The 57,671-nt window shown below is 68.9% G+C and carries 38 protein-coding genes and 2 pseudogenes (2 of these 40 running past the window's edge); 19 read left to right on the forward strand and 21 right to left on the reverse strand.

What is annotated here, in order from left to right:
* The 5 genes from AB0N06_RS08770 to AB0N06_RS08790 all read left to right on the forward strand — a co-directional run.
* On the forward strand, positions 1–52 hold the 3' portion of the coding sequence (locus AB0N06_RS08770; RefSeq protein WP_366133973.1) for a VWA domain-containing protein. 1,226 nt of this gene lie to the left of the window's left edge; only the last 52 of its 1,278 coding nucleotides appear in the window; the start codon falls outside the window, past its left edge; its stop codon occupies positions 50–52.
* Positions 52–897, forward strand: coding sequence for a hypothetical protein (locus AB0N06_RS08775; RefSeq protein ID WP_366133974.1), 846 nt, complete (start codon positions 52–54; stop codon positions 895–897). The genes AB0N06_RS08770 and AB0N06_RS08775 overlap by 1 nt, the downstream gene beginning before the upstream one ends.
* Before the next feature lie 336 nt (positions 898–1,233).
* Positions 1,234–2,601 (forward strand): cytochrome P450, encoded by a 1,368-nt coding sequence (locus AB0N06_RS08780; RefSeq protein WP_366133975.1) that lies wholly within the window; start codon positions 1,234–1,236, stop codon positions 2,599–2,601.
* 166 nt (positions 2,602–2,767) lie between these two features.
* Entirely contained in the window at positions 2,768–3,166 is a 399-nt protein-coding gene (locus AB0N06_RS08785; protein WP_366133976.1) for a DUF6221 family protein, read from the forward strand.
* A 409-nt stretch (positions 3,167–3,575) separates the two neighbouring features.
* Positions 3,576–4,127: a DUF4232 domain-containing protein gene (locus AB0N06_RS08790; protein WP_366133977.1), complete on the forward strand. Its 552-nt coding sequence runs from the start codon at positions 3,576–3,578 to the stop codon at positions 4,125–4,127.
* A gap of 46 nt (positions 4,128–4,173) precedes the next feature.
* Here the strand turns inward: AB0N06_RS08790 and AB0N06_RS08795 are convergent, their stop codons facing one another.
* From AB0N06_RS08795 to AB0N06_RS08840, 10 genes and pseudogenes are all read right to left on the reverse strand, one after another.
* Entirely contained in the window at positions 4,174–6,060 is a 1,887-nt protein-coding gene (locus AB0N06_RS08795) for an HEXXH motif domain-containing protein (RefSeq protein WP_366133978.1), read from the reverse strand.
* A 26-nt stretch (positions 6,061–6,086) separates the two neighbouring features.
* The gene (locus AB0N06_RS08800; RefSeq protein ID WP_366133979.1) at positions 6,087–6,269 is read right to left on the reverse strand and encodes an aldo/keto reductase; all 183 of its coding nucleotides are present in this window, start codon (positions 6,267–6,269) and stop codon (positions 6,087–6,089) included.
* 101 nt (positions 6,270–6,370) lie between these two features.
* On the reverse strand, positions 6,371–7,483 hold the full coding sequence (locus AB0N06_RS08805; protein ID WP_366133980.1) for a caspase family protein: 1,113 nt from the start codon (positions 7,481–7,483) through the stop codon (positions 6,371–6,373).
* On the reverse strand, positions 7,480–8,649 hold the full coding sequence (locus AB0N06_RS08810; RefSeq protein WP_366133981.1) for a hypothetical protein: 1,170 nt from the start codon (positions 8,647–8,649) through the stop codon (positions 7,480–7,482). The genes AB0N06_RS08805 and AB0N06_RS08810 overlap by 4 nt, the downstream gene beginning before the upstream one ends.
* A 105-nt stretch (positions 8,650–8,754) precedes the next feature.
* Positions 8,755–13,077 (reverse strand): FxSxx-COOH system tetratricopeptide repeat protein, encoded by a 4,323-nt coding sequence (gene fxsT, locus AB0N06_RS08815; RefSeq protein ID WP_366133982.1) that lies wholly within the window; start codon positions 13,075–13,077, stop codon positions 8,755–8,757.
* Positions 13,077–14,138 carry an AAA family ATPase gene (locus AB0N06_RS08820; protein WP_366133983.1) on the reverse strand — a complete coding sequence of 354 codons (1,062 nt, stop codon included), beginning with the start codon at positions 14,136–14,138 and terminating at the stop codon, positions 13,077–13,079. The genes fxsT and AB0N06_RS08820 overlap by 1 nt, the downstream gene beginning before the upstream one ends.
* Complete coding sequence (locus tag AB0N06_RS08825) at positions 14,135–15,628, reverse strand: hypothetical protein (protein WP_366133984.1); 1,494 nt, start codon at positions 15,626–15,628, stop codon at positions 14,135–14,137. Before AB0N06_RS08825 ends, AB0N06_RS08820 begins: the two co-directional genes overlap by 4 nt.
* Positions 15,629–15,786: 158 nt before the next feature.
* A pseudogene (locus AB0N06_RS08830) lies at positions 15,787–15,948 on the reverse strand (LacI family transcriptional regulator); the annotation flags it as partial.
* Between the two features lie 128 nt (positions 15,949–16,076).
* Positions 16,077–17,330, reverse strand: a complete 1,254-nt coding sequence (locus AB0N06_RS08835) for a cytochrome P450 (RefSeq protein WP_366133985.1) — start codon at positions 17,328–17,330, stop codon at positions 16,077–16,079.
* Positions 17,327–18,631, reverse strand: coding sequence for a cytochrome P450 (locus AB0N06_RS08840; RefSeq protein ID WP_366133986.1), 1,305 nt, complete (start codon positions 18,629–18,631; stop codon positions 17,327–17,329). Before AB0N06_RS08840 ends, AB0N06_RS08835 begins: the two co-directional genes overlap by 4 nt.
* Positions 18,632–18,959: 328 nt before the next feature.
* On the opposite strand from AB0N06_RS08840, the gene AB0N06_RS08845 reads away from it, so the two are divergent.
* On the forward strand, positions 18,960–21,632 hold the full coding sequence (locus AB0N06_RS08845; RefSeq protein ID WP_366133987.1) for a TIM-barrel domain-containing protein: 2,673 nt from the start codon (positions 18,960–18,962) through the stop codon (positions 21,630–21,632).
* Positions 21,633–21,730: 98 nt separating this feature from the next.
* Here the strand turns inward: AB0N06_RS08845 and AB0N06_RS08850 are convergent, their stop codons facing one another.
* From AB0N06_RS08850 to AB0N06_RS08860, 3 genes are read right to left on the reverse strand one after another with little or no spacing between them, the layout of a single operon-like run.
* On the reverse strand, positions 21,731–22,498 hold the full coding sequence (locus tag AB0N06_RS08850; RefSeq protein WP_366133988.1) for an amino acid ABC transporter ATP-binding protein: 768 nt from the start codon (positions 22,496–22,498) through the stop codon (positions 21,731–21,733).
* A 7-nt stretch (positions 22,499–22,505) separates the two neighbouring features.
* Positions 22,506–23,294 carry an amino acid ABC transporter permease gene (locus tag AB0N06_RS08855; protein WP_366134027.1) on the reverse strand — a complete coding sequence of 263 codons (789 nt, stop codon included), beginning with the start codon at positions 23,292–23,294 and terminating at the stop codon, positions 22,506–22,508.
* Positions 23,295–23,341: 47 nt separating this feature from the next.
* Positions 23,342–24,172: an ABC transporter substrate-binding protein gene (locus AB0N06_RS08860; protein ID WP_366133989.1), complete on the reverse strand. Its 831-nt coding sequence runs from the start codon at positions 24,170–24,172 to the stop codon at positions 23,342–23,344.
* Between the two features lie 538 nt (positions 24,173–24,710).
* Here AB0N06_RS08860 and AB0N06_RS08865 point away from each other — a divergent pair.
* A complete protein-coding gene (locus AB0N06_RS08865; RefSeq protein WP_366133990.1) occupies positions 24,711–26,237 on the forward strand; it encodes a S8 family serine peptidase in 1,527 nt (508 codons plus the stop codon).
* 211 nt (positions 26,238–26,448) lie between these two features.
* Here the strand turns inward: AB0N06_RS08865 and AB0N06_RS08870 are convergent.
* From AB0N06_RS08870 to AB0N06_RS08880, 3 genes and pseudogenes are all read right to left on the reverse strand, one after another.
* Positions 26,449–26,751 (reverse strand): annotated as a pseudogene (locus AB0N06_RS08870) (Scr1 family TA system antitoxin-like transcriptional regulator); the annotation flags it as partial.
* Positions 26,752–26,908: 157 nt separating this feature from the next.
* Positions 26,909–27,958 carry an LLM class F420-dependent oxidoreductase gene (locus tag AB0N06_RS08875; RefSeq protein ID WP_366133991.1) on the reverse strand — a complete coding sequence of 350 codons (1,050 nt, stop codon included), beginning with the start codon at positions 27,956–27,958 and terminating at the stop codon, positions 26,909–26,911.
* Positions 27,955–28,740: an ABC transporter ATP-binding protein gene (locus AB0N06_RS08880; protein ID WP_366133992.1), complete on the reverse strand. Its 786-nt coding sequence runs from the start codon at positions 28,738–28,740 to the stop codon at positions 27,955–27,957. The genes AB0N06_RS08875 and AB0N06_RS08880 overlap by 4 nt, the downstream gene beginning before the upstream one ends.
* 260 nt (positions 28,741–29,000) lie before the next feature.
* Between AB0N06_RS08880 and AB0N06_RS08885 the strand changes: the two genes are divergently transcribed.
* Both AB0N06_RS08885 and AB0N06_RS08890 read left to right on the forward strand, forming a co-directional pair.
* Entirely contained in the window at positions 29,001–30,026 is a 1,026-nt protein-coding gene (locus AB0N06_RS08885; protein ID WP_366133993.1) for an ABC transporter substrate-binding protein, read from the forward strand.
* Positions 30,027–30,152: 126 nt separating this feature from the next.
* Entirely contained in the window at positions 30,153–31,007 is an 855-nt protein-coding gene (locus tag AB0N06_RS08890) for an ABC transporter permease (protein ID WP_366133994.1), read from the forward strand.
* 184 nt (positions 31,008–31,191) lie between these two features.
* On the opposite strand, the gene AB0N06_RS08895 is transcribed toward AB0N06_RS08890, so the two are convergent.
* Positions 31,192–31,506 carry a hypothetical protein gene (locus tag AB0N06_RS08895; RefSeq protein WP_366133995.1) on the reverse strand — a complete coding sequence of 105 codons (315 nt, stop codon included), beginning with the start codon at positions 31,504–31,506 and terminating at the stop codon, positions 31,192–31,194.
* 575 nt (positions 31,507–32,081) lie between these two features.
* Between AB0N06_RS08895 and AB0N06_RS08900 the strand changes: the two genes are divergently transcribed.
* The 8 genes from AB0N06_RS08900 to AB0N06_RS08935 all read left to right on the forward strand — a co-directional run bounded on the left by AB0N06_RS08900 (position 32,082) and on the right by AB0N06_RS08935 (position 46,748).
* Positions 32,082–33,248 (forward strand): serine/threonine-protein kinase, encoded by a 1,167-nt coding sequence (locus AB0N06_RS08900; protein ID WP_366133996.1) that lies wholly within the window; start codon positions 32,082–32,084, stop codon positions 33,246–33,248.
* Positions 33,249–33,336: 88 nt separating this feature from the next.
* A complete protein-coding gene (locus AB0N06_RS08905) occupies positions 33,337–36,210 on the forward strand; it encodes a DEAD/DEAH box helicase (RefSeq protein WP_366133997.1) in 2,874 nt (957 codons plus the stop codon).
* Between the two features lie 106 nt (positions 36,211–36,316).
* A complete protein-coding gene (locus AB0N06_RS08910; RefSeq protein ID WP_366133998.1) occupies positions 36,317–41,479 on the forward strand; it encodes a class I SAM-dependent DNA methyltransferase in 5,163 nt (1,720 codons plus the stop codon).
* Positions 41,476–42,687, forward strand: a complete 1,212-nt coding sequence (locus AB0N06_RS08915) for a DUF262 domain-containing protein (protein WP_366133999.1) — start codon at positions 41,476–41,478, stop codon at positions 42,685–42,687. The genes AB0N06_RS08910 and AB0N06_RS08915 overlap by 4 nt, the downstream gene beginning before the upstream one ends.
* Complete coding sequence (locus tag AB0N06_RS08920) at positions 42,680–43,822, forward strand: DUF3696 domain-containing protein (protein WP_366134000.1); 1,143 nt, start codon at positions 42,680–42,682, stop codon at positions 43,820–43,822. The genes AB0N06_RS08915 and AB0N06_RS08920 overlap by 8 nt, the downstream gene beginning before the upstream one ends.
* A 62-nt stretch (positions 43,823–43,884) precedes the next feature.
* Positions 43,885–44,814, forward strand: coding sequence for a hypothetical protein (locus AB0N06_RS08925; RefSeq protein ID WP_366134001.1), 930 nt, complete (start codon positions 43,885–43,887; stop codon positions 44,812–44,814).
* Between the two features lie 57 nt (positions 44,815–44,871).
* Complete coding sequence (locus tag AB0N06_RS08930) at positions 44,872–46,101, forward strand: AAA family ATPase (protein WP_366134002.1); 1,230 nt, start codon at positions 44,872–44,874, stop codon at positions 46,099–46,101.
* 44 nt (positions 46,102–46,145) lie between these two features.
* Positions 46,146–46,748, forward strand: a complete 603-nt coding sequence (locus tag AB0N06_RS08935; RefSeq protein WP_366134003.1) for a hypothetical protein — start codon at positions 46,146–46,148, stop codon at positions 46,746–46,748.
* Positions 46,749–46,782: 34 nt separating this feature from the next.
* Here AB0N06_RS08935 and AB0N06_RS08940 read toward each other — a convergent pair whose 3' ends face one another.
* Positions 46,783–47,037, reverse strand: coding sequence for a DUF397 domain-containing protein (locus AB0N06_RS08940; RefSeq protein WP_366134004.1), 255 nt, complete (start codon positions 47,035–47,037; stop codon positions 46,783–46,785).
* Complete coding sequence (locus AB0N06_RS08945) at positions 46,982–47,806, reverse strand: helix-turn-helix transcriptional regulator (protein WP_366134005.1); 825 nt, start codon at positions 47,804–47,806, stop codon at positions 46,982–46,984. Before AB0N06_RS08945 ends, AB0N06_RS08940 begins: the two co-directional genes overlap by 56 nt.
* Positions 47,807–48,092: 286 nt before the next feature.
* On the opposite strand from AB0N06_RS08945, the gene AB0N06_RS08950 reads away from it, so the two are divergent.
* Positions 48,093–48,539 (forward strand): ATP-binding protein, encoded by a 447-nt coding sequence (locus tag AB0N06_RS08950; RefSeq protein ID WP_366134006.1) that lies wholly within the window; start codon positions 48,093–48,095, stop codon positions 48,537–48,539.
* 125 nt (positions 48,540–48,664) lie between these two features.
* On the opposite strand, the gene AB0N06_RS08955 is transcribed toward AB0N06_RS08950, so the two are convergent.
* Together AB0N06_RS08955 and AB0N06_RS08960 are read right to left on the reverse strand one after the other, a co-directional pair.
* Complete coding sequence (locus tag AB0N06_RS08955) at positions 48,665–49,090, reverse strand: hypothetical protein (protein ID WP_366134007.1); 426 nt, start codon at positions 49,088–49,090, stop codon at positions 48,665–48,667.
* Positions 49,087–50,760: a hypothetical protein gene (locus AB0N06_RS08960; RefSeq protein ID WP_366134008.1), complete on the reverse strand. Its 1,674-nt coding sequence runs from the start codon at positions 50,758–50,760 to the stop codon at positions 49,087–49,089. Before AB0N06_RS08960 ends, AB0N06_RS08955 begins: the two co-directional genes overlap by 4 nt.
* A 281-nt stretch (positions 50,761–51,041) precedes the next feature.
* On the opposite strand from AB0N06_RS08960, the gene AB0N06_RS08965 reads away from it, so the two are divergent.
* On the forward strand, positions 51,042–57,671 hold the 5' portion of the coding sequence (locus tag AB0N06_RS08965) for a DEAD/DEAH box helicase (protein WP_366134009.1). 279 nt of this gene lie beyond the right edge of the window; only the first 6,630 of its 6,909 coding nucleotides appear in the window; the start codon lies at positions 51,042–51,044; its stop codon lies beyond the right edge, outside the window.

Here is a 57,671-nt window from a genome sequence, read left to right on the forward strand (position 1 = left end):
GCTCTTCGGCTGGATCTCGCGCTGGCGCATCGCCGTATGGAGGACCACCTGATGGTGCGTACACGACGGGTACTCGCGGGTGCCCTGCTGGCCGGGACGGCCCTGTTGACGTCGGCGGGGTCGGCCGCGGCCGACGACCCGTCGGCGAGCCCCAGCCCGAGCGCCTCCGACGGCGGTACGGGACCCACCGAGGCCGGCACCACCTTTCGTACCGCGACGGTGATCCAGCCCGGCCAGCGCGCCACCGCCGGGGCGTCCACGGGTGACTACCTGTACTGGGTGTTCCCGGCCGACGCGGGAGAGCGCGCGACCGTCAAGGCGACGGTCACCCTGCCCGGGTCCGCCACCCGGCACGGCGCCTCGACCTGGCAGGTCGATGTGTACGACGGGCTGCGGCGCCGGCAGGCCTGCATGTACGGACACCAGACCAGGAAGGCGGCCGCCGACGCGTCGACCGTCGAACTCTCCTGCGTCCTGCGGACCGTTCACGCCTGGTCCGAGCCGTGGGCGAACGACCCGCTGCCGGGCAACTATTACGTGCGCCTGACGGTCGTCGACCTGCCGTCGGCCGACCTCGGGCAGCCGGTGCAGACCGCCGTCGAGGTGACGGCGGCCGACCGGGGCGGCGCCCATGACGTCGACGGCAAGCTGAGCGAGCCCCTGGTGCCCGGCGCGTCCTCGGCACAGCAGACGGCGGACGGCACCTCATCCGACGGCGAATCCACGACCCGGGTCTCGCTCAGCAGCGAGCCGAACGACGGCTGGGCCTCCGGCTGGTGGACGGACCGCTGGATCTGGACCGTGGGCGGCGGCGTACTCGGCGCACTCGCAGCCATGTTCGGCTACTCCCTCACCCGCGGCAACGGCCGCCCGTCCCGGGTCCCGCCGGGCGCCTGACCCGCCCGGCCGCGAATCGGCCCTCATGCACGGCGCCTTCGCCCCACACCGGTGGGGCGGGGGCGCCGCGGCGTGTCCCCCGGCCGAGCCGTCCGGTGCATGCCGATGTCCGGACGGTCGCCCATCGTCTCCGTCACGTGGGGGACGGAACAGCGCGCGGGATCCCGGTACGCGTCACCGCCGTTCCGATCGCACATCCGCAACGAGACCCGGATACCCTCGACAACTCACGTACTCCACAAGGCCGATGGAGTCATCGACCCTGCGGCACCCCGGAGTCCAGCCACGTCGCCGCGTACCGGATACCGGTGCGCCACCAGGGAGCGGAGACCATTCATGTCCACGGAGACCGGCCCGGCCGCCGATGCCGAGCCGCGCGGCCACGTGCCCGTACCGGGCCCGAAGGGGCTGCCTTTCCTCGGGAATCTGCCGCAGTTCGGGAAGGACCCGCTGAAGTTCTTCGAGCGGCTGTGCGGATACGGGGACATGGTGCGATGGCGCTTCGGCCCCCACCCCTGTGTGTTCATCGCCGATCCGGAGTGCATAGGCGAGCTGCTCACCGAGACGGAACGCACCTTCGACCAGCCGACACTGGGCATCGCATTCCGTACCGTGATGGGCAACGGCGTGGTGGTCGCGCGTGGTCCGGACTGGCGGCGGAAGAGATCGCTGGTGCAGCCCTCGGTACGGCCCAAGCAGGTGCGGTCGTACGCGGCGACGATGGCGGGCAGCACGGTGGAGCTCGCGGACACCTGGTCCGGCGGTGAACGCATCGACATCAAACGGGAGATGGCCGCACTCACGCAGAAGATCGCGGTCCGCACCATCTTCGGGGTGGACACTCCGGCGGACGCCGAGGCGATGGGTCGGGCGATGGATGTCGCCCAGCAGGAGATCGGCAAGGAGTTCAGCGGCATCGGCGCCTTGCTCCCCGACTGGGTGCCGACGCCCGGCCGGGCCCGGATCAAGAAGGCCGCCGCGGTCATCGACGCCGAGGTGGGCCGGGTCGTGGCCCGGCACCGGGACGGCGACGGCGAGCGTCCCGACCTGCTGAGCCGGCTGCTGACCGCGGTGGACGAGACCGGCGCACAGCTCACGGACAAGGAGATCCGCGACGAGACCGTCACCCTGTACATCGGCGGGCACGAGACGACCAGTTCCACGCTGGTGTGGGCGTGGTACCTGCTGTCGCGCGATCCGCAGACGCGCGCGGCGCTCACCGAGGAACTGGACCGTGTCCTCGGCGACCGGGAACCGGAGTTCGACGACTACGCGCGGCTGACATACACCCAGGCGGTGGTGAAGGAGACGCTGCGGCTGTACCCGACGATCTGGCTGGTGACCGGAGTCGCCAAGGACGGGGCGCGGATCGGCGGCGTGGACATGCCGAAGGGGACGAGGGTCTGGACCAGCCAGTGGGCGACGCACCGCGACGAGCGGTGGTTCCCGGAGCCCGATGCGTTCCGCCCGGAGCGCTGGGACGCCGACCACGGCGACGACATCGCGGAATACGCCTGGTTCCCGTTCGGTGGCGGACCCCGGGTCTGCCTCGGTACGCGGTTCGCGATGGTCGAGGCGGTGCTGATCCTGGCGGTACTCGCGCGCCGGTTCGAGCTGGACGTGGACCCGGGTGACGTCAACCCCGTACCGACACTGACCCTGCAGCCCGACCGGGACGTGCTGGCCACCGTGCGGGCGCGGTAATTCGGCGGGGAGCGTGTCCGTACGGCGGAACACGCGCGGGCGCGATGTGCCCTCGTCTTCCGCCATACGGCATCCTCGTGCTGAACGAGCAGCCCGGCCCCGGAACGGCGAGTGATCTTGCCGGTTCGGGTCAGGCAGTACCCGACGGTGGAGGATGCGGAACCCGATGACTGACAACTCCGACATGGTGGCCTTTGTCCGGGCCCGCCTGGCCGAGGAGGAACAAGTCGCGCGAGAGGCCGGCGGCGAGCGTTGGCGGTGCCCTGCCGAGGCGCCGGGCGAGGTCCACGACCGGACCGGCGCCATCGCGTTCAGCCTGCGGACGCATGGCTACGACGACCACATCGCCCTGCAGGATCCCGCGCGCACGCTCCGCCGCATCGAGACGAGCAGGGTGCTCCTGGACGAGTACGAGGAGGTCGCCGCCCTGGACGCCGACCGCCCCCTCCACGACTTCCCCTCGGGCCGCGCGGTCGGGCTCGGATTCGTCGTCCGGCAGATGGCGGCGGAGGATGCCGGCCACCCCGACTATCAGGCCAAGTGGCTGCCGCGGTTCACCCACTGACGAGCCCCACGCGGGGGACGGTGACCAAGTTGCGGGACCGCGAGCTGTACGCGACGGGCGTCGGCGTCCTGCCGAGCCGGGGAGTGGCCGACGCCATGAGCGGATCGGTCGGGCCGCCCCGCCCCAGGGCCTCGGCCGGTTCGCTGCCGTACCCGGCTCGCACGCCGTGCGGCCGCGGCTCCGTCCGGTCGCCGCCGGGACACCGCCACGACCGACCGGGCGCGGGGCGCGTCCCCGCGCCCCGGCTCCCTGCTTCCCGCCTCGCCGGCAGACGGTTCACAGCCGTCATAGCGGGCAGGTCGCAACCGGACGGCAGATACTGATCTGGTCCGTCCGCGCCGGCCCTTCGCGGGGACGCGCCGGCCACCCTGCCGCGATCACCGGCCGTCGAGATTCCGGGAGAAACACCATGCGTCTGCGCCCCACCATCGCCTCCGGCTTCACCGTCCCGGCCGCCGCCACCGCCGTGGTTCTGGCGGCCACGGGCGCCACGGCCGCGGTCGGTACCGCGCCCGCCGCCCCTGCGGCAGGCTCTCGGCTCGGCGTGTGCCAGGAGAAGGCCCTCAGTGTGAAGGCCGCGCCCGGCGGTCAGCAGAACGTGGTGCGCATCAGTGTCACCAACCGTGGCAGTCGCAGCTGTGTCGTCGACCGGATCCCGACCATCACCTTCGCGGGGCTGGACGGCTCCGCCCAGGCCGTGCCGCCTGCCGAGAGCGGCCCCTACGTGCTCTCGCGAGGTGAGCGGGCGTATGCCGCCCTCCGTACCGCCGATCCGGCGGGTACCGAGGGGCATGTGGTCGGCAGTGTGAGCGTGGCGGCGGATCCGGCCCACTACGGCGTGACGTTCGGAGCGGCCGGCGTGGGCATGCCCCGGGGGATCCGGGTCTGGGAGCCGGTCACCACGCTCTGGCAGGTGTCGGCGGCCGCCGCATCCAGGGCCCTGGCCCACGGTCTGGGCTGATCGCCGACGGTCGTCCACGATCACGCGGTACGGCCGGCCCGTTCCGTCAGCCGTGACCCGCAGCGTGTCCGCGTCCCGTGTGACGTGGAAGTTCACCGCCGGGACGCCTGCCAGGTCCGGCACCATAACCGGCGAGGCCGTCCTGTACCGGGGCGCTTCCCGCCAGCCATCGGGCGATCTCCGCCCGGTTCCGGGCTCCGCCCTCCTCCAGTATCGCCGCGAACCGCTCGGGCCGGGCCAGCAGGCGTCGGTCCTCGGGGAACAGCGTCGTATGGGCGAGCAGCCAGCCGGCCAGCACGTGCCGGTCGAGGGGGCCGATGCCGCCCAGCTGTGCCGCGTAAGCCTCCAGCGCCGCGCCCGCGTCCCCTGAGACCAACAGCTCGTCCGCCGTCGACGGGGGGCCGGGCTTCTTGCGCAGGTACAGCTGTCCGCGCTCGTCCTGCCAGTGCCCGCGGTCGCCTGCGGGCACGACCACCGGCTCACCGCCCCGCACCGGCTCCGAACCGGAGCGCAACGCCTTGACGAGTGCCTCCTGTTCGACCTTGCCGCAGCGCAGATTGCGCAGTCGCCACTCCACGCGGTGGCTGACCGCCGCTGCCCTGGCCCGGCCCTCCGCCTCCTGGTCCACCGGTTCCCGCAGCCAGCTGTCGACGGTGTCGGACAGGCGTGTGACGAGCCGTCGCCCAGTCACGGTGAGCTCCGCGCGGGTGGCCAGCGTTCGGAGCACCATGCGGGTCTGGAGCCGACGCAGCGCGAAGAGGAACGGTGCGCGTCCTTCGGGGTCAGCCACGTTGTCACCGATCAGGTCGAACCAGAATCCGGTCACTCCGACGAAGGCGTAGGCACCGTGGAGGAGTCCCGGCAGGTGGCGTGGGTCGGAGCGCCAAGGCGCGTAGTGGAGTTCGGTCCGGTCGTCGTCGAGCAGGGGGAACAGATGGAGCAGGGCGCCCAGTTTGCTGTGCTGGAATTCGTGTACAAGGGTTTCCGCCAGGGCGAGCCCGTTCCGGGGGCGGGCCACCACCATGGAGGCGAAGGCGTCGCCGGTGGAGGCGCTGAGCCCGGCGGCCGGAACGGGAAGCGTGTGCGCTCCGTCCTTGGCGCGCCAGGGGACGATCCGGCTGATCTCCTCGGGGCGCAGCCCTCCGGGACCCGCAGCACCGCGTCGCAGAGTCGAGACGGCGTCCCGGAACAGCGCCTGCCAGGAGCGCAGTTCGCCGGGATCAAGCCGGCCCGGGGCGATCGGTTCGTCCAGGTCGCGGTAGGGATCGAGGTCGTCGAGCTGCACGCCACGGGCCCCGGGCCCGACGAGCAGCGTGTGCACCGGCCACCACGACGCGGATTCCGGGTCGGTGAGCGGCCGCACGACGACGTCGCCACCGTGCGGCCCGTCACGGCCCTCACTGCGAAGGGTGACCGTCCCTGCGGATACCACGGCACGGACCGTGTGGAAGTCGTCCTGGACGGGTTCCGGGAGCCGGACCAGCCCAAGCGTCGGCAGACTCACGGCCGCGCCCCGGGCAGGCAGCAGCAGCTCGGAATCCGTACCGGCGTGTACGGCGGCCGTCGCGGCCACGGCGGCGATGTGCCCCGCGTCCGCCCACAGCGGCGGCCCGGACGTGGTTCCGTGCAACCGGCGCAGAGTGTGGGCAAGCCAGCTGCCGACCTGGGGGCTGAGCAACAGCTCCTCGACGGCCTCCGGTGCCTGCGCGGCGGCAGCCTCCAGCGCGGGCCATATCGCCACCGCGTCCAGCGGGCCGAGGATGCCGGGGCGTTCGTCGAACCGGTCAAGGAGCTCGCGCAGCAGCAGCAGGCGGCGGGTCCGCTCACCCTTCACCAGGAACGCGACGGCCTCGGGCGAGCCGCCGCCTGCCGCGATCTCGTCGAACAACGGGCCGGGCATGCGGATCGGGGCGTACGCATCGCTTGCTGTCATGGACTGTGCCTCCTGGACCGTCTGCGCTATTCGGCCCGTCCGGGCTCGGAACCGCCCATGGCGTTGGTGCGCGCACGCCGCAGCTCTTCCAGCAGCCGTGGGCCCGGGCCTGGCAGGCGCCGCAGGTCGGCGACGCCCACTTCGGCCAGATCCATGACGTCGGATTCGAGGTGATCAGCTGTGCGGTCGGCGGGTACCGGCTGGTACAAGGCGCGCTCCCCCTTCGCGAGCGGTGGCACAGGATGCCACCGTTTACTCCATGATGACGAACGGGACCCCTTCCCGAAACCCATGTGATCACGCCAGCGGATCACATTCCCGTCCCCGTGTCCCCGAGGAAGTCTCGTATGGCCGACTCGAGTTCAGCTGCTCGCTCGGGTTCGTCGTCGAGAAGCGTCACCGCGCCGTACAGCTCCCACAGCCTGTCCGGCCGCGTTCTGAGGGTACGTACGATGCCGATCACGTCGGTGCGAGGCATCGGGTGTCGTGGCATGCGCGCTACCGCGGCCGGCGGCAACTCGTTCACCAGCGCCTGCCGTTCATCACGGTCGTTCATGAGCGGGTACGCCAGCAGGGCCTCGATGAGCCGGGCCAACTGCCTGCCCGCCGGAGTACCACCGGGGCCGACCGGCGGCGCGAGCGGTGACATCGCCGGACTGCTCTCGGTACGTCCGGGTCTGTGCAGGAGGAGGCTGGGCAACTGATCGGTGCGGCCTTCCGCCCGCAGTGCGGCCAGCCGGGCCCGCACGGACTCGAACAGGACGTCGGGATCCGGCAGCAGATCGGCCTGGAGTTCGTCCAGCACGATGTCCGAGAACACACCGAGCCGCCGCTCGGGATCGTTGGCCGCACGCTGCCCCCGGCCGGCCGCGAACATCAGGATCTGGTCGTGGGCCTCGATCCGGTGCCCGGCCGGAAACCGCTCACTGGGCAAGGAGTGCGGGAAGTTGTGCCGTTCGTCGAACGTCTGACAGGCGTCGACCATCCAGATCTGCCTGCCGAAGCCCGTCACCGCGTCACTTCTCAGCGTGCTGCGGGCCGATTCGACGTCGATGTTACGCCGGTCCGGCTCGGTGGCGTCGGTGCAGTAGAGCCGCAGGCGTTCGTCGCGGTCCAGCACACCGTGGCCGCCCCACCACACCCACAGCAAGTCTCCGGCGCGGGCCGGGATGTCGGTCACGAAGGCACGCCGCAGGGTGTCGTGGTCGGCCGGCCGGTACGGGACACCCGGATCGGTGCCGCCCGAAGGCGCGAGATGCAGCAGGACGTTTTCCTCGGGGACGCCGAGTTCCAGCAGCCAGTCGCGGAAGCGCAGTGCGTCCCGTACCGGCCCGGGAAGGTTCCAACTGTCGCCGGCCGCGTACTGCTCGATGCCGACCACCAGTGCCAGGACACGGCCGGGTTCGACACGTTGGTGGGTCACGGAAGCAGGTCTCCGATCGCCCGGTAGACGGCCCGGTCACTCCAGTAGGCGCTGTGTGCGACGGGGAAAGGCTGTCGGCTGTCGGTGGGTATGTCGGTGGCCCGTCCGGGAAAGAGCGGCTCTGCCGCGTAACCGAGCAGGTCGCGCCGGTCGTAGAGATTCAGCCACGGCGGGACGTGGGCCGGCAGGGCATCGGGGTGGGCGAGTGAGGGCAGCGCTCCTGTCTCGTACAGGAAGGGGCCCTGCGAGCCGACTGTCACCAGTAGTTCCACGCCGGCCGGCGGGCCCGATATCAGGGTGTCGAGGGCGATGATGCCGCCGAGGCTGTGGCCGAGCAGCACGACGGGGGGTTCCAGGGAGGTGACCAGGTCCCGCAGCCCCTGCCGCATGGGCTCTCCCCGGGCCAGATACTTGAGGATGTCACCGGCGGCCGGATGGGCGGCGTCGGTGAGGGCCCGCCGGCGGCGCACGGCGTAACGGGAGCCGAGGCGTACGACGGGCTTCGCGGCCATGCGGAGTACCGGGCCTCGGCCGGTCCCCGCCGGGGCGGCACCGAGCCGTGCGGCGAGGGCGGCCACGGCGGCGTCCCGGGCATCGCCGGCGCCCTGCACCGGTGCGTCGGCCTCGATGGCCGCCGCTACGACCGCGGCCGTCAGCGCACGCGCCAACGTCCACGACAGTGTCTCGGCGTCCAGTGCCTCGGCTGCCGGGGCGAGCAGCGGACTGCGCGCGAGCTGTGCCGCCGCCTGCGCGAGCCCGGGCCCCATCCGGTCGGCCCGTTCCTCGCCCTTGGCCGCGAGCTCGAGGAGCAGAGCCCTGACACGCTCGTCCGGGAACGCCGTGCCCGGCGGGGTGGCCGCTGCGGTGGCTCCGGCCGCCGCCAGGGCCAGTTCGGCCGTGGGGTCGTCGTAGAGGCGCGCCCACTCCTCCGCCTCGTCACCCGGATCTCCCGGGCCCTCGGCACCCCGGCCGGCTCCGGCGCCCGGACCGTCCGGGATGCTGGCCCCCGCTGCCGCGAGGCTCGCCCCGTACTGCTCGCCCCAGCGATAGGCCACCAGCTGGACGTCGGGCGCCGCTTCGGCGAGGCCCTCGGTGACCTGTGCGAGCAGGCCCGTGAGGTGTGGTTCACGCACACCTGTGCCGTGAGTGAAGACCACCGTGGTCATGTTGCCGCCCCCCATTGCTGTGTTGCTGCCGGGGCCGGCCCACTGGCGTCACATGGACGGCGGGACCGGTCCGGCAGTTCTTCCTGCGGATGCGCCGCGCACCGGTCAGATCGGCAGCGGTGCGATGTCGCATTCGATGCGCTGGTGCAGGCGCGCAGTTGCCTGCCAGGGATGGTTGTCCCCCAGCACCCGTGAAAGACCTTCGATCGCTGCCGCGTTGAGCCGGTCGGCCTCCGCCGACCGGCCCAGGCCCCGGTGATCGAGGGCGAGGTTGGCAGTGCAGACGAGTGTCAGCGGGTGATCGGGGCCCGCGGTCTCGGTGAGGCGGGGAAGAATGGCGGCATCGGCTTCCTGGGCGTGGGCGAAGTCCAGCCGTGCGTAGTGATTGTTGGCCCCGCTCATGGCAGCGGTGAGGGTGTTGATGTGGTGTTCGCCCAGCCTGCTCTCCAGAAGCTGCCACGCCTGACTGTCCAGGGTTTCGGCCCGGTCGATCTCCCCGAGTGCCCGCAGTGTGGCCGCCAGGTTCACCTTGGCGGTCTGTGTGTTCGGATGACGGTCGCCGAGTACCGCTCGATAGGCGGCCAGTGTCCGCTCCCCCAGCTCCCGGGAGCCCGCGAGATCCCCGTTCATCCTGCGCTCGACCATGGTGTGGACCGCGGCGGCAAGGGCGTCCATGTTGTTCAGGCCGTACCGCGTGGTGAACCGGTCGAACGTCTGCTCCGCGAGGGCCGCTCCTCCCTCGACCACACCGGCCCTGCGCCGGCACACGGCGAGGTTCAGGGCCGCTCGAATGGTGGCAGCGTTGGTCTCCCCGAAGTAGGTGACGAACGCTTGATAGTTGGACTCCTGGAGGGCGCGCGCGCCGAGATAGTCGCCTGCCTCACGAATGTCGATGGCGAGGCCGTTCAGCGTGTTGAGAGTGAGGCCGCTCGCCGGCCCGTAGAGAAGCTCGCGCTGGCGCGCCGTCTCTTCGTCGAGCTCCCTCGCGGTCTCGAAGCGGCCGCTCGCCCGGAGGGAGACACCGTAGTCGTGCGCGGCGCTCAGGGTCGCCGGATCCTCCGGCCCGAACAGATCGCTGGCCCTGGTGAAGGCCTCCTCGTCGAGATCGCACGCCGCCTGGATCTCGCCCTGGTGGCGCAGGGCCCCGGCCATCTGCCACATGGAGTCGATGAGTTCCTCGTCCGGGATCTGCGCGCCGCGCGAGATCGCCAGAGCACGTTCGTTGTGGGCGACCGCCTCCTCCGGACGCCCGAGAAGCCGGAGATAGAAACCGAGCAGCTTGGTGACCCTGATGACGTGCAGGTCCTCGTCGCCGGACTGGGCGCGCCAGGCGGTCCACGCCTGCCGAGCCTGCGCCGCGCCCGACTCGTGCGCACCCCAGTAGTAGAGGAAGAACACCATGTCGTAGACGAGGTCGCGGACCCATGGATCGGAGCTCTCCACCGCTCCGGAGGCGATTACATGCGGGAGGATCGCCTGGTAGGCGGGCCACTGGTCGGGGGACGCGGGGGCGCCTGGCTTGGCCGTGGTGAGCAGCAGGTGGGCCGCTCGTGTCATCTTGGCCCGCTCCTCGGGATCCAGCCTGGCCACGATGACGTTCTGCATCAGCCGGTGCATCTGCAGCGTGCCGGTCTTGTGGTCCAGCCTCACCAGGGACAGCTTGCTGAGGTCGCGGGTGGCGCGGGCGAGCAGCAGCGGGTCGCGCAGGACCGGGTCGAGCTCCGGTGTGATCTCGACGTTCCGGCCGCCCCTGAGCATGTTCAGCGGAATGGGCTCCGGCGCCATGCACGCGCAGATCTCGAGGAGTTGACGGGCCGCCGGGTTGTCCTGCGACAGACGTCCGAGCGAGATGTCCCAGACTGCGGCGACCGGCAGCGGGTAGTCGGGGGACGGGTCGAGTTCGAGGATCTCGGGCCGGCGCTGTTCCAGCAGCTCGAGGTACTCGTCCACGGGCATGCCGGTGGCGGCGTGCCATGCGCCCGCCTGCTCGACAGCGAGCGGCAGGTCGCCCAGGGCAGCGGCGAGCCGGCCCGCGTCCGTGCTGCTCAGGCCCCGGGCGCGGCGCTGCAGGAGGGTGATGCTCTCCTCCCGGTCGAAGACGTCGACGCTGAGCGGAGTCGCGACCCGTTCCCACTCGCGGTTGCGTGAGGTGACGATGATCTTTCCCGGGCCGCCGTTGGGGAAGTAGGCCCGCACGGCCTCGATGTCCTCGGCGTTGTCGAAGACCAGCAGCCAGTTGTCGAACGGTTTGCCGGTACGGAGTGCCTCGCGCACGGCCGGGACCGCGGCGTTTGCCTGGGGGCCCACCTCCAGGCCCAGGCTGCGGGCAAGGTCGGCAAGGGCGCCGAGAATCAGGTTCTCCTGTTCCGCCGAAATCCACCAGATGACGTTGAACTCGCCGCTGTGGCGGTATACGTACTCGACGGCGATCTGGGACTTGCCGACACCGCCCATACCGTGCAGCGCGTGCGGGAGAACGGCTGTGGTCTCGTCCTCCTGCAACTGCCGTTCGACAGCGGCCAGAAGGCTCTCGCGCCCAGTGAAGTTGGGGTTCTTCGGCGGTACATTCCCCATGATCTTCGGCTGGCCGGTCCGGACGAACCGCGTCTCCGGTGTCGTGACTTCCACTCTCGGGTCATCCCTCCGGGCATCCTGGTCATCTGTTACGGGTGTCGTGGGCGACACGGATCCTCCTGGTGAAACGGCCGGATGCGACCGGGGGGCGTGGGCATTCACATCAAATGCCTCTTTATCATCTCTGGTCGCCTCCGTTGTCTGCCCCGCACCGCGCAGCCGGTCGATCAGGCGTGCCGCCCGGTGTCGGTACGGCAGCCCTCCCAGGGCGCGCAGTACGGCCAGCTCGATGCGGAGCCACGTGTGGCCGCCCGTGGTGTCCGGGAGATCCGCTCGCGCCGGGTCCCGCAGCGCCGCCCGGAGCCTGATGCCCTGCGCCTGGCCGGCCCTCGACTCCGCGACAAGGCCGACGGCCCGGGCCAGCTGAGTGCGGTTACTGGTCGCCAGCAGGGCCTCGCGGACGCCTTCGGCGAAGTCGGGGCGGCCCTCGCCGTCGCGCTCCCAGTCGATGAGGCCGCCCATGAGGATCTCGGCCAGATGGTCGGGCCCGGACTCGGGAAAGGCCCGGTCGCGCAGCTCCTCGATGACATCGAATCGCAGCGGGGCGACGGCCAGCAGCACGGCCAGCTGCCGCGCGAGCGGGCTGGCCAGCGACACGAACTTGCGTACGGCAGCTGCCGCCGCGCGCGGTCCGTCGATCCTCGGTGCCTGCAGACCCGGCGCCGGCACGCCCTTGGCCATCGCTCCGGCCAGTACCACCGGGAGCGTACGCCGGACGCCGCGTTCACCAGTGACGAGATCGGCCCAGGCCCGGAACGAGCCGGGGCGAAGGCTGAGCACCGGAACCGGCACGGAGCCGTCGTCCTGGTCGGGCAGCAGGTGCGCCTGGTCGGGCATGCCGTGGAGAGGACGACAGAGGAAATGCCGGTTGAGCGCCCCGAATCCGGCCGCGTCCAGCTGGGCGCGGAAGGGGTAGAGCGAGGACCTGTGGCGCAGATACGGGGGAAGCAGATGGACGAGGGCCGTCGGACCGCCGGCCGAGAGCCGACCCAGCAGTTCGTCGGCTTCCTGCCCGGCCCAGCCCGCCGCCAGACCGTCGGTGACGACGAGGAACAGCCGTGACCCGCGTCCGTCGAGCAGCTCCGCCGGGTCGGCGTGCCGGTCGCCCGGCCAGCGCAGGACCGGCATGCCCCGCCCGGGGAGCTCCACCTCCACCGTACGGACGTCGCGGAACGCGCCGCTGCGCACCGCCTCATCGGCCAGTCGGCGGACGGTGCCGCTCCACACGGGCATGCTCGGCGCATTGTCGACGAGCAGCATCAGGTCGAAGGCACGCTCCTGCACGGGCTCGAGGTAGGGAATCCACAGCCCGTCACTCAGACCACACTCGGCGGTGCGCGCCTCGTCGAGACGGTTCAGGTAGCGCGAAGGCACACGTCGGCCGAGCCCCCGCAGCGCCTTCGCCAGTGGCAGCGGCACCACGCGTCGCACCGGTCGCGGCGCCGCCGGAAGCACCGCCTTCGGCAGGCTGCTCCGGGTCTCTTCGACGGCTTGCAGAGCCAGCTCTCGCGGATCGATGCCGATCATGCTCCCGGCGGCCACCACGTCCGCCGAAACTTCACCCGAAGGAGGGGCGGCCACATCGGAGGGCACGTCCGGCTCCGGCTCACCGGACAACTGTTCAGGGGTGTCCGGCTCCTGGCCCGAGGTCCGCCCGGACACGTGCCATGCCGCGGCCAGCCAGGCTGCGTCGGCGATGTCCTGCCAGCTCGGGCCGCCGTCCGCGCCATGGGTGGCGGTGTGGCTCGACGAGGCCGGCACGTCCGGAGCACGCTCCCGTGGCGAGCCGTTCATCAGCGGCCTTTCGAGAGGTCGCGGAGAAGCATCTCAATGAGCTTACGCCCGTCCGCATCGGCCTGGAATCCATTGGCCGTGGTGAGTTGCACGGCGTTCAAAAGCTGATCCACCGACTGGGTGCCCCCGCCGTGCAGCCGCCTCTCGAACTCGTCCACGAGTACTTCGACTCCCTCCGGTCGCTGACGCAGATGGCTGACCACGATGGCAATCAGCTGCTCCCGGCTGGGCGGGCGCATCTCCAGGGGCAGGCAGCGGCGCCGAAAAGCGGCTGGGAATTCACGTTCGCCGTTGCTGGTGATCACGACGACGGGGAATTCCACACACTCGACGCGCCCTCCTCTCACGACGGCCCGGCGTTCAGGATCATCAGTGAAGACCGACACTTCCGCCGCGTTGGTGCGCACCAGCTCCGGAATGTCGAAGCTGCCGTTCTCGAGGACGTGCAGCAGATCGTTGGGCAGGTCGATGTCGCTCTTGTCCAGTTCGTCGACCAGCAGGACACGCGGTCGCTCGTATGCGAGCAGTGCCGTGCCCAGAGGGCCGAGGGTCAGGAAGTCCCCGAGGTCGGGCGCGCTGCCGCGGCCCCCCTCCGGCACATCGGCCCGTGTCTCGCCGCCCGCCCGCCAGGCCGCGATGGCCTGTGCCCGCCCGATGGCGTCGTACTCGTAGAGCCCGCCACGCAGCGTCGTCCGGCTGACGATGCTCCACGGCAGCACCCGCCCGAGCCTCAGCTCACGGGCGATCAGATACGCGAGGGTCGACTTGCCCACCCCGGGCGGCCCGGTGATCAGCAGCGGTCGGCGCAGCAGGAGCGCCGCGTTGACGGCGTCGATCTCCTCCTCGCGCAGCTGCGGACCGTCCTGTACGACCCCGAGGCGGCGCAGGGCGGCCTGCGCGTCGTCGGGTGGCTCCGGCTGCAGGGGACTCCCCGAGAAGACTCTCCAGGGCGGCGGGGACGGAAGCCTCGGCGGCTCTCCGGCAGGAGCCTGTCCCATTGCGTGGAACACCCTCCAGGAAGGCGGCACCACAGGCAGGGCGGTCGTGTCCTGCTCGGTCATGCTGTCAACTCCTCACAGTCGACCAGGCGGTTGGGATCGTCCCAAAAGAACGCAATGTGTCTTCCCAATAGCAGGCTGCCGCCATCCAGTTCCTCAGCGCTTTTACGCAACTGACTTACCTTGGAGCCAAGTTGGGCCGGATTGTGCCCGAGCAACAGCGTCAACACCTCACCCGACTGCGCGGGACTGTCCGGCCTGCGGTCCCACGCGGCGAGGCCCACCCCCTCGGCGACAGCGGCGGCGAGCGCCTCCAGACCGTGGCCGGGCAGGGCAGGCACGTCGAGTATGACCGCGGTCAGCTGCGGGTCCGATGCCAGCGTGGCACGCCAGCGGTCGAGTTGCCCGGCCTCCGCACTGCGCCAGCGGAACGCCTCGGCGGCACCGGCCGTTTTGAGCCGCTTCCATCGGGCCCGCCACCGCCTCAGCTGCCCGGGGTCACGGGTTCGCATACGCTCCAGACTCCGCAGGTGAATATGGTAACGAAGGCCTATCGGCAGCGCGTCATGAGAGCGGGTACCCAGCTCGAGCCTAGCCATGTCGTGATTGAGCAACTGGAACGGAAGTACGAACTCGACCTGTACCGGAGGTTCGTTTTCCGTGTCCGGCACATCGGCCCATCGGGCCTCACCACGGTGGATGGCACGTTCGACCGCCACCGCCAGGGTGTCGAGAGTCGCGCGCTCCACAGCACCCGCCACCGGCTCCCAGTAGCCTGGTGCCGCATTGACCCAATGACGTACGTAGATATCGGGCGAACCGTCGTCTGCGGGCTCCACCATCACAACGAGAGAGCGTGGCACTTCCGGGTCGGTCCTCGGTAGAGCCGTGATCGCGCGCCGGCGTTCCTGAAGCGCGCCCACCGCATCGGCACCGGCCTCGGCGGCCCATCGGTCCGACCAGTCCCTGAGCTTCTCACCGAGGATCGCGCCCTGATCGATGGCGATCACCTCCACCAGAACCACAGCCGGGGGCAGTCCGTCGGCCTGCGCGTTGACGTCCCGCAGATAGTCGAAGCGCTGAAGGGGGCTCAGCCCGTAGGGAATGTCGACGCCGAGCTCGTGACTGAGGATCGCGTGCACGCGGCCGTCGTCGAAGTCCCGGACCTCGGCGAGCAACCCTCCGATATCCTGAACAGCGGTGTCAGCGAACACCAGGGGCAGCTCGGCAACCGTCTCGTCGGGCCAGGCAGTGCCGGCGAGCCTGGCCAGCCGCGCCGAGTCCTCGGGGCCGGAGGCGACACTCACACCGAAGACCAGCGCATCGAGTCCGCCTTCGCGCCTCAGGACATCCATGACCAGGGACAACATGTCGACGCGCGGGTTCTTGCGCAGGTAGTTGATCTCCACCCGGAGCTGCATGGCGACCAGCGCCACGAAGTGGATGCACTGATCCGGATCGCGCACACAGTCGAGCGCGCATAATTCGTCGACCAGCGCCCCGACCAGATATGGATCGGTCTCGCGCGGCCCTTGCGGCGCGTATGCCACCACCGACCATCCCCCGCTGAGCCGGTACTTCCTCCACCACAACTGATCGCGAAGCTATCACGTCACATCTTCAGCAACCAGGTTCATTCACGGGCCCGTTGCCCCCCTTGCCCCCTCGCCCCCAACCGCAGACGTAGCGCGCGGCCGTCAGCCGGAAACCGGAGGAGCAGGACGTCGGATCCATGGGTGCGGGCGGTGGTGGCAACGGCGATCTCCATCATCACGGGCACATACATGTCGGTGTGCATCGCCACCATGAGCGCGATGATGCCGGACCGGCTGCTCGCGAGGGCGCGGGCCCCGGCGTTGGGGTGGAACACGAGAAAACCTGACCCACTGGCTGCGGGGGTCGACACACGGTCGGATTCCGTACGTCCCCACCGAGTTCCGGGTGGGCTGCCCCCGTCACCCCGCCATGCGGGACGCCGGCGGGCAGCCCGTACCCTCCCGTTCAGCCGTTGAGCAGCACGGGGAAGGACTCCATGTCGTTCTGCGTCATCACCGGCAGCTTGCGGAGCTCCTCGTCCGGCACAGCGAGCGTCAGCCCGGGAAAGCGGTCGAACAGCGCGGGCAGGGCGATCCCCGCCTCGACGCGGGAGAGCGCCGCGCCGGGGCAGATGTGCGGGCCGTGACCGAAGGTCATGTGGCGGATCGGCGTGGGCCGGGTGATGTCGAAGGCGTCGGCGTCCACCCCGTGCTGTTCGACGTCGCGGCCGATGACCCGGTAAGAGATGACGACGCCCTCCCCCTTGGCGATCACCTGGTCGCCGACCTGGATGTCCTCCGTCGCGAACCGCATCAGCAGATGGGTGGTGGGGGTGTCCCAGCGCAGTGTCTCCTCGATCACCGTCTCCCACGGGATCTCGCCGTCGAGCACCATGCGCAGCTGGTCGGGGTGGGCGAGCAGGGCCCGTACCGCATTGAGAATCAGCCCGATGGTGGTCTCATGGCCTGCCGCCACCATGGCCTTGAGGTTGCCGACCACTTCCTCCTCGGTGAGCGGCTCTCCGCCCTCGTCGGCCAGGATGAGCGCGCTGGTGAGGTCGTCCGTCGGCTGCGCGGTCTTCTTGCGGACGAGCGCCGCGTAGAAGACGTCCAGCTCGGCTAGCAGGGCCAGCCGCTCCTCCTGCGGGGTGAGCATGGAGAAGAAGGCCTTGTACTTCTTCGTCAGCATGGGGTACTCGGCTTCGTCCACACCCATCAGCATGCCGACCACCCGCATGGGCAGCGGCTGGGCGAACACGGACTTGAGGTCGACGACACCGTCCTTGCCCTGCTCGGCCAGGGCGTCCAGCAGTTCCTCGGTGAACTTCTCGATGTCCGGGCGGATGGCCTCCAGCCGGCGTGGGGTGATCGCCTGCGAGATCTTGGTGCGCAGCCGCCGGTGTTCCTCGCCGTCCACGGTGAACATGGACCGCCCGGCATCGATCATGCCGATCAGCGGCCAGGCGTGCGTCACCGCACCGCTCTGCCAGAGCCCCCAGGCGTCGAGGTCCTTCACCAGGCGCGGGTCGACGAGCAGTTGACGCGCCTCGGCATGCCGGGTGACGGTCCAGGCAGGAACCCCGAGCAGCTCGATCCTGGCGAGCGGCCCTGCGTCGCGCAGGCGTGCCGTCTCTCCGTCCAGGTCCTGGACCATGGGGTCGATGACCACGGCCCCGCCCCCCGGAGTGGCCTGGTGAGCGGCGGCGTGAGGACAGTTCAAGAGAAGTCTCCTGTCATGGGTACGGGCGTGAACCGGACGGGCAGCGAGGTCATCCCTCGCAGGAAGGCGGACTGCCGCCGGACGAGCGTCTGTGCGGGCACTGCGAGGGCGAGGTCGGGCAACCGGTCGAGGAGCACCTCGATACCGGTACGCGCGATGGTCTCGGCGATCTCCTGTGCGGGGAACGGGCAGCGGTACTCGCCGTGACTGAAGGCCAGGTGGGCACTGTTGCCGCCCTGTCCGGACATTCCCTCGGTGGCGATGCGCTGCCGTACGTGCGGGTCGGAGTTGGCCGCCCCGAGACCGAGGAGCAGCATGTCCCCGGCGCGGATGTTCCGGCCGGCGAGCCGGGTGTCGCGGGCGGCCCAACGACCGGCGAGGATCTGGGTCGGGCTCTCCTCCCAGAGAACCTCGTTCATCGCCTCGGCCACACTGTGCCGGCCCCCGGCCAGGGAGTCGGCGAACAGGTCGTCGGTGAGCATCAGCCGCAGGGAGTTACTGATCCAGTCGGCGGTGGTCAGATGTCCGGCGGCCGTGATGGCCATCAGGTCGAGGACGTATTCCTCGTCGGTGAACGGTTCGTGGTACGCCAGCATCCTGGAGGTCACATCGTCTCCGGGCACGGCGCGCTTGGCCGCGACCAGCCGCTGCATGTGCTCCCCGAACCGCACATGCGCACTCTGCGCCTCGGGACCGCCGTCGGCGAGGTCCTTCAGCACCTGTGCGATGTCCGTTCCCTCCGCGTCCGGGAAGCCGACGAGCCTGGCGAGGACCAGGACGGGCAGCGGCTCGGCGAACTCGGCCACCAGATCGGCCGTACCGCGCGTGCAGACGTCGTCGACGAGCCGGTCGGCCAACTCCTCGCAGTGGCGCCGGATTTCGAATGGATCGGTGCGCTCCAGGGCCGGCCCCACCATGTCGGCGTGGCGGCGGTGCTCGGCGCCCGCGGTGAAGTAGATCGACGGCATGGGGCGACCGACCATCGGGAGCAGTGGCCAGTCCTCGGGAATGTTCTCCCACTGGTTCCACAGCCCGACGTCCCGGGGGAACAACTCACCGTCACTGGTGACCTGGTGGAGTTCCCGGTATCCGATGACCAGCCAGGCGGGGAACCCGCCGGGCAGCTCGACGGGGACGACGGGGCCGTGATCACGTCGCATGGTGCGGTAGAGGGCCTGGGGCTCGGTGTGGAATTCGGGACCGCTGAGCGGCACCGCGGCCGAGCCGTGCCGTACCGGACAGCCGCCGCCGGTAGGCGTTTCGGGGTCGGGCGCGGGCACGGCGGAAGAGGGGCGCGTCATCGAACTGACTCCTGTGGCGGCGGCTTCGCGTTGCGGACCCAAGATCAACGCGACACCACTATAGGGATGTCGAGTGAAGGTTCAGGCGTCAATCGCGACCGATCTCGACACTTTGGCGATCACAAGAAGCGGACACCGAAGCGCGTTTGATCACAAGCGGGGCGAACTCCCCCAGTGCACCGCCCTTTCCGTACCGCCGGCAATCCAGCCGCTGGACCGTTGACATGCACCTGCATGAGGGTGAATCCTCGTGCGACAAGTTGCGCGATCTCATGCATGTTCAAGCATTTGCAAACATCCTGTGCTTGGTTCGAAAGGGATGCATCCCGTGCGAAGACTTCACCACCGGTCCCGCTGGACCGCCCTGGCCACGACCGGGCTCGTCGCCGCCCTGGCCGCCGCCCTGCTCGGCGCCCCGGCCGGGTCCGCCCACGCGGCAACCCCCGCGAGCGCCGTGCTCGACGAGGCCCACAAGAGCGTCACCTGGCAGAGCCCCGTCTACCCCAAGGGGACGTTCGGCGGCCCCAAGGAGTGCCCGTCCGCCGCCGAGGACCCGGACAACAAGGTCTGCGACCGCTTCGACCTCACCGTGTCGACACCCGAGGGCTACTGGGACGACAACCCGGAGGGCGGGGTGCCGATCTCCATCGAGTGGCAGAAGCCCGCCGAAGACTTCGACATGTACATCTACGACTCCGCCGGCAAGCAGGTCGCCTCCAGCGCGGGCACGGCCGACCCCGAGGCCACGGTGATCCCCCGGGCCAACGGGACGTACCACGTGATCGTCGTGCCGTACGACGTCACCGACAACTCCTTCACCGGCAAGGCGTACCTGCCGGAGACGACCGACTCGGGAAACCTGACCTCCTTCGGCGGGAGCAACGGCAGCTACTCCATCGAGGCCGGAGAACTCAAGGCGAAGGCCGAGTTCCTGACCGGAGGTCAACTGCGCCTCCAGGCCACGCCGTCGGGAGAGTTCACCGACCCGGCCGGCACGGCGATCATCCGCAGGCAACCCGCCCTCCAGAAGCACACCAGCACCTTCGACAAGGGCGAGTACTACGGGATCCGCTCTCCTGACGCCGTACTCCGCGTCTACAAGAAGCCGCTGCGCTTCGGCCTCTACGAGGCCGACAACCGGACCCGGATCTGGCAGGAGGACAAGCCCCTGCGCTGGTCCACCGGAGGAATGCGGCAGAGTCTCGAGCGCGGTACGGACGAGCAGTTCTTCGGTGGCGGCGAGCAGAACGGCAGCTTCTCGCACCGTGACAAAACGGTGTACGTCGCCAACAACTTCAACTGGAACGAGGGTGGTTACAACAACTCCCAGCCCTTCTACCTCTCCAGTGCCGGATACGGCGTCTACCGCAACACCTTCGCGCCCGGTGTCTACCACTTCGGCTCCCCGGTCCAGACCGGTCAGCAGGAACGGCGTCTCGACGCGTACTACTTCATCGGGGACGCGAAGGAGGTGATCGGCAAGTACACCGCCCTGGTCGGCAAGCCGTTCATGCCGCCGGTCTACGGCCTCGAACCCGGTGACGCCGACTGCTACCTGCACAACGCCAACCAGGGCGAGCGCCACACCCTGGACGCGCTGAAGGTCGCCGACGGCTACACGCAGAACCAGATGCCGCTGGGCTGGATGCTCGTCAACGACGGCTACGGCTGCGGTTACGAGAACCTCCCAGAGACCGCCAAGGGCCTCCAGGACCACAACGCCCAGCTGGGCCTGTGGACCCAGAACGGCCTGGACAAGCTCGCCGACCAGGTGAAGGCGGGCCAGCGGGTCGCAAAGCTGGACGTCGCCTGGGTCGGCCAGGGGTACGGCATGGCGCTCGACGCCTGCGACAAGGCCAAGTCCGGCATCGAGGAGAACAGCGACGCCCGCGGCTTCGTCTGGCTGCCCGTCTCCTGGGCGGGCGCGCAGCGCTGCGGCGTGCTGTGGAGCGGTGACCAGTCCCTGTCCTGGGACTTCGTCCGCTGGCAGATCCCGACGTACGCCGGGGCCACCATGTCCGGCATCGCCTACAACACCGGTGACGTCGGCAGCATCTACCGGCACGACGCCAAGATGTACGCCCGCGACCTGCAGGCCAAGTCGTTCCTCCCGGCCCTGATGACCATGGACGGCTGGGCGACGGACCTCACCACCAAGAAGAAGATCAACCAGCAGCCGTGGGTGGACGGCGAACCGTACACCTCCATCAACCGCAAGTACCTCCAGCTGCGGGAGCGGCTGCTGCCGTATCTCTACACCCTGTCCGCCGAGGCCGCGAAGACCGGCGTGGGCGCGGTACGCCCGCTGTGGCTGGAGTACCCGGACGACCCCGACACCCTGGGCGCGAACGCCAAGTACGAGTACCTGGCGGGCTCCGACTTCCTGGTGGCCCCGGTCTACGAGGACTCCGACACCCGTAACGGCATCTACCTGCCCAAGGGCACCTGGACCGACTACTGGACAGGCAAGACCTACGAAGGCCCGACCACGGTCAACGGCTACCACGCCCCCATCAACACCCTGCCCCTGTTCGTCAAGGGTGGCTCCATCGTGCCGATGTGGCCGAAGGGCACGACGTCCTGGCAGACCCGGGACCGGAGCGAGCTGGACTACGACCTGTACCCGCAGGGCACGAGCACGTACACGCTGTACGAGGACGACGGCGTGACCCGGAAGTTCGCCGAGGGCTCCTCGGCCACGCAACGCGTACGCGTGCAGGCACCCACCCACGGAAGCACGAGCACCACCATCGAGGTCGGCGCGAGCGTGGGACGTTACGAGGGGAAGCCGGCCGCCAGGGCGTACCGATTCACCGTGCACAGCAAGGACGCACCGTCGCGGGTGGTCATGAACGACGACCGCCTCCAGCGACTGAACTCCGCAACGGCGTTCGCCTCGGCCGAGTCAGGCTGGTACACGGACCCCGCGACCGGGGTCACGGAGATCAAGACGCCGTCCGTCTCCACGGGCCACGGCTTCACGGTCGAGCTGCGTAAGTAGCAGAAAGCAATCACCGGACAGTGTCAGGAGCCGTCTCAAGGCGGCCCCTGACACATGTCCGGAGCCAAGGACTCCAGCGGCGGACCCGTACGGATGTGTCAGACCTCAGGCTGCATGGCGTCCGGGTGCAGGACCCGGGCGAGGAAGGCCTTGGTCCGGGGGTGCTCCGGCCGGGCCAGTACATCCTCCGGGGCGCCCTCCTCCACCACTCGGCCGCCGTCCATGAAGACCACTCGGTCGGCGACGTCGCGGGCGAAGCCCATCTCGTGGGTGACGACCATCATCGTCATGCCTTCGTCGGCCAGGGTGCGCATGACCCCCAGTACGTCGCCCACCAGTTCGGGGTCGAGCGCGCTGGTCGGCTCGTCGAAGAGCATCAGCCCTGGCCCCATCGACAGGGCCCGCGCGATGGCCACACGCTGCTGCTGGCCGCCGGAGAGCTGGGAGGGGAAGCTGTCCTCGCGGTCGGCCAGGCCGACTTTGGCGAGGTTCTCGCGGGCGATGCGGCCGGCTTCCTCCCTGCCGCGTCCGAGAACCCGACGCTGAGCGATCGTCAGGTTGTCCAGGACGTTCAGGTGAGGAAAGAGGTTGAACTGCTGGAAGACCATGCCGATCCGCCGGCGCATCGCGTCCAGATCGATGTCGGGATCGGTCATGTCGACACCGCCGACGGTGATCGTGCCGCTGGTCGGCTCCTCCAGCAGATTCACACACCGAAGCAGGGTCGACTTCCCCGACCCCGAGGGGCCGACGACGCACACGACCTCGCCGGGCGCGACCGTGAAGTCGATACCGCGCAGCACTTCGACGTCGCCGAACGACTTGTGCAGCCCCTGGATCTCGATGGCCGCAGCCATGTCCGCCATCCCGTGATCACCTCGCCTGTGCATGACGGGCCTCGAGGCGCCGTACGAGATAGCCGAGCGGGACAGTGACCACGAGGTAGCACAGGCCCGCGACGAAAATGGGGGTGGTGTTGGCCGTCGTACTGGCCAGGTCGCGCCCGAACTTGGTGAGTTCACGCTGCTGAAGGGTGACGCCCAGGAACAGCACCAGTGAGGAGTCCTTGAAGAGCAGGACCAGTTCGTTGGTGAGCGGCGGCACGATGATCCGGAAGGCCTGAGGGATCACGATCGACCGCATCGCAGTGGCGTGCGACATGCCCAGCGTGCGCGCCGCCTCCAGTTGGCCGCGCGGTACGGCCTGGATGCCCGCCCGGATGGTCTCCGCCATGTACGCGGCGGAGACCAGACCGAGGGCGCAGGCGACCTGCCCGTACGTCTGCCCGGGAAAGACGATCCCCGGGAAGGCGAGCGGAACACCCACCCCGACAAAGATGAAGATCAGCAGGGCGGGCAGGCCGCGGAAGAACTCGATGTACGCCATCGCGAGCCAGCGGTACGGCGCAACGGACGACAGCCGCATCAGGGCCACTACGACGCCCAGGACGAGTCCGACACCGAAGCCGGTCAGCGTGTACACCACGGTGTTCAGCAACGCGACCGTGATGAGTTCGGGGAAGAGCCGTTGGGCGACCGACAGGTCCAGAAACTGCTCCTGGAGCTGCTGCCAGTCGGCCAGCGCGCCCACGACCACCACGGCGACCACGAAGACGGCGTACTGCACCCCGCGGGAGATACGGCGCCGGCGTCGCGGCGACATCCGGGGCCGCGACGCCGTCTCCTCGCCCTTACCGGTGATCAGGGTGGTCACTGGGCGTCGGCACCCTTCGGCATGGGCCCGATCCACTGCTCGTACAGCTTCTTGTACGTGCCGTCGGACTTCGAGTCCTTGATGGCCTGGTCGATCGCCGCGAGAAGCTTGGGGTTGCCACCCTTGCGGACCGCGAAGCCGTACTGCTCACCGGTGTCGAGATTGCCCACGATCTCGAACTTGGCCGAGTTGGCGGGGTCCTTGAGCCAGTTCTGCACGACCGGGTAGTCCTGCACGATGACATCGACCTGGCCCGTACGCAGTCCGTTGAGCTCTGCATCGGAGCTCTCGAAGGACTGCGGGTCGGCGCCGTGCTGATGGGCGAAGTCCTCGCCGGTGGTGGAGGACTGGGAACCGAGCTTGAGCTTCTGCTTGGTGATGTCCTCGACAGTCGCCGCCTTGACGCCCTTGCGGGCCAACAGGGCCTGGGTGGCGTCGAAATACGGGACGGAGAAGTCCAGGTTCTGCTTGCGCTCGTCGGTGATCGTCATGCCGGCCGCGGCCACGTCACAGACACTGGCATTGAGGTCGGCACCGGTCTTGATCGTCTCGAACGACTTGTCCACGACGACCTGCTTCACACCCAGGTCCTCGGCAACCAGATCAATCATCGAGACATCGAAACCGACCACCTTTCCGTCCTTCTCGGACTGGAAGGGTGCGTACGGCAGGTGCGTACAGGCGGTTATCTGGCCGGACTTGATCAGCTTTGCACCATTGACGGTCGCGCCATCACTGCTGCTACTACAGGCACTGAGCGGGAGTGCAAGCGCGACGGCCGCGCAGATCACGGCGATCCGGCGGGAGGGCAGACGGGACGAGCTCATGAGAGATCCCCTTGCTCACGAAGGACGGACTCGCGGACGGAGGTGAGGACTGACTCGCGGATCGACGCCGAACCGCGATCAAGGTCACACAGAATGTCGGAGCACTGACGGAAAGTCCACCCTGCCGGGATGGCCCGGGACTTCGTCGCGCTTCACTCCAGGCGGCTCACCCCCGGGGCTGCTGCACGGCTCTTCAGCTCCCTGGGCTTCCGGCGGTAAGGGAAGGTCAGCCGTACGGGTCGCTGGCCTACGCACTGCGCTTCCGTGCCCCGGACCGCACGCTGACCGCCGACGAGGCCAGTGCGGCCCGCGAGGCCGCGGTCGCCGAGGCGGTCGCCCGCACCGGCGCCGTCCTGCACGGCGCCTGACGCACCGGCAGACGCCCCGGCTCGGCATGTCCGAGCTGGGGCTTTTCCATACACGCACACTACATACAACTATTGATCGACCCCAGGTCTATGCCCTAGCTTCATCTCTCATGCGCTCGGCCGCGGGCAACAAGCCCGCGGCCGTTTGCGCGACGAAATGGAGGCCATGCATGGATCTGCGCTCTGTCTTCCCACCCCGGCCCGCACACCCGCGGTACCGCCGAACGGCATCTGCCTTGCTCGGCCTCACCATGGCCGCAGCCCTCACCGCGCTACCGGCGACACCATCCCACGCAGCCCCGCAGGCCGCCACCGGCCCGCTCCTCAGCTATTTCGTCAACACCCATCCCGGACATGCCGCCGCCCTCGTTGCCGAGCAGCAGATCGCGCAGGCCGGCGGCACCGTCGTGCACTCCTACGAGCAGATAGGCGTGGTGGTCGCGCACTCCGACAACCCCGCCTTCGCGGGGACGCTGCGCGCCACCCGCCTCTTCGACTCGGTCGGCGCCACCCGCACCGCCCCCCTCGCCCCGGCCCTGGAGAGCAACCCGGTCGGGCTGAGCGCCGAGGAGGCCGCCGCTGCCGACAGCGCGGCCGATGCCGGGCAGGAGCCGCTGGAGCCCCTGCAGTGGGACATCCGCGCCATCAAGGCCGATCAGGCGCACGCCGTCAGCCTCGGCAGCAGACGCGTCCTGGTGGGCGTGATCGACACCGGCGTGGACGACACCCACCCCGACCTGGCACCCAACTTCGACGCCGCGGACTCCGTCAGCTGCGTCAGCGGCGCCCCCGACACCACTCCCGGAGCCTGGCGGCCCACCGCGGAAGCCCCGGGCTACTACCACGGCACCCATGTCGCCGGAACCATCGCCGCCGCCCGCAACGGCATCGGCGTCACCGGAGTGGCCCCAGGCGTCCGAGTGGCCGCCATCAAGGTGTCCGAGCCGACCAAGAGCCGCTTCTACCCGGAGAGCGTGGTCTGCGGCTTCGTCTGGGCCGCCGAACACCACGTGGACATCACCAACAACAGCTACTACACCGACCCCTGGTACTTCAACTGCCTCGACAACCCCGACCAGAAGGCCGTCGTGGAGTCGGTGCGCCGCGCTGCCGGCTACGCCGAGCACCGCGGCACCCTCCATGTCGCCTCGGCCGGAAACAAGAGCTGGGACCTGGCGGCCAAGTCCATCACCGACACCTACAGCCCCAACGACGGCACCCCCGTCAACCGGGAGATCGACCCGCGCAAATGCCTGGACCTGCCCTCCGGCCTGCCCGGCGTGGTGACCGTCGCGGCCACCGGCGCCCTGAACCTCAAGTCGTCGTACTCCAACTACGGTCAGACCGTCATCGACGTGGCCGCGCCCGGCGGTGACTGGACCTTCTACCAGCCGCCGCAGGCTCCGGCGGTCAGCGGAGGCATCCTGTCCACCATGCCGGACGGCGACGGCTACGGCTACCTCAACGGCACCTCAATGGCGTCCCCGCACGTCGCCGGGGTGGCCGCGCTGCTGAAGAGCACTCACCCGGACGCCTCGCCGCACCAGATCGCGAAGATGCTGGAGCAGCAGGCGGACGCCCTCAGCTGCCCGGTGCCGTACGACATCGACCGTAACGCCGTCTGCCAGGGCGGCACGCCCTACAACGGCTTCTACGGGCACGGCCTGGTGAACGCACTCCGGGCGGTCACCCCCTGAAGTACCCACGGCCCACGCGCCTCGGGTGAGTGATGCACACCGCGACCTCGCCCCCCTCACCGTCCGGCAGGGTGCGGAACGAGAAGCACGCCGTTGCGTCGTCTCCGGAATTCCAACTGCCTGGGCGGGGCCGTCGCACGTCCAAGTCACGCACCCGAAGCGCACGCCCCCCGAGGCCCCGACCGGACACCACCGGCCGGGGCCGCGCCCAGTAGGTCGCATCGAGGTAGACGTAGGGGAAGCGTGTGTGGTCCAGGGGCCGGCCGCGGAAGGCGGTCAGCTGGGTGTCGAGGTCCGCGCAGATCCGCGAGACCTCGCTCTTGGAGATCCCACTGTCCGCTCCCAGTGCCTTGACCAGGTCATCGACCGAACGGGTGGACACACCGTGGACGTAGTCCTCCATGATGACGGCGAACAGGGCCTCGCGTGCGTACTCCTCGGTCTGCAACAGGCCGGGGACCGCCTGCGTTGCGTACACGTGGAGCGCGACCGCTTCCGCCTCCAACCGCGCCATGTCTCGGAAGAACGCCGGCTACTGCGCCCGCGCGACCTCTTCCTTCACTCCAAGTAACGTCCACTACACACTCAGAGTCACTCGATACCCCACCCGACCTGCGGAAACGCGGTAAGTCACCGGCATTGCAGCTCAGAAGGCACTTTCGCTTTCCCGCTCAAGGTCCGGACACCGCCGCAGGTGAAACGCAGGGGCTATCGGGGCGCTCTTCACCTGGGGGATGGGGTTTTCGGCAAGCGCAGGGTGCCCCGGGTTTCACGTCCTCCAGCTGCGGGAGCACCTCACTCGCGATGAGTTCCAGGTGGTCGAGGTCAGTGAAGTCGGTCAGGCGCAGATGGATCCGACTCGCGCCGATCACAGCGAACTCGCCGAGCCGCTCGACGAGCTGGGCCGGGGATCCGACCACCGGATCCTCCGGCGGCAGCGCGCTCCTGACGTGCAGCGGGGCGGCCCGCCGCTGCGCCTCCGCGTCGGTACGACCGATCGCGACCACGACACCGGCCGAGAGCACCAGCGGTGGCCGACCGGCGTCGGCCCGGCCGGTCCGGTCGCATGCCTCGGCCACCCGCTGGTACGCCTGCGCCGTCTCTGCCACCGACTTGAAGGGCATGTTGAACTCGTCGGCGTACCGGGCGGCCAGCGCCGGGGTGCGCTTGGGGCCGCGGCCCCCGACGATGATCGGCGGCCCCGGCACCTGCACCGGTTTCGGCAGGGCGGGCGCGTCGACCAGCCGGTAGTGGTCGCCGCGGTAGCTGAAACTCTCGCCGACCGGTGTCCGCCACAGGCCGGTGATCACGGCCAGCTGCTCCTCCAGCCGGTCGAAGCGCTCGCCGACGGCCGGGAACGGGATGCCGTACGAGGTGTGCTCCCGTTCGTACCAGCCGGCGCCGATGCCCAGCTCTACCCGCCCGCCGCTCATCCGGTCGACCTGCGCCACCATCACCGCCAGCGGGCCGGGCAGCCGGAAGGTGGCCGAGGTGACCAGGGTGCCCAGCCGGATCCGGGAGGTCTCCCGGGCGAGCGCGCTCAGCGTCAGCCACGCGTCGGTGGGGCCGGGCAGCCCGGGATCGGCGCCCATCGCCTGGTAGTGGTCGGCCCGGAAGAAGCCCTCGAACCCGCCGGCCTCGACGAGTCGTACGAAGCGCAGCTGATCGTCGTAGTCGGCGCCGCGGTGCGGCTCGGTGAAGACGCAGATCCGCACGGTCATCGCCCTTCCGTTCCGGTCGGCGCCGACATGTCCCGTTCCATCAGCAGCTCGTGCAGGTCGGCGCTGCACCGGGCCACTTCGCCGAGATGCGCGGTACGGCCCAGCGTCCTCGGCCGGGGGATGTCGACGTCGACCACCTTGCGGATCCGGCCCGGGCGCGGGCTGAGCACCACCACACGGTCAGCGAGCAGCACGGCCTCGTCTATCGAGTGGGTGACAAAGACGACGGTGTCGGAGTTCTCCATGTGGACCCGCTGCAGCTCCACCGCGAGGTCTGCGCGGGTGAGTGCGTCGAGCGCGGAAAACGGCTCGTCCATGAGGAGCACGCGGGGCTCGCCGATCAACGACCGGCACAGCGAGACACGCTGCTGCATACCGCCGGAGAGCTCGTGCGGCCGGTGCTTCTCGAATCCGCCCAGGCCGGCCGTCTCCAGCAGCCGGTGCGCCCGGGCGCGGTGCTCGGCCTTGCTCCAGCCGAAGATCTCCACGGGCAGCAGGACGTTGTCGAGAACGGACCGCCAGGGCAGCAGGGCCGGCCGCTGGAACAGCATGGCGACATCCCGCCGGGCTCCGGTGACTCGATCGCCGCCGATGGTGATCTCACCCTCGGTGGCCGGCAGCAGTCCGGCCATCAGCCGGAGCAGTGTGGACTTGCCGCATCCGGACCGGCCCACCACCGCCACGAACTCGCCCTCGGCAATGTGGAGGTCGACGCCCTGGAGCGCCACCGTCGAACCGGACCGGCCGGTGAAGGTCCGGGACGCACCGGTGAGTCTGATCATCCGGCGGACTCCCCCATCCACTGGCGATGAACAATGCGGCCGGTTCGTAACTCCCGGTCAGGTTAGCCGGACCAGGCGGCTCAGCGGTACCTGTCGCCCTGTCAGTAAATTCTTCGCACCACGTGTCACACAGGCGGGGTTCTCGTACGCTGTTACCCGCGCGAAGTGTCATGCACTCCGGCGGTTCCGTTACGCCGTTCTGTCTCGACGACACCCTCCGCCGACGCAGGTCCGCGGTCGGAAAGGACAATACGGTGCACATGAACAGACTCGCCCGTACGGTCGCCGCGGTGGCCCTGGCCACGGCGCTGGGGCTGGCGTCGGGGTGCGGCGGATCGGACTCCGACACGGCTGCCGATGCGGGCGGCACGAAGTTGGAGAAAGTGACCTACCTGACCTCGTTCGGCAACTTCGGCCGGGACGCGTACGCCTGGGTCGCGAAGGACAAGGGATTCTTCAAGAAGGCCGGCTTCGACGTGGAGATCAAGCCGGGCCAGGGCACCGGCGGCGTGATTCCGGCCGTCGTGAGCGACCAGGCGCAGTTCGGACCGATCGACCTGACGGGTGGTCTGCTGCACATGGGCAGCGGCCAGGCGAAGGACTTCGTCGCGGTGGCCGCCATCCAGCAGCGCACCATGGCCGCGATCGCCACCACCGAGGGCAAGGGCATCGCCGCCCCGAAGGACCTCGAGGGCAAGCGTCTCGCCGACACACCCGGCTCCGTCGTACGCAACCTCTTCCCGACGTACGCCCGACTGGCCGGGATGGACGCCAACAAGGTGACCTGGGTCAACGGCGACGCGCAGACCCTGATGGGCACGCTCGCCAGCGGCTCGGTGGACGGCATCGGCCAGTTCGTGGTGGGCAAGCCGACCATCGAGGCGGTGACCAAGAAGAAGGCCGTCCTACTGCCGTACAGCGACGTGATGCCCGATCTCTACGGAAACGTACTGATCACCTCGACGAAGATCGCCGAGCAGAAGCCGGAGATGGTGAAGCGGTTCACCACCGCGCTGCTCAAGGGCCTGGAGTACAGCCTGGCCAACTCGAAGGAGGCCGCCGAGATCCTGAAGCGGAACGTGGACGCCACGAACCCGGCTGCTGCGGCAGCCGAGTTGGACCTGATGGCCGCGTACGTCACGCCTGGCGGTTCCGGCACCGCGATCGGGACGCTGGACTCCGGACGCGTCGCGAGAAGCATCGCGATCCTGCAGGACGCGGGTGCGCTGCCGCAGGGCATGACCCCTGAGCAGATCATCGACTTCGACCTCGTACCGAAAGCCTGATCACACCGTTTGCCCGAACGTGTGTTCCCTGTCGGCGGCCGGCGGGGAACACCGGCACTACCGCCTCGACTCCGCGCTGAGCGGCCCGAGTAAAAGGAGGTGCCGGGGCGGCCCGAGGAGGATGGGATGACCGAACTCTCGCCGCCGCAGCAGACCTCAGCGGCGGGCCCGGAGCCGGTGCCGGTGCCGGTGCCGCGATCCGGCCTGCACCGCGGGGCGGGGGTCGGCGCCGTGCTGCTGCCCTCGGCCGGGCTGCTGGTCGCCCTCGGGGGGTGGTGGCTGCTCACGTCGGTGCTGGAGATGGTCCACCCGGTGGTGCTGCCTCCGCCCGGCGCCGTGCTCTCGGCGTTCACAGCAGCCCCGGCCCGGTTCCTGGAGCACACCGGCGACACCACGGTGGAGACGCTTGTAGGCTTCGTGCTCTCCACCGCCTGCGGAGTTCTGATCGGACTGTCACTGGCCGGCTCCCCATTACTGGAGCGGATGTTCACGCCGCTGCTGGTCGCTGTCAACGCAGTTCCGAAGATCGCGCTCGGGCCGCTGCTCGTGGGGGCGCTCGGCTGGGGACAAAAGCCGGTCCTGACCATGGTCTTTCTGCTCTGCTTCTTCCCGATCGTGCTCTCCACCGCGACCGGCCTCACGTCGACCCCTGCGGACCTGGCCGAGTTGGCGCGCTCGCTGAACGCCTCGCGCTGGCAGGCGTTCCGGAAGGTACGGCTGCCCGCCGCGCTGCCGCAGATCTTCGTCGGGCTGAAGGTGGCCATGCCGCTCGCCGCGATCGGCGCGGTCATCGGCGAGTTCCAGGCCGGTGAGAGCGGGCTGGGCTATCTGATCGTGCAGGCCGGCGGGGTCGGCGACACCGCCACTGCCTGGGCGGCGATCATCCTGATCGGGCTCATGAGCATACTGCTCTACTTCGCATTGGTGCTCATGGAGCGGTTCGCGCTGCCCTGGGTCCGGGAAACCACCTCGCGCGGCTGACCATGGCTGGTGACCTTGAACCGCCCCGGGTTCGCTGCCAGTCGGCCAGTTCGCACTCGTACGCCTGCTGAGCACGCCGGAGTGCTTCCTGGCGACGGCATGCATCGGCCTCCTGCCGTGCCGCGCGGACACGGGCCGCACGCTGCTCGGCGGCCACCCGTGCGTTCTCCCACCGACGGGCCCATCACACGACGACCATCTCCACGTTGCCGCGGCCGGCCGCCAAGTCCTTGGCCAGGTCGATAAGCGCATCGACGAGCATCGTCCCGGCGAACGGATCGTGGCATCCTGCGCGCGCCGCCGCATCACGCACCAGCGGAAAGTCCCGTCCGCTCCCGTTGTACGCGACGACGAGGTCGGCGCCCGCGACATAGGCCGCGAGCTCCGACCACACGATCTCCGGTTCCACGCCACTGTCGAGGACGCGCTGCCATGCAGCCGCATCCCTGATGTCGCCCTCGTGCCCGGGCAGGCATACACATCTGTTCCAGGAAGGCACTGCCTCGCTCCATGTCCTGTCGCAACCGAAGCGTTTGGCTGCGGCTTGGTATACCCGCCGTTCCAGGTACGGCTCCGTCGGCACCGTTCGTACGGGACTCTCCAGGTCGATCGCGACAGCTCGCAGGCCCTTCTGCCCAGGAGTCGGCTCCTGCTCATCGGGTGCGGCACCCACAGGCTCGCTGCGTGTGACATCTCACTCACAGACAGCGATAATCCGAAACTACGCCCACCCCTGCACAGCGGGACATGCTTTCGGCATAGCCACAGACGACGGTCCAGAGACCCCGGACGCGCAAAAAGCGCGCGAGCTGAGTACACGGAGCGACCGCAGAAGCGGATCAACCCACCACAACCCCTGACCGGACAACCAAATCGTTCGAATCCGATAGGTTGACTAAGTTCACAATCGGCATCATGATCCGGAGGACCTGCGGGCTGATCCGCCCTGAGGAATCGGGCTCCCCACGCCCGTCGATCGATTACCGTATCCATGCGGACATACGGACAATCCGCCTGATCGGGCCCGCCATGACGACCACACGGGCCGGCCGACGACGAGGACCGAGGACCGACGTGCAGACCACACCCCTCAGCCCCGAGGACCCTACGGAACTCGGCGGGTTCGAACTGCTGGGACGGATCGGTCACGGGGGTATGGGACAGGTCTTCCTCGGCGAATCACAGGGCGGCGAGCCGGCCGCCGTGAAAGTGATCAAGCCGACGGTCGTGGACTCCGAGTCGCGACAGCGCTTCGCGCAGGAGGTCGAGGTCCTCAAGACCGTGTGGGGTCCTCGCATCGCGGCCTTCCTCGGCGCGGACCCCGAGGCAGAGCAGCCGTGGCTGGCGACGGAGTACGTTGACGGCCCCGACCTGGGCAAGCATGTGACGATGCACGGCCCCTTGCCGTCCCTCCTCGTCGCTTCGCTCGGCGCGACGCTCGCCGAGGCACTGGCCGCCGTGCACACGCAGGGGCTGCTGCACCGCGACCTGAAGCCCGCGAACATCCTGCTCGGCCCCAACGGCCCCAAGATCATTGACTTCGGGCTGGCCGTGTTCGCCGAGTCGAACGTGTCCCTCACCGCGCCCAACCATGTGGTCGGCACCCCGGTGTGTATGGCCCCCGAACAAGCCGCGGGCGTCAAACCGCTCACCGGCGGGGTGGACGTGTACGCGCTCGGCGCCGTGCTCCTGTACGCGGCCACCGAGCACTACCCGTACCAGGCAGCCACCCCCTTCATGGTCTTCCATCTCACGACCGACCCGAACACCCTCCCCGACCTCACCGGTCTGCCTGCCGAACTGACCCCGCTGCTCACGGCGATGCTCGCCCAGAACGCGTCGGACCGCCCCTCGCTCAGCGAGGTGGTGAGTCAGTGCCGGGCGGTCATCGAGGCCCAGGGAATGAAGGTCGCCCAGGCCCGCCGGAAGCTGACCACGTACACGGCGGCGACCGCACCGCGGAACGTCACCGCGGAGCCCGCACCCACGGCGCCGGCGACACTGCCGTTCGCGGATCTGCGCACGATGACGGCCGAGCCTGCACCCTTCACACCGGAACCGCCGGCGCCGCCGACAACAAGGGCGGAACCCACCCCCACCGCCAAGGAACCGCAGCCCGCGCCGCAGCGCCCCGAACCCCGCCGCCGCGCGCCCGCACCCCGCACCCTGCGCCACTCCGCCCAGGCCCGCAGGACCGCCGAGCAGCTGCGCAAGGCCTACGCCGCGAAGACCCCGTTCTGACTGACGGCGGCGCGGCGTCCACGGGCACCACCGCACCGCAGGCACAGCGCCACAGCCATCACGACCATCACCATCCAGGAGGCAGCGGGTGACCGCCGACCAGAGCACCACCGTCACGACGAGCGACAAGGACGCCCAGTACCCACCGGGCGCCCAGATCCTCGTACGCGACGAGGTGTGGCTCGTACGGACCACCACCCGCACCGAGCACGACGGCGCCCGGATCGAGGCCGTGGGCGCCTCGGAGTTCGTACGCGACCGGGAGGCGGTCTTCTTCACCGAGCTGGACCGGGTCGAGCTGATCGACCCGCGTGACACCACGCTCGTACGCGACGACTCACCGAACTTCCGCCGCTCCCGCCTCTTCCTGGAGGCGGTGCTCCGCAAGACCGCTCTGCCCCAGTCGGAGCGCGGCCTGGCGCTCGCCGACCAGTTCCTCCTCGACTCGCTCCCCTACCAGCAGCGCCCCGCCGAACTCGCGCTGTCCGGCCGCAACCTGCGTCCCCGCCTCCTCATCGCGGATGTCGTCGGCCTCGGCAAGACACTCGAAATCGGCCTGACCCTTGCGGAGTTGATCCGCCGGGGCCGCGGCGAGCGCATTCTCGTCGTCACCCCGCAGCATGTGCTGGAGCAGTTCCAGCACGAGCTGTGGACCCGGTTCGCGATCCCGCTGATCCGACTGGACTCGGTGGGTATCGAGCGCATCCAGCGTGAAATCCCGGCCGGGCGGAACCCGTTCACGTACTTCAAGCGCGTGATCGTCTCCATCGACACGCTCAAGAACACCGACCAGTACAAGCACCACCTGGAGCGCATCAACTGGGACGCGGTCGTCATCGACGAGTCGCACAACCTCATCAACAAGGGCTCGCTGCGCAACCAGCTCGCCCAGATCCTCGCCCCGCGCACGGACGCCCTGATCCTCGCCTCCGCGACGCCGCACAACGGCAACGCCCGCTCGTTCGCGGAGCTGATCTCCCTCCTGGACCCGGCGGCGATCCGCGACGCGGAGAACTACCGCGCGGACGACATCAAGCACCTCTTCATCCGGCGTACGAAGGTCAGCCCCGAGGTCCGCGACCAGATGAAGGGCCAGTGGGCGGACCGCGGCCCATCGCAGTCCGTACGCTGCTCCGCCACCCCGGCCGAGGAGAAGATCTTCGAGGAACTGGCCGAGGTCTGGCTCCCGACAGACGGCCGCAAGTCCGTCAGCGACGTCCCCCTCTTCCCGTACACGCTCCTCAAGTCCTTCCTCTCCTCGCACGCGGCCCTGAAGGCGACCGTCGCGGCACGCATCAAGACCCTGGAGAAGAAGGACGACGTCCAGGGCACAGCCGCCGAACTGTCGGCTCTGCAGCGGCTGCGCGAGCTGACGGCCGGTATGACGGAGGTCGACTCCGCGAAGTTCGCCGCGCTCGTGGAGCAGTTGAGGGAAATCGGCGTCGGCCCGAAGTCGGACGCCCGAGTCGTCGTCTTCTCGGAGCGCGTGCAGACCCTGGAGTGGCTGCGCACAGTGGTGCCGGCCGCGCTCGGCTTCCGGGCGGGCAAGACGGCCGACGCGGCAGCCCGTGTCATGCACGGCGGGCTCTCCGACGAGCAGCAGATGCAGTGCGTGGAGGACTTCGGCCTCGCCGACACCCCCGTACGCATGCTGTTCACCGGTGACGTGGCCTCCGAGGGCGTCAACCTGCACCGCCAGTGTCACCAGTTGATCCATTACGACGTTCCGTGGTCGCTGATCCGCATCGAGCAGCGCAACGGCCGAATCGACCGCTACGGGCAGGCACACCAGCCCCGGTTCCGCGCGCTGATCCTCACCAGTGAGGTCGAGGGCGCGAAGGACGACACGCTCGTCGCCGAGCGCCTGCTGGAACGGGAGGACGAGGCGCACCGCGCGCTGGGCACGGCGGAGGCGGTGTCCGGTCTCTACCGCGCGGAGGCCGAGGAGAAGTCGCTCATCCAGGACCTGCTGCGTGGCCGCACGGTCGACGAGTCCCTCGCGGCCCACAACGCGTCCTCCGCCGACGACGACGCGGGCATGGACGACTTCCTGGCGGACTTCTTCGGCTCGGTGGGCGACGAGGCTTCCGCGGTGCCGGACGACGCACCTGGCGGCGGGAGCGTGCCGCAGGCGCATGTGCCCCGGCTGTTCACCTCCACCCGCGAATTCTTCGACGAGGCGCTGCGCGAGGTGTTCCCCGACGCGCAGGACCGCTTGGACCTGTCCATGGATCCGGAGTCGGGTCTGATCTCGTTCCGGCCGCCCGCCGACCTGATCCACCGTATGAAGGCGCTCCCGCTGGATTACGTACGCGAGCAGCGCCTGCGTGAACGCCTCCTGGTCACGCTCAACCGCCGCCTGGCCGAGCACTCCCTCCAGCGGGCCCGGGAGTCGTCGACGTCCAGCTGGCCGGAGATCTCGCTGCTCACCGAGCTGCACCCGGTGGTGGAGTGGCTGACGGACAAGGTCCTGGTACGCCTCAACCGCCAGGAGGCTCCGGTCATCACGGCCGGCGTGGACCGGGCGACGTACCTGGTCCAGGGCATCTACTCCAACGCGCTCGGCCGTCCGACCGTCGTCAAGTGGATGGCCGTCACCAGCGACGGCACGGTCGACGACGACATGGTCGCCGTGCTGCGTCGCGCCGGGGTAGGCCCGTCGATGGCCAACCCGATGCGGGCGCACGACACCGAGCGCCTGCGCGAAGCGGTCCCGGACATCCTGTCGGCCGCGGAACTGTTCCTGGAGGAGCACCGCGAGGCCTGGGACGAGCCGCTGCGCGACCCCATCGAGCAGTACAAGCTGCGCCTGGGCGACTGGGAGCAGCCGACCCTCGCGGAGGGCGGCGCGTCACTGGCGGGCGACCACGCCAAGGAGCGGCTTTCCTCGCTGGCCGACTCGCTGCTGACCACCGGCCGCCCGATGATGCGGGTGCTGGCCGTCCTGGCCCCGGCGGCGTGATGACTTCCGCCGCGCCGCTCTCCGCAACCGCCGCCTCGTCGGCCTGCGCCGGCTCCGCACACTTCCCTCTCCCGTCTGCTTCCCGTTCCCGCGAAGGTTCCGACTCATGACGTACGACTCCCTGGTCAACCGCGGTGACTACTTCTCCGCGCACTATCTGGCCGAGGTCCTGCCCAAGGACCTCAAATCCGGGCTGCTCGCGGAGTGGAAGCAGCGCGAGGACGCGGCGGGCGAGGCGCTCAAGGCCGCCGCCGAGGCATCCGGCACCGAAGCCGCGTCCGCCCCCGATGCCCTGCCCGTCACGCCCCGCGCGGGGCTCCGCGCCCTGCGCCGCCCGTACTTCCGGGCCCGGTCCTACTTCGCCCTCGGTGAGGAGCGCGACGCCACGGAGGCCGAGGTGGTGACGGGTGAGGACGACGCCGTCACGTACGCCTCCCCGGAGTGGCGCGAGCGCGTCCGTTCCCTCAACGCGGACGTCCTGCGCGCCCTCGGCTTCGACGCCAAGCCGGGCACGGTGACCGTCGAGCGTGCGGAGCAGTCGTACGAGGTGCGGGTCGCCCACTCCGAGAAGGGCCTGATCGCCCTGGACTGCGGCTGGTCCGCCGAACCCGACGCCGCCCTGGACCCGAACGGTCCCGGCCGCCTGCTGGACCAGCTGGTGCTCGACGGCCAGCACCGGGTGACGACGGGCTCCAAGCTCGCCTCGTTCCTCTTCGCCTGCGAGGAGGCCCCGCGCTATGTGCTGCTGCTGGTCGGCGGCGTCGTGGTCCTCGCGGACCGTGCGGCCTGGGGCGAGGGCCGGTATCTCGCGGTGTCCCTGGACGCCGCCCTCGAACGCAACGACATCAAGACCGGCGGCGAACTCGACACCGTAGCCGCGCTGTTCGGCGCCGACTCGCTCCGTACGCCGGAGGAGGGCGGCGAGAACCCGCTCGCCGGACTGGTCGACAAGTCGACGAAGCATGCGGTGGGCGTGTCCAGCGAACTCCGCGACGGCCTGCGCATCAGCGTCGAACTGATCGCCAACGAGGTCCTGGAGCGCCTGCGCGAACAGGGAGTGCGCCCGGAGGACGTCAAGGAACTCCCCGAGCTGGGCCGCCAGTTGACCCGTGAGTCACTGCGCTTCCTCTACCGCATCTTGTTCCTCCTGTACGCGGAGGCCCGCCCGGAGCTCGGCATCCTGCCCTCCGACTACCCCGAGTACCAGCAGGGGTACGGCCTGGGCCGCCTCGGTGACCTGGTCGCGGAACAGGACCTGGTGGACGAGAAGTCCCGCCGCGGCTTCTACCTGTACGAGTCCCTGGACCTGCTCTTCCGCAAGGTCCAGGAGGGCTACCGCCCGCGCCGCACGCACGGGACGGCCTCCGCTGGGGAGAAGGCGTCCGAGTCCGTCTCCGAGGACATCGGCCTACGCTTCGAGCCGCTGCACTCCAAGCTGTTCGAGCAGGACTCCATCAAGCTCATCGGCGAACGCGTCGTCCGCGACCCCCGCCACGACACGGACGAAGCCCACACGGAACGCTTCCTGGACACCCGTCTGCGCAACGCCACCCTGTACCGGGTGCTGCGCCTGCTGATGCTGACGCGCGGAAAGCGCAAGGAGCGCGGCGGCTTCATCTCGTACGCCCAGCTCGGCATCAACCAGCTGGGCGCGGTCTACGAGGGGCTGATGTCATACACCGGCTTCGTCGCGGGCGAGGAGTTGTACGAAGTCGCGAAGAACGGCGACCCGAAGGACGGTTCCTGGCTCGTCCCGTCCTCGCGCGCCGACGAGTACGCGGACGCGGTGTACGTACGGGAGCGCGACGAGTACACGGGCGAGGAGCGGCGGGTCCGCCATGCCCCGGGCTCGTTCGTGTACCGCCTCTCGGGCCGCGACCGCCAGACGTCGGCCTCGTACTACACCCCGGAATCCCTGACCAAGGTCACCGTCCAGCTGGCGCTCCAGCACCGTCTCGACCAGGACGACACGGTCACCCCGGCCCGCGAGATGCTCGACTGGAAGATCTGCGAGCCGGCGCTCGGCTCGGGCGCGTTCCTCAACGAGGCGATCAATCAGGTCGCGGCGGAGTATCTACGGCGCCGGCAGGATGAGTTGGGCGTCGCGATCGATACGGAGAAGTACGCGCAGGAGCTCCAGAAGGCGAAGGCGTACATCGCCCTGCACAACTCGTATGGCGTGGACCTCAACAACACGGCGGTCGAGCTGGCGGAGGTTTCCCTGTGGCTGAACACGATGCACCCGGGCATGGAGGCCCCGTGGTTCGGCCTGCATCTGCAGCGCGGCAACTCGCTGATCGGCGGGCGCCGGGACGTGTATGGGGCCGAACGACTCAAAAAGGGCGGCTGGCTGGGCACTACGCCGGAACGCTTCCCGCTGTCGGAGGCTATGGCAGGTACGGCCCTTCCAGAGGGCGCGGTGCACCACTTCCTCCTCCCAGCGAAGGAGTGGGGCGCGGTCGGCGCCGAGAAGGAGGCGAAGGCGCTGGCTCCGGAGGAGGCGAAAGCGCTGGCGGCCTGGCGCAAGGCGATCACGAAGTCCCCGAACTCGACGCAGACCAAGCGGTTGCAGCGCCTGGCCCGGCGGGCGGAGTACCTGTGGGCGTTGGTGGTACGCCGCCTGGAGATCTCCGAGCGGGAGATTTCACGGCGGATTGATGTGTGGGGCGCGGAAGGCGGCTGGCTGCGTGCGCCGGAGGTCGCGGTCCCGAGAGAGAAGGTCAAGGCGGACCTGGAGGCGGTCGACACGCCGTACTGGCGCCTGAAGATGCTGATGGACGCATGGTGCGCGCTGTGGTTCTGGCCCGTCCAGGAGGCGGCGCTGCTGGACGGTTCACATGAGCGGTACGAGCGGGCAACGGAACTGGCCGAGCGCTCGGCAGAGTTGACGAGGTCCGGCGTCCTGGAGACCCGCGAGACGTACGAGACCGAGGACCTGTTTGGCGAGGTCAAGGTCGTCGAGGTCGCGTCGAAGGGCGTACGCGGAGGCCGCCGCAAGGAGGCGATCCGCAGCGAGCGGCGTCCCGTGATCGCCCTGTCCTCGCTGAACGACTGGCTGGACTTCGCGGAATCCCTGCTGGGCACGCACGACGTGCCGGAGGACTCCCTAGTCTCCCAGTTTGACACCCTGGACCAACTGGAGCGGTACGAGGACGAGCTGCCCGAGTGGATGGGCATGGACCGGGCCCACTGGCTGGAGTCGCGGTACCCGTGGGTGGCAGCCGCGATGGACGTGGCCGAGCGGCAGGGATTCTTCCACTGGGAACTGGAGTTCGCTCAGGTCTTCGCCCGGGGCGGGTACGACCTGCAGGTCGGGAATCCGCCTTGGGTGCGGCCGCACTGGCACGAGGATCAAGTCCTCGCCGAGCGGGATCCATGGTTCATGCTTACTGAGAAGCCAAGCGCGGCGGAGTGGCGTTTGCGCAAGCAGGAGGCACTTGACTCTACCAGCGACAACAAGGCTTACTTCCTTGGCGAGTTGGCAGCCAACACCGGGATTGCATCCGCGCTGAGCAGCCCGGCCGCCTACCCGCTGCTCGTGGGAACGAAGAGCGACCTCTACCGGGCCTTCATGGCTCAAGTGTGGCGGCACATCGCACCGCACGGCGGTGCGGGGCTGATCCACCCGGACACGCACTTCGGCGGCGTACATGAAGGCTCCATCCGGGCCGCTGCGTACCGGCATCTTCGGGTCCACGCGCACTTTGTGAACTCGGCAAACTGGGCGTTCGAGGACCTAAACCGTTCCGCAGAATTCGCGATGCACGTCTATGGCGCACCGCAAAAGCCTGACTTCCTGCATGTCAGCGAGCTCCGCGGCGCCGAGGTCCTGCCCGAATCGCTAGCCCACGACAGACGGGGCCCGACACCCGGCATCAAACACCACGGCTCGTGGGACATCCGTCCGCACCGCGAACGCGTGGTGCATGTGAACACTGAGCTGCTGACCAGTTGGCATGCTCTAAGGGGCTCGACGGGTGAAGTGACACAGACCTCTCTGCTGTACCCGGTCCTCGCAAGCGAGCAAGGCGCGGTCGAGGCGCTGGCTGCCTATCGCAACAGTCTCGCCGATTATCGTCCGTGGATTACAACGGGATACGACGAAGGCGCCGCCAAGAAGGACGGACTGATCCGCTGGGGCAACCAGGACGTCTCCGAGTTCTCTGATGTCATCCTCCAGGGACCGCATTTCGCTTCGGCACTTCCCTTCTCGAAGGAGCCCAGGACCCCCTGCCGAAGTAACAGGGACTGGGACCTGCTCGCGCCTACGGAGTTGTCCGAGACGTACGTCCCCGTGACCAACTACGTGAAGGCCTCTGATGAAGCAACGTACCTGGCGGCCCAACCTCGCTGGCTCGGGAAGCCGTTCACCGAGTTCTTCCGCCTGGCCTGGCGGAGGATGATCCCTTTCGACAGCAGCCGCTGCCTCCACGCCGCCCTCATCCCGCCTGGCCCCGCGCACATTCACGCCGTGCAGTCGATGGCCCTGGAGGACAATCGTCTGACTACCCTCAACGCTGGCTTCTGGGCGTCGTTGCCACTTGACTACCTGTTGCGCATCACCGGACGTGCCGATCTCACGCAAGCTGGCGCTAAACAGATGCCTGCCCCCGCCCCAGACCACCCCCTCGCCCCCGCCCTACTCCTCCGCACCCTCCGCCTGAACGCCCTCACCGCGCACTACGCCCCACTCTGGGCGGAGCTGTTCGACCCCCGCTGGGCGGGATATGAGGACTGGGCCAACCCTCACTGGCCACGGCTGAAGCCCCTTGCCGCCGACCTCAAGCCAGCCTGGGAGTGCACCACCCCGCTCCGCACCGAGCACGAGCGCCGTGCCGCTCTCGTCGAGCTCGACGCCCTCGTCGCAGCCTGGCTCGGCATCACCGCTGACCAGCTCGCCGCGATCTTCAAGTCGCGCTACCCGCAGCTGTACGACTACGAGTCGGCAACCTACATCGACGCCAATGGCCGCAAGCTCGCGGGCGACTTCAACACCTACGGCCATGGCCAAACCAAGCAGGACTACCTCGACCTCCTCGCCCACTTGGAGAACCCGGCGACCAACCCGCCGCCTACCGGCTACACCGCCCCCTTCTACAAAGCCGACCGCGAAAGCGAAATGCGAGCCGCCCACGCCCACTTCCAGGCCCGCCTGGACGCCGAGATCGCCGCAGGCCGCTGGTCGCCGCCGCAACCACCGCTCACTCCGACCATGGAACCCACCTTCCCCGGCGCTGCGCCTACGATGCTCTCCGAGGACCCGTCATGACCGGCAACGCGGAGAGGCACTCCAAGCACTCCATGACCGAATCACTTTTCGCCTTGGAAGAACCCGGAACCCAGCTCCCCGTCGAGCTCGACGACGGCGGCAAGAGCTCCGGAGTCGAGACCGAGGACATCGGCGAGCGGATCGACAGCCCTTTCGACCCGGACCAGATCGAAGTCCAAACCCGCAATCCCACTGTCGGCCTGCTCCTCAACCGCATTCGGCGCGACACGATCGACCTCGCACCCGACTTCCAGCGCCGCGCCGGCATCTGGACACCCAAGGCACAGAGCCGCCTCATCGAGTCGCTGCTCCTTCGCATTACGCTTCCGACTCTTTATGCCGCCGAGGGCGACGATGACTCGTGGGCCATCGTCGACGGCGTGCAGCGTCTCTCGACCATCGCCCGATTCGTCGCACCGGAAGCGATCAGCGCCGATCCACTACGCCTCACTGGCCTTGAGTACCTCGTCGAGTTCAATGGCTGCACCTTCGACGAGCTGCCCAGCCGGCTGCAGACGCGGATAGAAGAAACAGAGCTGGTCGTGCTCCTCATCCGGCGCGGCACTCCAGAAGAGGTCAAGTTCAACATCTTCGCCCGCATCAATACTGGCGGGCGCCCTCTCACCCGCCAGGAGCTGCGCCACGCGCTTATCCCAGGCCGGGCCCGCAGTTTCCTCTATGAGCTTGCGAACACCGATTCTTTCCGTGAGGCGACGGCCTACAGCGTTTCTCCGGAACGTATGTCGGACCGCGAAATGTGTCTGCGCTTCCTGGCGTTCTCGCTCACTCCTGCCGAGACGTATGCGAGCCAGGATTTCGATGGTTTTCTGCGCGACGCGATGCATCGGATCAATCGCATCGAGGAACCAGACCTCCTCCGGCACCGTCTCATCTTCGAGAACGCGATGCGGGCGAGCAGCGAGGTCTTCGGCGAGCACGCCTTCCGCAAGCGATTCTCCGGGTACTCCCGCCGATCCCCTGTCAACAAGGCACTGTTTGAAGCAGAATCGGTTGCCCTGTCGCTCCTCTCCCCGAACGAGATCCGCACCCTCGCCGAGAGGCACGCCCAGGTCGATGAAGGGTTCATGGGACTCATGGAAGACGCCGACTTCTTCAACGCGGTATCCGCTGGAACCGGTGACATCGGCAAAGTCAAGTACCGCTTCCGAAGGATGACCGAGATGTTCCGTGAGGTGCTGGATGCTTGATGCGATCGGTATCACCAACTTCAAGGCGTTCGCCCGCCAAGACCTCGCTCTGGCCCCGTTCACCCTTCTTACCGGCCTCAATTCGTCCGGCAAGAGCAGTGTCCTCCAGTCCCTCGCTCTTCTGCGCCAGTCGTTCGAGGCGGGTCTGCTCGATGAGGTAGACGACATGGGCGGACTCCTACTCAACGGCGAGCTTGTCGAGCTGGGTACCGGCCAGGACGTGCGTCACGACACGTACGTCCGCCATGAGGTGAACAGCCCAGACGATCGCAACATCGTCCTCTCCATCACGACGGAGGGCGTTCCCTACGAGTGGCGCGCGGAGTACGGTCGTGAGGACGATCTCCTCAGACTCCTCTCCCGACCAGTCCGGCCCGTCTCTTCGACTTCGTACGATCTGCGGTCCCTCTTCGGGCGTCGGTTCCAGTACCTCAAGGCGGACCGGATCGTCCCAGCCGTCAGCTACCCGCGGTCGCACGAGGCAGCGGTCCGCCGCGGCTTCCTGGGCGCGCGCGGCGAACACACCGTCAACTTTCTTCGCGCGCACCAGGACGACTCGGTCAAGGCCGAATCGCTTTGCCTCCCGGAGGCGTCATCCACGACCCTCCTCTCGCAGACCGACGCGTGGATGCAGCGGCTGTGCCCGGGTGTGAACCTTCAGGCAGTTGGCATCGACGGCACCGATACCGTGCGGCTCAGTTACGGCTTCGGCGCGGGAGTGTCCGCCTCGAACCGTTATCGGCCCACCAACGTCGGGTTCGGCCTCACCTACGCGCTGCCGATCGTCATCGCGTGCTTGTCCGCACGGCCCGACTCGCTGATCCTGCTGGAGAACCCGGAGGCCCATCTCCATCCGCAGGGCCAGACCTGGCTGGCGTATCTCGCCGCCGCAGCTGTCAGCGCGGGCGCCCAGGTCATCATGGAGACGCACAGCGACCATGTCCTCAACGGACTCCGCCTCCGGGTCAAGCAGGGCAAGTTGCGGGCGGATTCAACAGCCGTGCACTTCTTCAGGCGGAAGGGGCAGTCGACAGAGGTCGTCACTCCGGTTATTGCGGACGACGGCACGCTCTCCGACTGGCCCACAGGTTTCTTCGACGAGTGGGAGAACTCCCTCGATCAACTTCTGGACTGAGAGCACTTGGCGTCGTTGCGCATCACCGCGGCGACAAGCAGCAAAGGGAATTGGGGTGGGGTATGCCGCTGCTGCTGTTTCTCAATGAAAAGTCATGCGAGTCCAACTCTGGACCGGCCGAAGTCGCTGCGGGCATGCGGGAGTTCGTATGTGTGCTGAAGCGCCTGCGTGAGTGGCGCAGCATCAGTCTGGCGACTCAGAGTCCGCTGCCGGAGGCCGAGCTCGCACGCGGGTACTACTACGGACAGTGGTGCAGTGACAACCGGAACAAGGACCAGCATCGCTTCATCCAGGCAATGCGCAACCGGCGTACGACCTTCAGTGACGCGCTCCATTCCGCAGCCGCGCCTGATCAGGGCGGCGTCGAGCACCGGCACAACGGTGTCGTTGTCCAAGGTCTCGGGGCCGCTCATCTGGCGGACGGTATGGCCATCAGCCTGCCTCTCGATCCCATCTGGAACGCATCCCAGATGGAACTGGAGGTCGAGGAAGTCACCGAGGACCCCGTCGGTGGTGAGCTGCTGGTCGAAGAGTTCACGGCCTCCGTACGCCACGCATCAGCGACCCGGCACCTCGACACGCACGAGCAGTGGGGCCGCTCAGAGGGGATCGATGCGGTCTCTTCGCCCGTGGAACTGTGGGAGCTCCGGGAGGATATTTTCCCGAATGTTCAATTACTTCCCCGCGTCCAGGGTGATTTGGAGAAGCTGGACCCCAAGTGGTTCAAGCCCGCCCGCAGGATGCTGAAACAACTGGAAGCATCCGCAGCCGGATGGGACCCCGCCTCCGCCACAGGCCCTGACTGGGAGGCACCCCACATCACTCCCGAGCACGAGCACGCCAGAAAGCAACGCTACTGGGACGATCTCGACGGCGTGAGCCGCTGCTTCGAACTGCACGGGCGGCTGAACCGAGGCGCCGGACGGATCTATTTCCGACTCGTGCCGGAAGAGAAGGCCATCCGGGTCGCCTATATCGGCCCACACCTATGAACAGATTCCGACCGCCTTCCGGTACGCTGCCCGCATCCACCCGATAGGTTCGCGACCATGCCCGGCCGTCTGCTCGAACTCCATGTGGAGAACTTCCGCAGTCTCCGTGACGTGACCGTCCCCCTCGGCCCGCTTACCGTTCTGGTGGGGCCGAACGGGGTTGGCAAGTCCAACCTGCTGAAGGTCTTCGACCTGCTCTCGGACATCATCCGGACCGACCTCCAGCCCGCACTGGACGCCCGCGGTGGCTTCGACGAGGTCGCGTTCTGGGGTGGTCCGAAGCCGCCCACGTCCATGACGGTCCGCCTCAAGGCGACCTGGACGACCCACGCGAGCGTCAACGCGCCCGACGAGTACGAGCTCACCGTCCGCCGCCGCAAACTGCGGAACAGAGAGCACGCCTACAGCCTGTCCCGCAGCGAGAGCTTCCAGTTCAAGCGGACCCAAGGGCGTGGGCGGCGCATCACTGTCTCCGGCGAGGAGGCCAAGGTCGTCGACAGGCGGGCGGGCAAAGAGTCCGACAGCGGGAGCTTCGGCATTCAGCGGCTGAGCAGTGGTCTGTCCACCCTGCCTCGGCTGGCCAGTTCGGACGGCGGCGAGGAGGTGTCCAAGGTGGCTGACCAGCTCTCCTCCTTCAGAGTGTTCGACGTAGACGTGGACGCTGCCCGCCAGCCCTCCCGCCTACGTCGCAAAACGCTCTTCCTCCAGGAACTCTCGTCCGAAGCGGACAACCTGGCCGAGTTCTTGTTCTACCTCAGTACCAACGACGACACCTGGCAGAATCTCGTAGCCGACGCCCGAACCGTTCTGCCGCAACTCGACGACATCGAGTTCGCAAGGGTCGGCGGCTCCGCCGACCAGGTGACCGTCATCCTCCACGAGCGCGGCCTCCGCCGCTCCACTCCCCTTGCCGACGCCTCCTACGGAACCGTCCGTCTGCTCGGCCTCCTCGCCATGCTGTACGACCCGAACCCGCCGGCCCTCACCTGCGTGGAGGAGATCGACCACGGACTCCACCCGCAGGCCCTGGAACTGATCGTGGCACGGCTCCGCGAAGCGTCCGAGCGCAGCCAGTTTCTTGTCGCCACGCACTCCCCCGCTCTCGTCAACCGACTGCATCCGGAAGAGTTCGTCGTCTGTGACCGCGACGAGGACGGCGCCTCGATCATCCCGGCGTTGACCACAGACGAAGTGCACGCCATTGTCGAGGAGTCCGGCGACCAGCCACTCGGCGAGCTGTGGTTCTCCGGCGTACTCGGGGGCGACCTCACTGGCGGTGAACTGTGAGCCGCAAGTCGCCGATCATCCCGCGACAAGGCCGAGGCGTCATCGTGCTCGCAGGCGAGGACGCCAACGACTGCGACATCCTGGCGCCGATCATCCGCCAGCACCATCCGAACCTGGGCACCGCCAAGCTCGTACGCATCAACGACCCAGTGCGGCTCAAGAAGAAGACCGGCCATGACCTCGCCACGGCCGTGAGCACGCTCATCGGCAAGGCCAAGGGAAAGGCGCTCCAGCAGCGCGGCCCACTGGTCGGCCTGGTGGTTCATGAGGACCTGGACGGCTTCACGGACACCCGCTACAAGACCATACGCAGGGCCCTCTCCGACGAGCTCGCCCGCCAGAGCCCCTGCGATTCGGCACTCGCCCTGTCGGCCTGGGAATCCGAGGCGTGGCTACTCCTCTTCCCGGCGGCGTTTCCCCGTGTCCGGCCGCGCTGGAAGGTGCCCGCCCAGTTACGCGGCAACGACACCGGGATGCTCAAGGACCCCAAGGAGACGCTGAAGAACAAGCTCGGCGCCCCTACTTTCCGCGAGAGCGACGGCCCACTCATCGCGAAAGCCGCGTACGAGCAAGGCCTGATCCCCACCCCCAAGGGCAAGAACCGCTCGTACGACGACTTCGTGGCCGACCTCACCGAGTGGGGCTGACGGGGCGGCGGTCTGAGGCGCCGCCCAGCCCGCCTCACACGTCGCGCGCGTACCCGACGAACGCGGCCCAGGCAGTCGGAGCGACGGCCAGACCGGGACGCGCGATGTCCTTCGAGTCGCGGACGTGGACAGCGTTCGGGCAGTCCGCTACCTCAACACACTCGCCGCCCTCCCCGCTGCTGTAGCTGGATTTGTGCCAGGTCAGAGCTACCTCGATACACTCTCCGCCTTCTTCACTGCTGTGGCTGCTCTTGAACCAGCCGTGTGCGGGGGCTCCGATCGTGTTCATTTCTCTGCTCTCCCAGCAACATCTCGACGAAGTCCAGCGATTCACGCGGAGTCAGTGCTTGAGCTCGCAGAAGCCCATATGCCTCTTCGAGCTCCCGGACTGAGGTCCGCTCGGTGTAGAGGCGACTGTCCTTGTGTGCCTCGACATAAGCGACCCTCCGTCCTTCACGCGTCTCGATCAAGGTAAACGGCCCTGACAGTGCTGCGTGCTCCTCGCACTCTATGGGCATGACCTGGACCACCACATTGCGGCGTTGCCCGAACAACATGATGTGCTCCCACTGCCCGCGCCTCACGCTCTGGCCGCCGAGGGGCCGTCGCAGGACTGATTCCTCAATGACGAAACTGATCGTCGGCATAGCGGCTTTCGCGAAGATGTCCTGCCGGGCGAGCCTGGCAGCAACCCTCTGGTTGACGGTTTCCTCGCCCAGCAGCGGACGACGCATCGCGAACACCTCCCGCGCGTACTCTTCCGTCTGCAACAACCCAGGTACGGCCTGGTTCGCGTACACATGCAGCTCCACGGCCTCCGCCTCCAGCCGCGCCGCATGCTGGAAGAACGACGGATACCGCGCCCGAGCCACCTCCCCCTTCATCGCAACAAGCAGCCCACCCGCCCCCAGCACCTCATCCGCCCGGTCGATCATCTCCGGCTTCGGAATCCGACGCCCCAGCTCCACCGAGGCGATCTGGTCCTCCCCGTACCCGAGCCGCGACCCCAACTCGGCCCGCGTGAGGCCCTCCCGCTCCCGCAGCAGCCTCAGCTGCATCCCAAAACACCGCAGGAAACCCACAGTCCCGTCGTCCCGCTCCGACTCGCCCATCGCTCACCCCGCCACGTACACCACTCACGCCCTGCCCATCACCACGCTACGCACAGCAACCACACTCACCACCCAAATCCGCAACGCTCCCTCGAACGGGTACCCGCTCTCCCCTGTCCGCCGCCCCGGCCGTTGCCACCGGCGTACACGGGCCGCAGCGGCCTGTACAGCCTGGCCCTGTACAAGCGTTGCTGCTGGTGAACCGGGCACGACCCCAGGCAACCTCCCTCCCATGACCACCCCCAACACCTCGCACGCAGACAAAGTGGCTTACCCCCGCCGAGAGTTCGTCATGCTCTTCACCTCCACCCCACGCGGCGCCCGCCTCGCCCGACTCCTGGTCGGCGAACGGCTGGCCGCCTGGGGCCACCCCTACCGTTCGCCCGTCCACGACACGTTCTCGCTCATCACCGGCGAACTCTGCGTCAACGCCGTGCAGCACGGCCACGTCCCGGGGCGGGACTTCCACGTCCAGCTGACGGAGACCGCCGGGGTCCTCCGTATCGAGGTGACCGACACCCGCACCGAGCGCCGCCCCGACCACGCCAGTCGGCCCACCGCACCGCCCCCGGACTCCGAAACCGGCCGCGGGCTGCTCCTCATCGAGAGCCTGGCTACCCGCTGGGGAGTCACACCGCGCGCGGGGGCTCCCGGGAAGACCATCTGGGCCGAGCTGTGATCAAGACGGGAGAGGCACACGGAACCCTGCCTGCCCGGGCCGTCGCCGTACTGGCTCCGGCCCACGCGGGGCCGACCTGGTCGGCGCCTGGCGGTGACTGCGTACGGCTGGGAGCCGTCGGCGATTCAGCCGGCCGCCGTCGCAACAAGGGACATGGCCGACGCCACCAGGGTGGCGACACCTGGGGCGCCGCCGCAGCGGTCCGCGAGCTGACGGAGCAGCGAGTGCGCGACGACTCGGCCGTCGGGCTCGTCGGGCCGCTGCTGCTGAATTGTGGTGAGCAGGGCGCGGACCCCGTCGTAGTCGGGGATGTCTGCCCGGACCCGGGCCAACGTGGCGTCGAGAGCCGTCAGGATCTGCGCCCACTGGGCCGTGTCGGCCGTCTCGCCGCCCAGGCCCAACTGGGTCTGGGACGAGGCGATCGCGCCCGGCTGGTTCTGGGCCTGTCCCATGACTCCGTTGTTGATGACTCCCGAATTGCCGTGCGGTGCCTGGTTGTCACGGCCTCGGCCGTGGTCTGCGTCGGTGCCATTGTTCCTGCGGAACATCATGTCTTCCCCTCTGCGGATGTTGACCGGTTATCGGTCTTCGTCATGGTGGAGCGCTCGGCTCCGGGCTGGTTCTGGACGTCGCCCATGACGCCCGTATTGATGACCCCGCTGTTCTCCAGGACGTACGTCACCTGCTTCATGTACGCGCCGGTGTCGACGTTGTGTTCCGTGAGAAACGCAAGCACCGACTGGAACACTCGTCGTTTCATCCAGTCGACATAGCGGCGGGCGTCGTCGTACTGGAGCATGTCGTCCATGGCGCGGGACGAATAGACCTCCCGCAGGCTGACCGGTCCCTCGCCCTTGTCCGCATCGGGACGGCGCGAACGGAACGGTCGGCGGAGCCGGTCGAGCAGATCGATGAGGTCGAGTGCGGCGTTGGCGGCCATCCGACCGTGGACGGCCCAGCCGCTCCGTTCCCCGAGGCGGATCGCCGCTCGCAGGGTGGGGTGGATCGGGTTGGTGACATGGGGGCGGACCGTGACCCGCAAGTCGTGATGCTCGTATGCGAAGTTGATGTAGAGGGAGGCGACGAGCTCCCCGTCCCAGGAGACGATGCGGGTGCACAGAAACCTTCGGGCCTCCTTGGTCTCCTTGTTGGCACCGGCCGCCCTGGTGCCGTCCACGGCGAGCGTCAGCAGCGACTCCCATTGCGCGTGGGTGATGTCGCGCCAGCGCTCGGCGGACACCGCCGCCACGTCGAAGACGACGAGGCGGTTCTCGGGGTGGAACTCACCATTCGGCTTGAACGGCTTGCGGAGTTGGTCCCCCACATAGCCGTGCAGGTCGTCCGGGGTGAAGGGTTTGACGCCGCCCGCGGTGCCGTCGGCGGTGTTGATCAGGTCGTCGACGCTGCGGAACAGCTGACGTACGAGGCGGGCTTCCTCGGACTCCGCGTCGGTGAAGTCCTTCGGCAGCACCGGCGCCACATCCACGCCGATGGCGGACTCGAAGATGACGGAGCCGGCCCCCAGGAAATGATGTCCGGATTCTTCCCGGCCCGGTGTGCGGAGGGCGTACGGGACCACCAGGCCGTCCCGTTGTTGTGGTGTCGCTCGAAGCCTGCGGCGGCGGCGCGGGGCCACCCACCAACGGTGGTCGCGCTCGGGGCGGTTGTTCCACGGGGAGGCGCGGATTCTGACATGAGCGACAAGTCGGTCCGCGTAACAGGCTGTCCAGGTGCCGGCCACCAGCATGAGCAGCAGGGTGAGCGGTCCGGTGTTCGTTCTGGCTGCGACGGTCACGGTGCCGCCGAGGGCCAGGAGCAGGAGCGCTCGGCGTACGTGTGTCAGCAGTTCGGCTCCGGCAGCGGTCTGCAGAACGGGCGTGAGGTGGAAGCCCTGTGGCGGGACCGGATGCCCGGGGGCCACACGTCGGCGGACCCAGCGCACGTAGTCGTGTCCCAACGGCACCCACGACTGTTCGCCGGCGGTGCGCAGCGGAAGAAGGACTTCCTGTCTTCGTGCCTGTCGCACCAGGCGCTTCCGGTTGGTCAGGTAGATCCACAGGAGGCGGGGCACCACACGTGCGTACGTCCTCACCAGCCGTTGGACGACTTCGACACGGTCGTCCCTGGAGTACGCGGCCGCGCACAGCCAGTGGGTGACGTCGGAGTGGTCCTGCCCCAGGTCCGCAGCCTCGGCCGGGCCGGGCGTTTCCGGCAACGGCATGGGCGGGGATTTGTCCGAGCTCCGCCTCTGGGGCGGAACGGACTCCGCCGCAGTTTCCGAGCGCTCGAAATCGGCGCCAAGCCCCATTTTCTTGCCTCCCCCGTTGCAATGGGTGACAGGGTCGGGGACAAAGGTCCGTTTCGGGAAGGGCGCGGCCTGCGCATGAAGCGGTTTCTGGCCAACCACTGGACCGACTGTCAGTGACCGGAGATACGGTTGTCCGTGATCGTCGGCTTTGCCGACGCCGTCCTTGCTGGGACATGTACACGAAAGGCGCCGTCGTGAAGCCCACTCTGGCCGCCGCGCAGTTGCGTGGCAGTCTGACCCAGTACCTCACGACGACGTATGCGCTGGCCGACGAAGACACCAGGCTGGCGCTGGAGCGGTTTCTCGGGGACCCGGAGGCGGGGATCTTCCGGGGGCCGTTCCTCCGGATCCGTACGCCGTTCCACACGGCGGACGACGGGTGGCAGTCGTCACTGGAGTGGGAGCCCGGATTTCCGCCGTACCGGCATCAGGCGAAGGCGTGGGAGCGGCTGAGCACGCTGCGCGGGGCGGCCGAGCCGACGCTGGTGACGACGGGGACGGGTTCGGGCAAGACCGAGTCGTTCCTGGTGCCCGTGCTCGATCACTGCCGCCGTCAGAAGGCGCTGGGGCGGCAGGGCGTGAAGGCCGTGCTGCTGTATCCGATGAACGCGCTGGCAACGGACCAGGCCGGGCGTATCGGGGAGTATCTGGCGCAGCCGGAGCTGGCTCAGGTCACGGCGGGGCTCTATATCGGGGACCGGCCGGACACGGACTTCCGGCGGGTGATGACGCGGCGCGAGGAGATGCGCAGGACGCCGCCGGATGTGCTGATCACCAACTACAAGATGCTGGATCTGCTGCTGCAGCGAGCCGAGGACCGGCCGTTGTGGGAGGGCGCAGATCTCACGTACGTGGTGCTCGACGAGTTCCATACGTACGACGGGGCGCAGGGCACGGATGTGGCGATGCTGCTGCGCAGGCTCGGGGCGACGGTCGGTGCCTCGCGGGCGGGGCGGCCTCTCGGTGACATCTGCCCGGTGGCGACGTCGGCGACGCTGGGCGAGGGCACCGGTGGGCTCGGCGGGATTCTGGAGGTGGCCGAGCAAGTCTTCGGGGTGCCGTTCGGGGCAGATTCGATCATCGGTGAGGAGCGGCAGGACGCCGACCAGTTCATCGGTGAGGTGAATTACGAGTTGCCGGATCCGCCGACTCCGAAGGAAGTCATCGAGGCGTCCGGCGGGCCGGGCATCGAGTCACAGCCGGACCGTCTCGATCTGGACGGGTTGGCGTATCTGCTGTTGAACCGGCAGGCGCTGGATCCCTTCAAGCTGGGGCGGATGCTCAAGCAGCACGACTTCACGCATGCGGTGCTGGCCCTGTTGAACGGGGAGCCGCTGGACGAGTGGGGGCTGCGCGACCGCATGGCCCGCTTCGGGTACTCGTGGGCGCGGACCGCCCGGGAGAATCCCCGGCTCGCGCTGGAGGCGTTGTCCCGGTTCGTGGCGCTGCTGTCCGCGGCGCGGGATCCGGCGTCGGACGCACGACGGCCCCGGCCGCTGCTGCACATCGAGGCACACCTGTGGGTGCGGCCGGTGAGCCGGGTGCTGCGTGGGGTCGGTGCGGCGCCGGAGTTCCGGTGGTACGAGGACGAACGGACGGCCGCCAGGAAGGCGGCGCTGGGCGCGGCGCCGCAGGAGGAGGCGGAGGGGCGGGACAGTGCGGACTGGCCTTCCGTGGACTCGCGTCGGGCCACCGCTCTGCCCGGGTCGGACACGGTGCGCCGGCCCGCGCAGACCCAGCTGCCCGCCGTGTACTGCCGACACTGCGGACGGTCGGGGTGGGCTGCGATCTCTCCGGAGTCCGATCCCCAGCAGCTCGTCATAGCTGCGGACAAGATCTGGCGGGCCGGTGTCGGCCGCGACAAGCGGCGCATCCGGTATTTCATCGCGGCCACACCCGCCGAGGCGACCGAGGCGCTCAACGCGCTGACGGGTGCCGCACCGGCGTCGGGTGGTGTGGACCCGCTGTCCGTGGTCGTTCTCGACGGCGCCGGGAGCACGTACCGGATGCCGGTGCCGGGCGATGCGGAGGAGCTTCAGGACGCCTGGTTCGCCCTTGCCGTCCTGGACAAGAAGACGGCGGACGGGGCGGCGAAGGACGACCGCTGCCCCGCGTGCGGTATCGACAACGGCATCAGGTTCCTGGGTACGGCGCTGGCGGCGCTCGCCTCGGCGACGGTCACGCAGCTGTTCACCGGCGGGGAGATCGCGCTGCTGCCGGAGGAGCGCAAGACGCTGCTCTTCAACGACTCGACGCAGGACGCCGCGCACCGTGCAGGGTACGTCGCCAACGCGTCGTACAAGTTCTCGCTGCGGTCGCTGCTCGCGCACAATCTGGACGAGTCGGGGGCGCCGCTCGCGCTCAACGACCTGATCGGCAATGTGCTGGACTCGGTCGACGACCCGCAGGCGCTGGCCGCTGTCGTGCCGCCGGATCTGCATGACGAGGCCGGCGTGGACCGGCTGTTGTCGGGCCGGGGCACGGGCGACGCGCGGACGTGGAAGCTGATCGGGGAGCGTCTGGCGTTCGCGACGGTCATGGAGTTCGGGCTGCGGTCCCGGATGGGCCGGACGATGGAGCTGACGCGGACGGCAGCCGCCGAGGTCGCGGTGGTGAACCCGGAGCGGGTGGCGGCGCTGGCCCGCGATCTGCATCTGACGCTGCCGGGGCAACTGGTGGTGAGCCAAGGACTGCCGACCACCGATCGGTACCTGGCCTTCGTGCGGGGGCTGTTGGAGCGGATACGGACGCGGGGCGGGGTGCGGCACCGCTGGCTCGATACGTGGATCAAGGAAGCTGGGGTCAATCAGTACCTGATCTCCGGGCAGCGGGCGGAGGGCATGCCCGCGTTCCCGGAGGGGTATGTCGCTCCGCCGCGCTTCCTGCTGGACAGCACGAAGGAACGCAGCAAGTTCGACACCGTCACCGGACGGGGCGGCTGGTACCAGGACTGGACACGGCGCTGTCTGTCGCTGGACGCGGCCGGGGCGAGCGAGTACCTGCGCCGCCTGCTGCCGGTGCTCGCGGAGGAGGGACTGCTGTCGGTACGGGTGGCCGCCGACCGCACCACGCGGGTGTACGGGCTGCAGCCGGGGCACATCGAGGTGCGGCTGCTGGACGACTCGGTGGTCAACAAGGCGTTCGTCAGCTGCGACGCGTGCGGCTGGCAACAGGTCGTACCGCCCGAGCGGCGCACCCGTTGGTACGGGCATCCCTGCCCGCGCTACCGCTGCAAGGGCAACCTGACTCCGCCGCAGTACGGCATGTCCTCGACGGGGGCGGGTTCGGGCGGCTTCGGCGGGAAGCTGGAGCGCGACTATCAGGGCGACTACTACCGGCGGCTGTATCTGACGGGCGGCACCTACCGGGTAGTGACCGCGGAGCACACGGGCATGCTGACCCGGCCCGAACGCGAGCGCGTGGAGCGGACGTTCCGCGAGGGCACGCACTACACCGACCCGAATGTGCTGTCCTGCACGCCGACGCTGGAGCTCGGCATCGACATCGGCGACCTGTCCGCCGTCCTGCTCGGTTCGCTGCCCGGCGGCCCGGCAAATTACGTGCAGCGGGCCGGGCGGGCCGGGCGCAAGACCGGCAACGCGCTGGTGGTGGCCTTCGGCGGGCGGCGTGCCCGTGATCTGTACTACCTCGACGATCCGCGGCAGATGATCGCCGGGGACATCGTGCCGCCCGGTTGCTACCTGTCCGCGGTGGAGATCCTTCGCCGCCAGTACACGGCGCATCTGCTGGACCTCGCGGCGCGCGGCGAGCTGGCGACTGCGGACGGCGAGCGGTTGCAGCCGGTGCCTCGGCTCGCCTCGGCCCTGTTCGGGACGACGGGGTGGTGCCAGGACCTCCAGGACGCGGCCCTTACCGAAGGGGCTCGCCGGGTGGAGGAATTCCTGGCGCTGTTCCCCGTGGGCAAGGGCGAGGACACCGGGGTCTCCGATCATGCGGCCGACGAGCTGCGCGCGTACGCGACCGGCGGCATCGTCCGTACGCTGCAGGAGGCCGAGGAGGACTGGACCGGCCGGCGCGAGGAACTGCGGCGGCGCATCGCGGCGATCGACGTGGCCGTGGACGGACTTCTCGAGGACGACCGCGAACAGGGGCCGGAGCGACGGGAGTTGCTGGCCGAGCGCCGTTCGACCGGCGACCTGCTGCGCAATCTGAGCCAGACGAGCGCGCACGGTGTGCTGGTGGAGCTGGGGCTGCTGCCGAACTACAGCCTCGCCGACACGGTGACGACCCTGGAGGGCACGCTCTACTGGAAGGAGACCGGTGACCCCGCCGACGGGGATGCCGATGCCGCTCCGACCAGCACTTATCGCAGCGAGGTCCGTGATTACGAGCGCTCCCGCAAGCTCGCCCTGACCGAGCTCGCCCCGGGCAACAGCTTCTACGTCAACGGCTACAAGCACGTGGTGCGCGCCCTGGACATCGGCAGCCCGGAGCGGCGCGCCTGGTCGGTGTGGCGGCTCTGCCCGGCCTGCGGCTATGTGCGGACCGAGGACGCCCAGAGGGACACGTCGCCGTGTCCGCGCTGCGCCTCGCGGGAGATCGCGGATGCCGGGTGCGTGAGCTACGTGCTGGAGCCCAAGCGGGTCATGGCGCGCGACAAGCGCGACGACGCCCGGGTGCGGGACGACCGGGACGAGCGCGACCGCAGGCGGTATGCGGTACTGAAGACCGTGGACATCGACCCGGCGCATCTGGCCCCCGGATCATGGCGGCACGACACGGCTGTGTTCGGCGCGGACTTCACCCGGCGCGCGGTGGTCCGGACCCTGAATCTGGGCCTCGACCGGCAGGACGGCAGCTCCACGGTGTCGCTGGCCGGTGAGGACGGCGTCCGGCTCAACCCCTTCTACGTGTGCACGAGTTGCGGCGGCGCCACGTCCGAGGGGCGGCCGGTCGTCGACCAGGCGCAGCATGCGCTGAGCGAGTCGCTGAGCAGGTCCACCCGGGCCAGTGCCCATCATCAGCTGTGGTGTCCGCGCCGTCGGCAGCGCGGCGCCGGTGAGGAGCAGGGCAAGGGCGAGGACGTACCGCTGCTGCTCGCCCATGAGCTGGTCACGGAGGCCGTACGCATCCTGCTGCCGGTTTCCGTGGCGCGTGCGAAGGAGCGGCTGGCCTCGTTCACGGCCGCGCTGTTCGCCGGCATCGCCGCCCGCTATGGGGGCGATCCGGACCACATCGATATCGCGGCGGCCTCGATGCCGGACAGCGGGGACGGGCTGGGGGCCGACTACCCGCGGCGCTTCCTCGTCGTCCACGACCGGCTTCCGGGCGGCACGGGCTATCTGCACCGGCTGGCATCCGCGGAGGGGTTCCGTGAGGTGCTGTTGAAGGCGCGCGAGGTGATCGAGAATTGTGGATGCCGCGAGAAGGGTCTCGACGGCTGCCACCGCTGCCTGCTGCGACGGGTGCCGCCGGGCGACTACGACAGGGTGAGCCGCCAGGAAGTCCGGCAGATGCTCGACGAGTTGCTGGGTGCGGACGGTGAGCGATGGAGCACTTCTCCGGTCGCGACGACGCAGCACATTCCGATGGAACAGCAGGCGGAGAGCGACCTCGAGGTCGTCTTCATAGACACGTTGCGCGCGTGGGCGTCGCTACCTGGCAGCCGGGCGAGCGGCGACGCGTACACCACTCCTGCGGGTACGCACGCGCTGGACCTTCGGCTGACCGGTACCGATGGCAAGACGGTCAGCTGGCGGGTCTCCCAGCAGCGGGTGCTCGACGGCACCCGCCCCGATGTCCTGTTCGAGCGGCTGGATGCCCCCGGGCGCCGGGTGGCGCTCTACCTGGACGGCTACGCCTTCCACGCAGGGCAGAAGCACAACCGGATGGCGGACGACGCCGCGAAGCGGACCCGGCTGCGGGCGGACGGTCTGCGGGTCTTCCAGCTGACCTACGCGGACGTGAAGGAGTGGCAGCGCCGGGTCAAGGACACGGGGTACGCGGGCGCGGGACCCGCTTCCCCGGTCTGGCGGCCGTACGGGGACCCCGGGGAGGCCAAGGCACGTGGCTACTACGCCGGCGTGCGAAAGGGGCTGCCCGGCGAGCTCTCGGAGACGGTGTGGGTCAACCCGGCGGATCTGCTCATGGCGTATCTGCGTGATCCCTCGGCCGACCGGTGGCTGTGGCGGGCGGAGGCGGCGGTCGCCGGTCTGCTCGGGGCCGGGGTGCGCGGCGGTCCGGTAGGCACTGTCGGTGAACAGATCATGCGGGCGTTGAGTGGCGCGGAGCCGACCGTACGACCCGGTGGGAAGGTTCAGGTGTACGCGGCCGAGGATGCGTCGGCATGCAGGCTGGTGTTCGCGGTGGACGGGCGGAACCGTCCGCCGTCGTGGACGGCACTGACCGTCATCGATGACGCGGACAGCGTGTTCGGAGACGAGGAGGCGCACAAGCGGCGCTGGCGTGGCTGGTTGTACTGGAGCAATCTGCTGCAGTTCCTGGAGCACGGCGGGGGTGACAGCGTCCAGCTGACGGCGGGGCAGCTGGACGGGTTCGCACCCGAGATGCTGGGTGTCGCGGGCGGCGCGGGGCTGCTCACCACGATGCTCTCCCTCGAAGCGATGGCCGCCGAGGCCGACGGAGGCCGTGCGCCTGTGGACTCGGGCCCAGCGGCGGCTTCCGGCGACGCGCGGGCCGTGACAGTGGTCGTGGCCGAAGCCGACGCAGCACTGCCCGCCGCGTCCGGCAGGGATCCGCGCTGGGAGCAGGTCCTGGAACACCTCGACCCGGACGAAGCGGGGCTCGAGGACCTCGCGCTGCGCCTCGCGGCGATGTCGGGCGTCCCCGTACCCGCGGACGGT

Origin of the sequence: Streptomyces sp. NPDC051020 (assembly GCF_040683105.1) — a bacterium.
GTDB lineage: Bacteria > Actinomycetota > Actinomycetes > Streptomycetales > Streptomycetaceae > Streptomyces.

What these genes read in the sequence shown, in the direction of transcription:
- AB0N06_RS08880 (WP_366133992.1), bottom strand. Translation starts at nt 28,740, where the DNA reads ATGATCAGACTCACCGGTGCGTCCCGGACCTTCACCGGCCGGTCCGGT.
- AB0N06_RS08810 (WP_366133981.1), bottom strand. Translation starts at nt 8,649, where the DNA reads ATGACCACGGTGGTCTTCACTCACGGCACAGGTGTGCGTGAACCACAC.
- AB0N06_RS08960 (WP_366134008.1), bottom strand. Translation starts at nt 50,760, where the DNA reads ATGCCGTTGCCGGAAACGCCCGGCCCGGCCGAGGCTGCGGACCTGGGG.
- AB0N06_RS08890 (WP_366133994.1), top strand. Translation starts at nt 30,153, where the DNA reads ATGACCGAACTCTCGCCGCCGCAGCAGACCTCAGCGGCGGGCCCGGAG.
- AB0N06_RS08855 (WP_366134027.1), bottom strand. Translation starts at nt 23,294, where the DNA reads ATGTCGCCGCGACGCCGGCGCCGTATCTCCCGCGGGGTGCAGTACGCC.
- AB0N06_RS08955 (WP_366134007.1), bottom strand. Translation starts at nt 49,090, where the DNA reads ATGATGTTCCGCAGGAACAATGGCACCGACGCAGACCACGGCCGAGGC.
- AB0N06_RS08795 (WP_366133978.1), bottom strand. Translation starts at nt 6,060, where the DNA reads ATGACAGCAAGCGATGCGTACGCCCCGATCCGCATGCCCGGCCCGTTG.
- AB0N06_RS08785 (WP_366133976.1), top strand. Translation starts at nt 2,768, where the DNA reads ATGACTGACAACTCCGACATGGTGGCCTTTGTCCGGGCCCGCCTGGCC.
- AB0N06_RS08865 (WP_366133990.1), top strand. Translation starts at nt 24,711, where the DNA reads ATGGATCTGCGCTCTGTCTTCCCACCCCGGCCCGCACACCCGCGGTAC.
- AB0N06_RS08910 (WP_366133998.1), top strand. Translation starts at nt 36,317, where the DNA reads ATGACGTACGACTCCCTGGTCAACCGCGGTGACTACTTCTCCGCGCAC.
- AB0N06_RS08940 (WP_366134004.1), bottom strand. Translation starts at nt 47,037, where the DNA reads ATGAACACGATCGGAGCCCCCGCACACGGCTGGTTCAAGAGCAGCCAC.
- AB0N06_RS08950 (WP_366134006.1), top strand. Translation starts at nt 48,093, where the DNA reads ATGACCACCCCCAACACCTCGCACGCAGACAAAGTGGCTTACCCCCGC.
- AB0N06_RS08875 (WP_366133991.1), bottom strand. Translation starts at nt 27,958, where the DNA reads ATGACCGTGCGGATCTGCGTCTTCACCGAGCCGCACCGCGGCGCCGAC.
- AB0N06_RS08780 (WP_366133975.1), top strand. Translation starts at nt 1,234, where the DNA reads ATGTCCACGGAGACCGGCCCGGCCGCCGATGCCGAGCCGCGCGGCCAC.
- AB0N06_RS08790 (WP_366133977.1), top strand. Translation starts at nt 3,576, where the DNA reads ATGCGTCTGCGCCCCACCATCGCCTCCGGCTTCACCGTCCCGGCCGCC.
- AB0N06_RS08840 (WP_366133986.1), bottom strand. Translation starts at nt 18,631, where the DNA reads ATGACGCGCCCCTCTTCCGCCGTGCCCGCGCCCGACCCCGAAACGCCT.
- AB0N06_RS08930 (WP_366134002.1), top strand. Translation starts at nt 44,872, where the DNA reads ATGCCCGGCCGTCTGCTCGAACTCCATGTGGAGAACTTCCGCAGTCTC.
- AB0N06_RS08925 (WP_366134001.1), top strand. Translation starts at nt 43,885, where the DNA reads ATGCCGCTGCTGCTGTTTCTCAATGAAAAGTCATGCGAGTCCAACTCT.
- AB0N06_RS08850 (WP_366133988.1), bottom strand. Translation starts at nt 22,498, where the DNA reads ATGGCGGACATGGCTGCGGCCATCGAGATCCAGGGGCTGCACAAGTCG.
- AB0N06_RS08920 (WP_366134000.1), top strand. Translation starts at nt 42,680, where the DNA reads ATGCTTGATGCGATCGGTATCACCAACTTCAAGGCGTTCGCCCGCCAA.
- AB0N06_RS08915 (WP_366133999.1), top strand. Translation starts at nt 41,476, where the DNA reads ATGACCGGCAACGCGGAGAGGCACTCCAAGCACTCCATGACCGAATCA.
- AB0N06_RS08820 (WP_366133983.1), bottom strand. Translation starts at nt 14,138, where the DNA reads ATGACCGAGCAGGACACGACCGCCCTGCCTGTGGTGCCGCCTTCCTGG.
- AB0N06_RS08885 (WP_366133993.1), top strand. Translation starts at nt 29,001, where the DNA reads ATGAACAGACTCGCCCGTACGGTCGCCGCGGTGGCCCTGGCCACGGCG.
- AB0N06_RS08775 (WP_366133974.1), top strand. Translation starts at nt 52, where the DNA reads ATGGTGCGTACACGACGGGTACTCGCGGGTGCCCTGCTGGCCGGGACG.
- AB0N06_RS08860 (WP_366133989.1), bottom strand. Translation starts at nt 24,172, where the DNA reads ATGAGCTCGTCCCGTCTGCCCTCCCGCCGGATCGCCGTGATCTGCGCG.
- AB0N06_RS08945 (WP_366134005.1), bottom strand. Translation starts at nt 47,806, where the DNA reads ATGCAGCTGAGGCTGCTGCGGGAGCGGGAGGGCCTCACGCGGGCCGAG.
- fxsT (WP_366133982.1), bottom strand. Translation starts at nt 13,077, where the DNA reads ATGAACGGCTCGCCACGGGAGCGTGCTCCGGACGTGCCGGCCTCGTCG.